At 71.2% G+C, this 55,127-nt stretch carries 57 protein-coding genes (1 of these 57 cut by a window edge); 17 read left to right on the top strand and 40 right to left on the bottom strand.

Annotated elements, in window-relative coordinates; all coding sequences use genetic code 11:
- The first annotated feature begins 61 nt into the window (after window positions 1-61).
- Window positions 62-475, top strand: a complete 414-nt coding sequence (locus R2S09_RS10060) for a hypothetical protein (protein WP_316740469.1) — start codon at window positions 62-64, stop codon at window positions 473-475.
- A gap of 86 nt (window positions 476-561) precedes the next feature.
- On the opposite strand, the gene R2S09_RS10055 is transcribed toward R2S09_RS10060, so the two are convergent.
- The 7 genes from R2S09_RS10055 to R2S09_RS10025 form a co-directional block, all read right to left on the bottom strand.
- Window positions 562-2,103 carry a DUF1996 domain-containing protein gene (locus R2S09_RS10055; RefSeq protein WP_316740468.1) on the bottom strand — a complete coding sequence of 514 codons (1,542 nt, stop codon included), beginning with the start codon at window positions 2,101-2,103 and terminating at the stop codon, window positions 562-564.
- A gap of 184 nt (window positions 2,104-2,287) precedes the next feature.
- Window positions 2,288-3,385 carry an NAD-dependent epimerase/dehydratase family protein gene (locus R2S09_RS10050; protein WP_316740467.1) on the bottom strand — a complete coding sequence of 366 codons (1,098 nt, stop codon included), beginning with the start codon at window positions 3,383-3,385 and terminating at the stop codon, window positions 2,288-2,290.
- 64 nt (window positions 3,386-3,449) lie between these two features.
- A complete protein-coding gene (locus tag R2S09_RS10045) occupies window positions 3,450-4,040 on the bottom strand; it encodes a winged helix-turn-helix domain-containing protein (protein ID WP_316740466.1) in 591 nt (196 codons plus the stop codon).
- 120 nt (window positions 4,041-4,160) lie between these two features.
- Window positions 4,161-4,283, bottom strand: a complete 123-nt coding sequence (locus R2S09_RS10040; RefSeq protein ID WP_316740465.1) for a hypothetical protein — start codon at window positions 4,281-4,283, stop codon at window positions 4,161-4,163.
- An 87-nt stretch (window positions 4,284-4,370) separates the two neighbouring features.
- The gene (locus R2S09_RS10035; protein WP_316740464.1) at window positions 4,371-5,288 is read right to left on the bottom strand and encodes a DUF6891 domain-containing protein; all 918 of its coding nucleotides are present in this window, start codon (window positions 5,286-5,288) and stop codon (window positions 4,371-4,373) included.
- A gap of 86 nt (window positions 5,289-5,374) precedes the next feature.
- On the bottom strand, window positions 5,375-6,403 hold the full coding sequence (gene glnII, locus R2S09_RS10030) for a glutamine synthetase (protein WP_306189227.1): 1,029 nt from the start codon (window positions 6,401-6,403) through the stop codon (window positions 5,375-5,377).
- Window positions 6,404-6,556: 153 nt separating this feature from the next.
- Window positions 6,557-7,045 (bottom strand): helix-turn-helix domain-containing protein, encoded by a 489-nt coding sequence (locus tag R2S09_RS10025; protein ID WP_306189334.1) that lies wholly within the window; start codon window positions 7,043-7,045, stop codon window positions 6,557-6,559.
- A 106-nt stretch (window positions 7,046-7,151) separates the two neighbouring features.
- Here R2S09_RS10025 and R2S09_RS10020 point away from each other — a divergent pair, with 106 nt between their 5' ends.
- Window positions 7,152-8,009, top strand: a complete 858-nt coding sequence (locus tag R2S09_RS10020) for an alpha/beta fold hydrolase (protein ID WP_306189226.1) — start codon at window positions 7,152-7,154, stop codon at window positions 8,007-8,009.
- A 74-nt stretch (window positions 8,010-8,083) separates the two neighbouring features.
- On the opposite strand, the gene R2S09_RS10015 is transcribed toward R2S09_RS10020, so the two are convergent.
- Complete coding sequence (locus tag R2S09_RS10015; protein ID WP_316740463.1) at window positions 8,084-8,824, bottom strand: hypothetical protein; 741 nt, start codon at window positions 8,822-8,824, stop codon at window positions 8,084-8,086.
- A 140-nt stretch (window positions 8,825-8,964) separates the two neighbouring features.
- Window positions 8,965-9,330, bottom strand: a complete 366-nt coding sequence (locus tag R2S09_RS10010) for an arsenate reductase family protein (protein WP_316740462.1) — start codon at window positions 9,328-9,330, stop codon at window positions 8,965-8,967.
- A 171-nt stretch (window positions 9,331-9,501) separates the two neighbouring features.
- On the opposite strand from R2S09_RS10010, the gene R2S09_RS10005 reads away from it, so the two are divergent.
- A complete protein-coding gene (locus R2S09_RS10005) occupies window positions 9,502-9,816 on the top strand; it encodes a hypothetical protein (RefSeq protein WP_306189223.1) in 315 nt (104 codons plus the stop codon).
- A gap of 50 nt (window positions 9,817-9,866) precedes the next feature.
- Here the strand turns inward: R2S09_RS10005 and R2S09_RS10000 are convergent, their stop codons facing one another.
- The 4 genes from R2S09_RS10000 to R2S09_RS09985 all read right to left on the bottom strand — a co-directional run bounded on the left by R2S09_RS10000 (window position 9,867) and on the right by R2S09_RS09985 (window position 13,214).
- Window positions 9,867-11,051: a winged helix DNA-binding domain-containing protein gene (locus R2S09_RS10000; RefSeq protein ID WP_316740461.1), complete on the bottom strand. Its 1,185-nt coding sequence runs from the start codon at window positions 11,049-11,051 to the stop codon at window positions 9,867-9,869.
- 85 nt (window positions 11,052-11,136) lie between these two features.
- The gene (locus tag R2S09_RS09995) at window positions 11,137-11,736 is read right to left on the bottom strand and encodes a PspA-associated protein PspAB (RefSeq protein WP_306189221.1); all 600 of its coding nucleotides are present in this window, start codon (window positions 11,734-11,736) and stop codon (window positions 11,137-11,139) included.
- A gap of 2 nt (window positions 11,737-11,738) precedes the next feature.
- The gene (gene htpX, locus R2S09_RS09990) at window positions 11,739-12,662 is read right to left on the bottom strand and encodes a zinc metalloprotease HtpX (RefSeq protein WP_306189220.1); all 924 of its coding nucleotides are present in this window, start codon (window positions 12,660-12,662) and stop codon (window positions 11,739-11,741) included.
- Between the two features lie 294 nt (window positions 12,663-12,956).
- Window positions 12,957-13,214, bottom strand: coding sequence for a hypothetical protein (locus R2S09_RS09985; protein WP_316740460.1), 258 nt, complete (start codon window positions 13,212-13,214; stop codon window positions 12,957-12,959).
- Between the two features lie 268 nt (window positions 13,215-13,482).
- Between R2S09_RS09985 and R2S09_RS09980 the strand changes: the two genes are divergently transcribed.
- A complete protein-coding gene (locus R2S09_RS09980; RefSeq protein ID WP_306189218.1) occupies window positions 13,483-13,860 on the top strand; it encodes a hypothetical protein in 378 nt (125 codons plus the stop codon).
- A gap of 205 nt (window positions 13,861-14,065) precedes the next feature.
- On the opposite strand, the gene R2S09_RS09975 is transcribed toward R2S09_RS09980, so the two are convergent.
- Window positions 14,066-14,278, bottom strand: coding sequence for a hypothetical protein (locus R2S09_RS09975; protein ID WP_316740459.1), 213 nt, complete (start codon window positions 14,276-14,278; stop codon window positions 14,066-14,068).
- A gap of 153 nt (window positions 14,279-14,431) precedes the next feature.
- Between R2S09_RS09975 and R2S09_RS09970 the strand changes: the two genes are divergently transcribed.
- The 6 genes from R2S09_RS09970 to R2S09_RS09945 all read left to right on the top strand — a co-directional run bounded on the left by R2S09_RS09970 (window position 14,432) and on the right by R2S09_RS09945 (window position 19,100).
- Complete coding sequence (locus R2S09_RS09970) at window positions 14,432-14,929, top strand: DUF6907 domain-containing protein (protein ID WP_316740458.1); 498 nt, start codon at window positions 14,432-14,434, stop codon at window positions 14,927-14,929.
- Window positions 14,926-15,291, top strand: a complete 366-nt coding sequence (locus tag R2S09_RS09965) for a DUF6907 domain-containing protein (RefSeq protein WP_316740457.1) — start codon at window positions 14,926-14,928, stop codon at window positions 15,289-15,291. The genes R2S09_RS09970 and R2S09_RS09965 overlap by 4 nt, the downstream gene beginning before the upstream one ends.
- A 193-nt stretch (window positions 15,292-15,484) precedes the next feature.
- Window positions 15,485-15,652 (top strand): hypothetical protein, encoded by a 168-nt coding sequence (locus R2S09_RS09960; protein ID WP_316740456.1) that lies wholly within the window; start codon window positions 15,485-15,487, stop codon window positions 15,650-15,652.
- A 1-nt stretch (window position 15,653) separates the two neighbouring features.
- On the top strand, window positions 15,654-16,532 hold the full coding sequence (locus R2S09_RS09955) for a hypothetical protein (protein ID WP_316740455.1): 879 nt from the start codon (window positions 15,654-15,656) through the stop codon (window positions 16,530-16,532).
- A gap of 11 nt (window positions 16,533-16,543) precedes the next feature.
- Window positions 16,544-16,879, top strand: coding sequence for a DUF6257 family protein (locus tag R2S09_RS09950; RefSeq protein WP_316740454.1), 336 nt, complete (start codon window positions 16,544-16,546; stop codon window positions 16,877-16,879).
- 85 nt (window positions 16,880-16,964) lie between these two features.
- Window positions 16,965-19,100, top strand: coding sequence for a zonular occludens toxin domain-containing protein (locus R2S09_RS09945; RefSeq protein ID WP_316740453.1), 2,136 nt, complete (start codon window positions 16,965-16,967; stop codon window positions 19,098-19,100).
- Window positions 19,101-19,247: 147 nt separating this feature from the next.
- Here the strand turns inward: R2S09_RS09945 and R2S09_RS09940 are convergent, their stop codons facing one another.
- From R2S09_RS09940 to R2S09_RS09900, 9 genes are all read right to left on the bottom strand, one after another.
- Window positions 19,248-22,355 carry a phage tail tape measure protein gene (locus R2S09_RS09940; protein WP_316740452.1) on the bottom strand — a complete coding sequence of 1,036 codons (3,108 nt, stop codon included), beginning with the start codon at window positions 22,353-22,355 and terminating at the stop codon, window positions 19,248-19,250.
- A 10-nt stretch (window positions 22,356-22,365) separates the two neighbouring features.
- Window positions 22,366-23,571, bottom strand: coding sequence for a phage major capsid protein (locus tag R2S09_RS09935; RefSeq protein WP_316740451.1), 1,206 nt, complete (start codon window positions 23,569-23,571; stop codon window positions 22,366-22,368).
- Between the two features lie 292 nt (window positions 23,572-23,863).
- The gene (locus tag R2S09_RS09930; protein ID WP_316740450.1) at window positions 23,864-24,091 is read right to left on the bottom strand and encodes a hypothetical protein; all 228 of its coding nucleotides are present in this window, start codon (window positions 24,089-24,091) and stop codon (window positions 23,864-23,866) included.
- A 35-nt stretch (window positions 24,092-24,126) separates the two neighbouring features.
- Window positions 24,127-24,267, bottom strand: coding sequence for a hypothetical protein (locus R2S09_RS09925; RefSeq protein ID WP_316740449.1), 141 nt, complete (start codon window positions 24,265-24,267; stop codon window positions 24,127-24,129).
- Window positions 24,268-24,386: 119 nt separating this feature from the next.
- Entirely contained in the window at window positions 24,387-24,662 is a 276-nt protein-coding gene (locus tag R2S09_RS09920; protein WP_316740448.1) for an HNH endonuclease signature motif containing protein, read from the bottom strand.
- A 207-nt stretch (window positions 24,663-24,869) separates the two neighbouring features.
- Window positions 24,870-25,193, bottom strand: a complete 324-nt coding sequence (locus R2S09_RS09915) for a hypothetical protein (RefSeq protein ID WP_316740447.1) — start codon at window positions 25,191-25,193, stop codon at window positions 24,870-24,872.
- Between the two features lie 172 nt (window positions 25,194-25,365).
- Window positions 25,366-26,967 carry a phage/plasmid primase, P4 family gene (locus R2S09_RS09910; protein ID WP_316740446.1) on the bottom strand — a complete coding sequence of 534 codons (1,602 nt, stop codon included), beginning with the start codon at window positions 26,965-26,967 and terminating at the stop codon, window positions 25,366-25,368.
- Window positions 26,964-27,425, bottom strand: a complete 462-nt coding sequence (locus R2S09_RS09905; protein WP_316740445.1) for a hypothetical protein — start codon at window positions 27,423-27,425, stop codon at window positions 26,964-26,966. The genes R2S09_RS09910 and R2S09_RS09905 overlap by 4 nt, the downstream gene beginning before the upstream one ends.
- Window positions 27,422-27,610 carry a helix-turn-helix domain-containing protein gene (locus R2S09_RS09900; protein WP_316740444.1) on the bottom strand — a complete coding sequence of 63 codons (189 nt, stop codon included), beginning with the start codon at window positions 27,608-27,610 and terminating at the stop codon, window positions 27,422-27,424. Before R2S09_RS09900 ends, R2S09_RS09905 begins: the two co-directional genes overlap by 4 nt.
- Window positions 27,611-27,704: 94 nt before the next feature.
- On the opposite strand from R2S09_RS09900, the gene R2S09_RS09895 reads away from it, so the two are divergent.
- Window positions 27,705-28,202, top strand: coding sequence for a helix-turn-helix transcriptional regulator (locus tag R2S09_RS09895; protein ID WP_316740443.1), 498 nt, complete (start codon window positions 27,705-27,707; stop codon window positions 28,200-28,202).
- The gene (xerC, locus tag R2S09_RS09890) at window positions 28,165-29,283 is read left to right on the top strand and encodes a site-specific integrase (RefSeq protein WP_316740442.1); all 1,119 of its coding nucleotides are present in this window, start codon (window positions 28,165-28,167) and stop codon (window positions 29,281-29,283) included. The genes R2S09_RS09895 and xerC overlap by 38 nt, the downstream gene beginning before the upstream one ends.
- A gap of 3 nt (window positions 29,284-29,286) precedes the next feature.
- On the opposite strand, the gene glnA is transcribed toward xerC, so the two are convergent.
- The gene (glnA, locus tag R2S09_RS09885) at window positions 29,287-30,696 is read right to left on the bottom strand and encodes a type I glutamate--ammonia ligase (RefSeq protein WP_306189217.1); all 1,410 of its coding nucleotides are present in this window, start codon (window positions 30,694-30,696) and stop codon (window positions 29,287-29,289) included.
- Window positions 30,697-30,904: 208 nt separating this feature from the next.
- On the opposite strand from glnA, the gene R2S09_RS09880 reads away from it, so the two are divergent.
- Window positions 30,905-31,372, top strand: a complete 468-nt coding sequence (locus R2S09_RS09880; protein ID WP_316740441.1) for an RDD family protein — start codon at window positions 30,905-30,907, stop codon at window positions 31,370-31,372.
- A 60-nt stretch (window positions 31,373-31,432) separates the two neighbouring features.
- Here the strand turns inward: R2S09_RS09880 and R2S09_RS09875 are convergent, their stop codons facing one another.
- From R2S09_RS09875 to lipB, 4 genes are all read right to left on the bottom strand, one after another.
- Window positions 31,433-32,131 (bottom strand): DUF4191 domain-containing protein, encoded by a 699-nt coding sequence (locus tag R2S09_RS09875; RefSeq protein WP_306189215.1) that lies wholly within the window; start codon window positions 32,129-32,131, stop codon window positions 31,433-31,435.
- A 180-nt stretch (window positions 32,132-32,311) separates the two neighbouring features.
- A complete protein-coding gene (locus R2S09_RS09870) occupies window positions 32,312-32,512 on the bottom strand; it encodes a hypothetical protein (protein WP_306189214.1) in 201 nt (66 codons plus the stop codon).
- Window positions 32,513-32,779: 267 nt separating this feature from the next.
- On the bottom strand, window positions 32,780-33,745 hold the full coding sequence (gene lipA, locus R2S09_RS09865) for a lipoyl synthase (RefSeq protein WP_306189213.1): 966 nt from the start codon (window positions 33,743-33,745) through the stop codon (window positions 32,780-32,782).
- A gap of 115 nt (window positions 33,746-33,860) precedes the next feature.
- Window positions 33,861-34,658 (bottom strand): lipoyl(octanoyl) transferase LipB, encoded by a 798-nt coding sequence (gene lipB / locus R2S09_RS09860; RefSeq protein ID WP_306189212.1) that lies wholly within the window; start codon window positions 34,656-34,658, stop codon window positions 33,861-33,863.
- A gap of 245 nt (window positions 34,659-34,903) precedes the next feature.
- Here lipB and R2S09_RS09855 point away from each other — a divergent pair, with 245 nt between their 5' ends.
- Entirely contained in the window at window positions 34,904-36,400 is a 1,497-nt protein-coding gene (locus R2S09_RS09855; protein WP_306189211.1) for a regulator, read from the top strand.
- Between the two features lie 294 nt (window positions 36,401-36,694).
- On the opposite strand, the gene R2S09_RS09850 is transcribed toward R2S09_RS09855, so the two are convergent.
- Complete coding sequence (locus R2S09_RS09850; protein WP_316740440.1) at window positions 36,695-38,221, bottom strand: NAD(P)/FAD-dependent oxidoreductase; 1,527 nt, start codon at window positions 38,219-38,221, stop codon at window positions 36,695-36,697.
- 159 nt (window positions 38,222-38,380) lie between these two features.
- A complete protein-coding gene (locus R2S09_RS09845; RefSeq protein ID WP_316740439.1) occupies window positions 38,381-39,277 on the bottom strand; it encodes a TIGR01777 family oxidoreductase in 897 nt (298 codons plus the stop codon).
- Window positions 39,278-39,338: 61 nt separating this feature from the next.
- Here R2S09_RS09845 and R2S09_RS09840 point away from each other — a divergent pair, with 61 nt between their 5' ends.
- Window positions 39,339-39,836 (top strand): GNAT family N-acetyltransferase, encoded by a 498-nt coding sequence (locus R2S09_RS09840; RefSeq protein WP_399143932.1) that lies wholly within the window; start codon window positions 39,339-39,341, stop codon window positions 39,834-39,836.
- A gap of 84 nt (window positions 39,837-39,920) precedes the next feature.
- On the opposite strand, the gene R2S09_RS09835 is transcribed toward R2S09_RS09840, so the two are convergent.
- Entirely contained in the window at window positions 39,921-41,090 is a 1,170-nt protein-coding gene (locus tag R2S09_RS09835; protein WP_316740438.1) for a MarP family serine protease, read from the bottom strand.
- Window positions 41,091-41,428: 338 nt separating this feature from the next.
- Between R2S09_RS09835 and R2S09_RS09830 the strand changes: the two genes are divergently transcribed.
- On the top strand, window positions 41,429-42,217 hold the full coding sequence (locus tag R2S09_RS09830; protein WP_306189206.1) for a peptidoglycan recognition protein: 789 nt from the start codon (window positions 41,429-41,431) through the stop codon (window positions 42,215-42,217).
- A gap of 78 nt (window positions 42,218-42,295) precedes the next feature.
- Here R2S09_RS09830 and R2S09_RS09825 read toward each other — a convergent pair whose 3' ends face one another.
- The 7 genes from R2S09_RS09825 to R2S09_RS09795 all read right to left on the bottom strand — a co-directional run bounded on the left by R2S09_RS09825 (window position 42,296) and on the right by R2S09_RS09795 (window position 52,955).
- A complete protein-coding gene (locus R2S09_RS09825) occupies window positions 42,296-42,814 on the bottom strand; it encodes a DUF4240 domain-containing protein (RefSeq protein WP_306189333.1) in 519 nt (172 codons plus the stop codon).
- A 97-nt stretch (window positions 42,815-42,911) separates the two neighbouring features.
- A complete protein-coding gene (locus tag R2S09_RS09820; RefSeq protein WP_316740437.1) occupies window positions 42,912-43,883 on the bottom strand; it encodes a WYL domain-containing protein in 972 nt (323 codons plus the stop codon).
- Between the two features lie 82 nt (window positions 43,884-43,965).
- Complete coding sequence (aceE, locus tag R2S09_RS09815; protein WP_306189204.1) at window positions 43,966-46,668, bottom strand: pyruvate dehydrogenase (acetyl-transferring), homodimeric type; 2,703 nt, start codon at window positions 46,666-46,668, stop codon at window positions 43,966-43,968.
- A gap of 270 nt (window positions 46,669-46,938) precedes the next feature.
- Window positions 46,939-47,562 carry a GntR family transcriptional regulator gene (locus R2S09_RS09810; protein WP_306189203.1) on the bottom strand — a complete coding sequence of 208 codons (624 nt, stop codon included), beginning with the start codon at window positions 47,560-47,562 and terminating at the stop codon, window positions 46,939-46,941.
- 291 nt (window positions 47,563-47,853) lie between these two features.
- Window positions 47,854-49,662 (bottom strand): 2-oxoglutarate dehydrogenase, E2 component, dihydrolipoamide succinyltransferase, encoded by a 1,809-nt coding sequence (gene sucB, locus R2S09_RS09805; RefSeq protein ID WP_316740436.1) that lies wholly within the window; start codon window positions 49,660-49,662, stop codon window positions 47,854-47,856.
- A 62-nt stretch (window positions 49,663-49,724) separates the two neighbouring features.
- Window positions 49,725-51,113, bottom strand: a complete 1,389-nt coding sequence (lpdA, locus tag R2S09_RS09800; protein WP_316740435.1) for a dihydrolipoyl dehydrogenase — start codon at window positions 51,111-51,113, stop codon at window positions 49,725-49,727.
- A 315-nt stretch (window positions 51,114-51,428) separates the two neighbouring features.
- Entirely contained in the window at window positions 51,429-52,955 is a 1,527-nt protein-coding gene (locus R2S09_RS09795) for a leucyl aminopeptidase (protein ID WP_306183362.1), read from the bottom strand.
- A gap of 278 nt (window positions 52,956-53,233) precedes the next feature.
- Between R2S09_RS09795 and R2S09_RS09790 the strand changes: the two genes are divergently transcribed.
- Window positions 53,234-54,106: an endo alpha-1,4 polygalactosaminidase gene (locus R2S09_RS09790; RefSeq protein ID WP_316740434.1), complete on the top strand. Its 873-nt coding sequence runs from the start codon at window positions 53,234-53,236 to the stop codon at window positions 54,104-54,106.
- Here the strand turns inward: R2S09_RS09790 and R2S09_RS09785 are convergent.
- Window positions 54,066-54,713, bottom strand: coding sequence for an RDD family protein (locus tag R2S09_RS09785; RefSeq protein WP_316740433.1), 648 nt, complete (start codon window positions 54,711-54,713; stop codon window positions 54,066-54,068). The two genes, R2S09_RS09790 and R2S09_RS09785, sit on opposite strands and share 41 nt — an antisense overlap.
- 84 nt (window positions 54,714-54,797) lie before the next feature.
- Window positions 54,798-55,127: the 3' portion of an adenosylcobinamide-GDP ribazoletransferase gene (locus R2S09_RS09780; protein ID WP_316740502.1), read on the bottom strand. 444 nt of this gene lie beyond the right edge of the window; the window shows 330 of its 774 coding nt (coding positions 445-774); its start codon lies beyond the right edge, outside the window; its stop codon occupies window positions 54,798-54,800.

The following is a 55,127-nucleotide window of genomic DNA, read 5'->3' as shown; positions in this document are numbered from 1 at the left end:
CCCTCCGCGGCATGCCCGGGCTGTGTGCCGCCGCAAGGGACCGCCGGAAGCGGAGGAACAGATGAGGGTGACCCGACCGATGCTCGCGGCGGCCGGTGCCGTGGCGGCAGTGGCGCTGACGGGCTGCGGCTCCGGTGGCGACGCGGCCGCGAAGGTGCCGCCGGTGGCGAGCGGCAGCCTGGAGCGCCTGGCCGCCGAGGTGAAGTGCGAGCCGGACATCCAGACCGACGCCGACACCATCCGGCAGGCGATCTGCACCACCTCCACCGGCAGGTTCGTCCTCGCCACCTTCGCCACCGACCGCGGCCAGCGCGAGTGGATCAACGAGGCCAAGGACTACGGCGGTTACTACCTCGTCGGCCGCAAGTGGGTCGCCGTCGGCGACGACGGCGTGGTCCGTACGCTGCGCGGCACCCTCGGCGGTGACATGGAGATCGGGACCGACCACCACGCGCACGCCGGCCACGGCGGCTGAGCCCCACAACACACGGAAGACCGGCGGCGGGATCCCCCTCCGCCGCCGGCCTTCACGCCTCTGCTTCCGTCACGGGTGTGCGGCTGTCAGCACCTGCGCCCGGAGTTGATGCAGTCGGCGATCTTGTTCGCCAGGTTGTTGGTCGTGATGCTGATGAAGTCGTCGTGGTCGGTCGCCGGCTTGTGCAGCTGCTCCGGGAATCCGTCCACGGCGTAGGCGTTCTTCACCTGGCCGTTCTGGATGGTGGGCGGGGTGACGTCGTACACCAGCCGCATGGTCAGCTGCGGGATCGCCTTGAAGCCGTTCGGGCAGACACCACTCGCGGGATCGGCGAAGGCCACGTGCGTGCGGTGGTTGGCGCTGTCGGTGTTCTGCCCGTCCCAGCAGCTCTGGAAGGCGAACGACCGCACCACCTTGCTGCCCTGCGGGCAGATCGGGTACTGCTGCGTCAGCTGGACCTTGCTCTCGAAGCCGGTGCAACTCCAGTGCGCGTTGGCGTTGGCCAGACCGTTGGTGGTGGTCTTGGCGTCACCGGTGATGATGCGCAGGAACTGCGGCATCGCGACGACCTTGCTCGCCGGGCTGCCCACGTACTTGATCTGGGCCACCACCGGGGTGAGGATCTTGCCGACGTTGCCTTCCTTGCCGCCGCCGAGCTGGTTCTGGTCGGCCTCCTGCGTGCCGTCCTGGAGACGGAGCACCGGCCAGTAGTACGCGGACAGGTCGTCCTTGTTCTGGCAGCTGGTCCCGCCTTGCAGGAAGTTCTGGTTGTCGGAGAACGCGTTGATCTTCTGGTTGCCGACGTAGTCGTGGGTGTGGTGCGCGCCGTTGGTCACGCCGGGCGCCACGATCACGTTGTCGGTGTTGCGGTTCTTGTTGGCGTTCACGCCGCAGCGCGTGGTGAACGTACCGGTCGAGGCGTTCTGCAGGCGGCGCGGCTTGCTCAGGACGTTCGGCGCGACCTTGGTGATGTCGACGAAGTCGGCCGCGACCGGGCCGTTGCCGGCCTGCCCGCCGATGTTCTGCCCGGCGTTGCCCTGCTGATCATTGCTGCCCTGCTGACCGTTGTCGCCTTGCTGACCGTTGTCGCCTTGCTGCTGGCCGCCGTTGTTCTGCTGCTGGCCACCGCTGTTCCCCCCGGCGGTGGTCTGGTCGGCGGTCTGCGTCGCGCAGGCGGCGAGCTGCTTGAGCGCGTTGTCGAAGGAACCGCCGACGCGCTGGATGTCGATCCGGATCCGGTCGATCGTCGCCGTCCGCTTCTCCTTGAGCGGGCCGACGATCGCGTTCTGCACGAAGCTCGGATCCTGGGCCTGCGCGTCGCGCGTGGAGGCGAGCCGGGTGTAGGCCTCGGTGATCTGCTTGTCGAGGTTCGACAGCTCCGTCGCCACGCCCTGACGGGCCCGCCAGGGCACGTTCGTCAGCTTCTGCTGGACGTCCGGGCAGGAGATCGTCGCCACCTGGGCGGTCGCTGCCTTGGTCCGGTCGCCCCACGCGTCGTTGTGCGACTCGTGTGCGGATGCGTAGAAGTTCGCCCAGATCAGCCCGCCCCCACCGAGCGCTAGGGCCGCCGATGCGGCTATGGCCTTGGTGGCCAGCGGCGTACGGCGTTTTCTTGTGTTGCGTCCCATGGAACTCCTCTGTCCTTGCGGGGCAGCATCGAGGCGCCCGACAGGAGTGAAGCGGCTCCCTTCCATACGGATGCCGTCGCAGAGGTGTTCAGCCGACGCACGAATTACTTCCGGTTCCACCGGGTATCAGCCGCATCAACTGGCGTTTCGCAATGAGGAGTTGTTGTCGGCTCGCGGGCGGTGGTCAGCTGTCGCGGTCGGATGAGGGGTCGTGCCCGGGGTCGGGATCGCGGTCGGGGCCGGGGCCGGGACCGGGCAGATCGGACCCCGGCACCCCGGACCCCAGGACCTTGGCCTCCACCTCCGGGTCCAGGCCCACCGGGGGCCGGTCCGCGCGTTGCGGGGCGGAGCCGCCGATGTCCCGCAGCCAGCCCCAGGTGTCGGCGACCGTCTCCGTGACCGGACGGCAGCGCAGGCCCGTCGCCACGGCCCGGGAGACGTCCGCGCCGTGCAGGGCGTCGTGCGCCTCGCTGCCCGGGGGCACCCACACGGGCAGCTGGGTCCACGGCTCGATGCCCGCAGCGAGGACGGCCCGCGGATCGGTCCAGCGCAGCTCGGCGTCGGCGCCGGTCACCTGCACGCACGCGTCGAGCAGCGTGCCCATGGTGGCGTGCCCCTGCGGGCTCATCAGGTTGTACGGCCCGCTCAGCTCCCGCTCCACCGCCCCGAGCGTCCATTCGGCGAGGTCGCGGACGTCGACGTACTGAAGGGGCAGGTCCCGCGGGCCGGGCGCCAGCACGGGACCGCCCCGGGCGATCCGGTCCAGCCACCAAGGCAGCCGCCCGATGTTCTCGTACGGCCCGAGGATCAGCCCGGAACGCACCAGCAGCGCACGGTCGGAGCCGAAGGCCTCGGCCGCCGCCAGTTCGCCGCCCCGCTTGTCGCGGGCGTAGTCCGTCGCGTCCGCGTCGGCGTCGGCGCCCTCGACCAGGGGCGCCTCCTCGGTGTATCCGGCGGGCGGGGCCCAGGCGTAGACGGAGCAGCTCGACACGTACACGTACCGGCCCGCCCGGTCCCGCAGCAGCCGCGCCGCGTCCCGGACCGGGCGGGGCGCGGCCGACCAGGTGTCCACGACCGCGTCCCACTCGCCGTCCTCGCCGGCGTGCGCGGCCAGGGCGGCGAGCCCGTCGGGCGCGCTGCGGTCGCCGATCAGGGACCGCACCCCGGGGACCGGCGCCCGCCGTCCCCGGTTCAGGACCGTCACATCCCAGCCGCGCCCGACGGCCGCCTCGGCGACGGCCCGTCCCGCGAAGTCCGAACCGCCCAGCACCAGAAGTCTCATACCGGTGACTGTGCCCGGTCCGGCGGCGGAAGGGAACGCGGATCTGCCGTCAGCAGAGGCCGTGTCAGCGGGTCCCCGGAGGGGCGTACTTGTAGCCGACCCGGCGCACCGTCTGGATCGTCCCGCGGTGCTCGGCGCCCAGCTTGCGGCGGAGCCGGGCGATGTGGACGTCCACGGTGCGGCCGTCGCCCACATGGCCGTAGCCCCAGACGGTGGTGACCAGCTGGTCGCGGGTGTGCACCCGGTGCGGGTGCGCGACCAGGTGGGCGAGCAGCTCGAACTCCAGGTAGGTGAGGTCGAGTTGCCGGCCCGCGACTCCGGCGGTGCGCCGCACGGTGTCGATCCGCACCAGCGGCTCGGCGTCCGCCTCCGGGGAGGCCTCCGGGTCCGCCTCCGTCGGTTCCGGCACCGCGACCGGCGGGAAGGGTGGCCGCTGGTCCGCCGGGACCAGCACCAGGTAGCCGACCATCGGCGGCCGGCCGGGCAGGGTGGGCAGGGTGTCCTGCGGGGCGGGCAGCCAGGTGCTGCCGGGCGGCACTAGGGCGGCCACCTCGTCACGGTCGACGGCGCGCAGCCGGTGCCGGGTGGGGGTGGTGAGCGGGGAGGCGGGGGAGAGGGAGCGAGAAGCGGAGGAGAGGGAGCGAGTGGTCGCCATGAGAGGTCAGCTCTTTTCGCGCGAGGAGTTCGTCGGGCGGGACGGCGGCCGCGAGTTCGTGGTCGGGCGCGCCGAGGGACGTACGTCGTTTCGCGCTGGCCGAAGGCCGGGTGTACGGCTTCAGAGGGCCCGCGCGTTCAGCGCGCGGCGACACACCCGGTCGAAGTCGTGGTGCTGACGGGAAGGCCAGAAGGGCTCGAGGTCATGGCGGCCTGTCGCGGTGTGCTTCTGGATGCCGGCCATGGCTCCATTGAAGCAGACACCGCGCACGGACAGGACCCGTCTCTCAGTGGCTGGACGCCTTCTGACACCGAGTCGGCCCGGCACCGCTCAGCCGGTCAGGCGTTTGCGCCAGGTCAGGGGCGTGACGGTGATGGCCCGGCCCGGATCGCCGTCCCAGTCCGTGGACAGTCCCGCCGCTTCCAGGGCCGTGACGACCTCGCGTCCGACGGCCGCCGTGGTCTCCTCGGAGCCGTCGAACCCGCCGTAGTGCAGCGTCAGGCCGTGTCCCTCGGCGGCGGCGCGGGTGGACTGGTGGTGGGAGAACACGAAACCCCGGGTCCTGTCCGGGTCCGTCACCTCGCCCCCGATCTCCGCCATGCCGCAGCCGCGGCAGCAGGTGAAGTCCTCCCGGGCGACGACGCCGGCCCGCTCCAGCGCGGCGAAGGCCTCCTCCAGGCGGTCGGGGTCGGTGGGGCCGGCCCAGCTCTCCTGCTCGGTGACCCGCTCCAGCCACAGCCGCTCGACGATCTCCCTGGCCTGCGCGGAGGAGACGGCGTCCTCCATCAGGTAGACGGTCTCCTCGACAAGGCGGCGGATCCCCGGACAGCCGTCGGCGAGCATCTCCCGTACACCGCCCTCGGCCCGCGCGGCGATGTCCGGGTCGAGCGGGGGAACCTCCTCACGCGGCCCCGGCTGTACGGGCTCCCAGTCCACGTCCGCGTCCCAGCCGGGCTCCTGCCGCGCCCAGCCGGTCAGCAGCCGGGCCACCCGCTCGGGGTCCGTGAGCTCCGCGCCGAAGAACGCGTCGGCGCCGCGCCGGTGTTCCAGCCGCCAGTCCCCGCCCGCCTCGTGCCACACCTGCGCGAACACATGCGGCAGGTCCGGTATGCGCTGCAGCACCAGGAAACGGTCGCCGGCATCCCCGATCCGCAGCACCAGCTCCCGCAACTCGCCGGCCGAAAGGCGCGTGCGGACACGGTCGTCCTCCGTCCTGACCGTGACGGCCAGGCCCCCGTCGATCTCCATGCCCCCACTGTGCCACCCGCCACTGACAACTGAGGGGGCGCCCACCTCAGCGGTGGGCGCCCCCTCACACGAGCCGTGCCGGTGGATCAGACCTGGCCGGCCTTCTCCAGCGCGGTGCAGCAGGTGTCGACCAGCAGGCGCGTCACGACGTACGGGTCGACGTTGGCGTTCGGACGGCGGTCCTCGATGTAGCCCTTGGCGTCCTTCTCGACCTGCCAGGGGATGCGGACGGAGGCGCCGCGGTCGGAGACGCCGTAGGAGTACTTGTCCCACGGGGCGGTCTCGTGCAGGCCGGTGAGGCGGTCGTCGATGCCGGCGCCGTAGTTCTTGACGTGGTCCAGCGGCTTGGAGCCCTCGCCGAGCGACTCGCACGCGGTGATGATCGCGTCGTAGCCTTCGCGCATCGCCTTGGTGGAGAAGTTGGTGTGCGCGCCGGCGCCGTTCCAGTCGCCCTTGACCGGCTTGGGGTCGAGGGTGGCGGAGACACCGAAGTCCTCGGCGGTGCGGTAGAGCAGCCAGCGGGCCACCCACAGCTGGTCGGCGACCTCCAGCGGGGACAGCGGGCCGACCTGGAACTCCCACTGGCCCGGCATGACCTCGGCGTTGATGCCGGAGATGCCCAGGCCCGCCTTCAGGCAGTTGTCCAGGTGCTTCTCGACGATCTCGCGGCCGAAGATCTCGTCGGCGCCGACACCGCAGTAGTAGCCGCCCTGCGGGGCCGGGAAGCCGCCCTCGGGGAAGCCCAGCGGGCGGGAGCCGTTGAAGAAGGTGTACTCCTGCTCGATGCCGAAGATCGGCTCCTGTGCGGCGAACCGCTCGGCCACCTCGGCGAGCGCGGAGCGGGTGTTGGAGACGTGCGGGGTGAGGTCGATGTTCAGGACCTCGCACATCACGAGGATGTCGTCGCCGCCGCGGATCGGGTCGGGGCAGGAGAAGACCGGCTTGAGCACGAGGTCCGAGGAGTGCCCCTCGGCCTGGTTGGTGGAGGACCCGTCGAAGCCCCACAGCGGCAGCTCGCCGCCCTTGGCCTCGTCGCTGAGGACCTTGGTCTTGGAACGCAGCTTGGCCGTCGGCGCGGTGCCGTCGATCCAGATGTACTCAGCCTTGAAGCTCACGGGCCACATCCTTCGGGGGTGTCACTCGGGCGCACTTGCGGGTGCTGCGGCGCTGCGGCACCGGAGCGCCGCCGTTGTTGCCCGCAGCCTGTCAACAGGCGATTTCCCGGCCGTTGCCCGAGTGTGAACCGCGTGTTACCTGGGGCCCTTGTGTCACGTATCACCTGGTGAGCGCCGGCTGGGCGGGGCGGAGGACGGGCTGGGGGACCGAGCGGGGGACTGCTCCGCCGCGGCCTGCCGTACCCCGCCGAGAAAGCCCCGGATCGCGGCCAGCTGATGGTCGTCGTAGCCCCGCAGCAGCTCCACCGACCGCCCGATCAGCGGTCCGAAGAAGGACCGGCCCAGTTCCACGGCGCCTTCCTCCACCTCGACGACGACCTTGCGCCGGTCGGCCGCGCCGCGGACCCGGCGGACGTGGCCGGCCCCCTCCAGGCGGTCGAGCAGCGCCGTCGTCCCGGCCGAGTTGAGTCCGAGCGCGGCCCCCAACCGCCCGGCGGTCATCTCCTCGCCCGCCCGCCGGGCGTCCATGAGCGCGATCAGGGCGCGGACGTCCGTAGCGTGCATGCGGTTGCGGCCGGCGAACCGGGCGCTGTGCAGGCCGAGTTCGACGGCGACGGCGCGCAGGAGATGGACGATCTCCATCTCCGGCTGCGTCTCCGGCTGTGCTTCCGGTGCCACGGGGGGACCTCCCGCGCTATTGTCTCGTTCAGCGAACATCTCGCTGGACGAGATAATAGGGGGTCGTCCCGTGGCCGGATTCGACAGCGGCGCCTTCCGCGCCGCGTACGGCAAGGTGCTGGCCAAATGGCCTGCGGACCGCGAGGCGCTGACGGTCGCCACGCCCTTCGGCGACACCCGCGTCACCTCCTGCGGCCCACGCGAGGCACCGCCGCTGCTCCTGCTGCCGGGCGGCGGCGGGGCGACCTCCGTCTCCTGGTACGCCCAGGCCGCGGACCTCGCCCGCATCCGCCGGGTGCACGCCGTCGACCTGATCGGTGCCCCCGGACTGAGCGCCCCGGCCGGCGACCGCCACCCCCGTACGGTCGCCGACCTGGCGGTCTGGCTCGACGCGGTCCTCGACCACCTCGGAGCCCGCCGGGTGGATCTCGGCGGGCACTCCTACGGCGGCTGGATCGCCCTGCACTACGCGCTGCACGCCCCCGGCCGGGTCCGCCGCCTGTTCCTCCTCGATCCGACGCAGTGCTTCGCCGGATTCGAGGCGGCGTACCTGCTGCACGCGCTGCCCATGCTGCTGCGGCCCTCGCCGCGCCGCGTCCGCGCCTTCCTGGAGTGGGAGACCGGCCCGGCGTCACTGGACCCGGACTGGCTCCGGCTCCAGCAGGCGGCCGCGGGCTTCCCCTCCACCAGGCCGGTGACCGGCCCGCGCCCGGAACCGGGGGCGCTGCGCGCCCTGGAGGTGCCGGTCCTGCTGCTCCTGGCCGGGAACAGCAGGACCCACCACAGCCACCGGGTGGCGGCCAGGGCGGGCGCGACACTGCCGCGCGTGGAGACCGACGTACTGCCGGACGTCTCGCACCACGCGCTGCCGCAGGCCGCGCCGGCCGGGCTGGGCCGCCGCCTCACCGGCTTCCTGGAGGCGGGCTGAGCGTCACCCGCTCAACCGCTCAACCGCTCAACCGCTCGTCCGGTGACCCGGTGGCCGGACGAGGGGTGACCCGGTCATCCCACCTTCTCGATCCGCGCGTGCCGGATGAGGAACTTGCCGGGCTCGCGGACCTGTTCGAAGGCGGCGTTGTTGAGCAGCACGCAACTACCGGACACCGAGGTGACCTTCACCGTCGTCGACTTGTTGTTGTCCAGGTTGGTGACCTTCAGGGTCGTACCCGCCGGGAACTGGTTGCTGGAGGCCGCCGGGGCACCACCCTCGCCGGAGAGCGTGACGGTGGAACCCTGGCAGACCTGCTGCCCGGAGGCAGCGGCCCCGGCGCCGGAGTTTCCCGCCGCACCGCTCTGCGAGGGCTGCGCGGCCTGTCCGCCGCCGCCCGAGGCCTGCTCGCCGCCGCCCGCCTGCTGGCCGCCCTGCTGCCCGTTCTGCGCCTGCCGGCCGTTCTGCGCCTGCTCTCCGGTCTGGGAGTCCTGAGCCGACTCCCCAACCGTGCAGCCGGACGCGGCCTGCTTGCGCTTGATCTCCTCGATGACCGCCTGGCGGTTGGCGATCCGGGCCTCGGACTGGGCGTCCGGATTGGCCTTCTGCCCGTCGATGAACTTCTGGTTGTTGCCGAGGGCGGTGGCGAGCCCCTGGCAGACGGTCGAGTCCCCGGCGGACAGGGTGCGCGGGCTCTGCGGCTGTGCGGCGTTGGACGTCGCCGCCAGCGCGAAGGCCCCGCCTCCCGCCACCGCCGCGGCGCTGACCAGCAGCGCGACCTTCTTCTTCGTACTGAGAGTTCTCCTGCGCGACATGCGCGCCTCCTGAAGAGGTAGGGGAGCGTACGCCGCTATGTACGAGATGCCGAACGAGGTTACTCAGCAGTTGCGGGAGTCGGTTGAAGTAACGTGCGTCACAAGGAAGGTGACCGGAACAGAAGGAAGCCGAAAGCGGCTCAGCTCTTGCGCCCGAGCGCGTCGCGCACCGCGTCCTCCGTCCGCGCCACCACCGCGGTGCCGTCGTCGGCCGTGATGATCGGACGCTGGATCAGCTTCGGGTGCGTGGCCAGCGCACCGATCCAGCGGTCGCGCGCGCCGGCGTCCCGCGGCCACTCCCTCAGGCCGAGCTCCTTGGCGTCGGCCTCCTGGGTGCGGGTGATGTCCCACGGCTCCAGCCCGAGCCGGTCGAGCACCGCCCGGATCTCGTCCTCGGTGGGTACGTCCTCCAGATAGCGGCGGACGGTGTAGTCGGCGCCCTCGGCGTCGAGCAGGCCGATCGCGCTGCGGCACTTCGAACAGGCCGGGTTGATCCAGATCTCCATGGGGCCACGGTACGCGAAAACTCGTCTTCCGCCTGCGTCACACCAGCCTCGACAGCCTTGTGGCCAGGGGGTTTTGTCAGTGGCCGGCAGTAGAATAGAAGCAGTGTTCGAGGGTGTCGCCGGGGTCGCCGTGGTCCCCGGTGGAGCACCCCACGCGACAGGAGGATGCCTGTGCCCGCTGCCGCACTGAAGCCGAAGCCGTTGCCGACCCAGTCCACCGCGAAGCGTCCCGTCCTGCTCGACCTGCCGTACGCCCCCGTGGAGAAGCGGCCGTTGCCGGCCGGGCGTCCGCGGGAGTGGTACGTCACGCACAACCGCCGTCTGAAGGCCATGCGGCTCGCCATCGCCCTGCTCGACTCCGGTGTCCACCTGCCGGGTCAGGCGCGCGACGAGACGATACGGAGCATGGCCGAACTCATCGGCGTGCACCCGCCGTCGGACACCACCTGCCGCATGGTGCGGGCCCTCATGCGCTACTCCCGCTGAGCCGCCGCCGGCCGGCCCGGACACTCACCCCGACCGGCCGGCGAACCCGCCTACGTCGCCAGCTCCTTCTCCAGCGGTGTGCGGAAACGCGGCGTCACTCTGGTCGGGCCGAGCAGATCCCGGAGGAGGCGGGCCTGCTCGGTGACGGCCGTCTCCGCCTCCCGGCCCGCGTTCCTCGGATCCAGCAGGCGCCAGGCGATCTCGCCGTCGGGGCGCTGGGCCCAGGCGCCGACCACCTGGCCGTTCCACCACACCGTGGGGCCGACGTTGCCGCTGCGGTCGAAGAGTGCGGGCCGCAACTCCGGTGCCAGATACCAGTCGCGCTGCTGCCAGCCCATCGCCGTCGGGTCGAGAGCGGGCAGCAGGGCCGCCCACGGTTCCCGCGGGGCCGCCACCGGATCCGTGTCGCCGGCGACCACGTACCCCGTGCCCTCGTCGAGGGACACCTCCTGCGCGCCCATCGCCGCCAGCGCGCGCCGCACCTCCGTCACCCGCCAGCCCGTCCACCACTTCAGGTCGGCCTCGGTCGCCGGGCCGCAGGCCGCCAGCCAGCGGCGCAGCAGATCGGTCTGGGCGTCCGCGACGTCCAGCTCGGGATGCGTGGGCGCGAGGGCCCAGCGGAACTGCGTGGACGTCCAGGAGCCGAGCGGCCGGCCGCGTACGACCTTGCCCTCGACCCCCAGCAGGCGCAGCAGCCGGGACGACACCGTGTGCACGCCTTCGTAGCTCTTGCCCGGCGCGTAGGCGAACTGCTCCCGCAGCCGCGGCTCGTCCTCGGCGAGCTCGGCCGCCGTGGCCTGACCGCGCCGGGCCAGGGCCGCCAGCGTCGACTCCTCGACCTCCTTGAGCCAGGCCGCGTCCGGCGCGCCCGCCGCCGCCATGTCCTTGATCAGCTGCGAGCGGGCGCGGGCGGCGACGGCGACACCGGTCGAGGCGTGCACCACGGCGGTCAGCTCGGCCGGGAACACGAAGACCGTGTGCCGCATGCCGTGCATCCGCACCAGCGTGCGGTCCTCGTACAGTGCCCGCTCCGTCCGCGGTACCGTCTTCACCGGGTCGGCCAGGCGCGCGGCCACCCCCAGGTACACCGTCGCCGGATCGGTGCCGTGCAGTGCCACCAGGGACGCCGCGACCTCCTCCGGACCGGCCGCCCGTGCTCCGGCGGCCAGCCGGTGCCGCTGCGCCAGCCTGGCCCGTCGCTCCTCGACGCCGACGTACCGATGCGGTTGTCCCATGCGCCCTCCACCCGTGGTCCCGCTCTGGTCCTGCTCGTACGGGCAGCATCCTCGCCGATCCCACTGACAACCGACCGAGGGAGGGTCACAGCCCCGGGGCGCCCCACACCGGGAACCAGCGGCTCAGGTCCTGTTCGACGCGCAGGTCGTTCGCGAGGGTGGCCTTCAGCTGGAGCTCCAGGGCGTTGTCACGCTGGTGCGGACGGTCGGGCAGTGGGGCGAAGGGGTAGAAGGTGCCCCGTTTGTAGAGGTAGACCAGCGCGAGACGGCGGCCGGTGCCGTCGGCCGCCTCGCCGTCGGCGAAGCCGACCAGGGAGCACAGCAGCTGGGGGCCGAAGCCGTTGACCTCCATCGCGCTGTTCACCGCGTGCAGGTCGTTGACGAGCTCCGGCAGCTGGTCCGGGGCACGGCGGGAGAGCAGCCAGGAGTAGCCGTAGGCGTCCTTGGACAGCTCCACCGGCGGTCCCGTCCGGTCGGTGTCCGCGTCGAGCAGCGCCTGCACCTCGCGGTGCGTCTGCTCGAACGCCGCGCCCTCGACCGTGGCGAAGCACACCGCGCCCTGCCCGGTCGGCCGCAGGCCCGCCGCGGCCTCCAGCGTCACCGCCGCCGAGGGCAGCCCGAACAGCTGGTCCAGGTCCGGCGGAGCCGGTTTCGTACGGCCGAGCAGGATGTCCAGGAGCCCCATTCTCAGCCCGCCCTCCCCGGCGTCGCGGCCTCGCCCAGCTCGGCGGAGATCCGTCCCAGCTGCTCCAGCCGCTGCTCCAGGCTCGGGTGGGTGGAGAAGAACCGGGAGATGCCGGGCTCGGAGCCCAGCGCCGGGGTGAAGTAGAAGGCGTTGAAGGCCTGGGCGGTGCGCAGGTCCTCCGACGGGATCCGGGCGATGTCGCCCGTGACCTTGGTGAGCGCGGAGGCCAGCGCGGAGGGCCGCCCGGTCAGCAGGGCCGCCGCCCGGTCCGCGGCCAGCTCCCGGTACCGGGACAGCGCCCTGATCAGCAGGAAGCTGATCGCGTACACGGCCGCGGAGACGCCCATGACCATGGCGAACACGGCCAGGGTGTTCTGGTCCTTGCGGCCCCGCCCGCCGAAGAGCTCCGAGTAGAACGCGAACCGCACGACAAGTCCAGCGACCACGCCGAGGAAGGACGCGACCGTGATCACGGCGACGTCCTTGTGCGCCACGTGCGACAGCTCGTGGGCCAGCACGCCCTCCAGCTCGGCGGGTTCCAGCCGCCGCAGCAGCCCGGTCGTCACGCACACCACCGCGTTGTCCGGATTGCGGCCCGTGGCGAACGCGTTGGGCATGTCCATGTTGGACACGGCGACCACCGGCTTGGGCATGTCGGCGATGGCGCACAGCCTGTCCACGACCGCGTGCAGCTCGGGAAACTCCTCCCGCTCCACCACCCGGCCGTGCATCGCGAACAGCGCGATCCGGTCGGAGAACCAGTACTGGGCGGCGAGCGCCGCCACCGCGATCACCACGACCAGCACCCAGGACTTCAGCAGCACGATCAGCGCGGCGACGAACGCCACGTACAGCAGCCCGAGCAGGAACAGCGTGACCCCCATGCGTACGGTCAGCCGTCGGTCGCTCCGGAACCGGCTCTGCATCTTGCATCACCCCGCAGTCAGGCACTCGTCCCGCCATCCAGTGTGCACCTGAGACCCGCCATGAAGGGGTTCCGAATGCCTCCAGCAGAGGCAAAGGACCCTGTGGGCCGGCGGGTGCGCGGGCGGTGCGAGCGCGGCGTCAGCGGTCGAGCCCGGCCGCCCACGCGCGCCGCTTCAGCGTGGTCGCCGAAGAGGGCGCGGACCCGCTCCAGCAGCTCGCCCACCTCCGCCGCCCCGCGCGGCACCTCGGCCGTCGGATGCCACCCCTGCACCGACCGCGCGGCCCACGACGGCTCAGAACATGGTGCGCGTCCGGGCGTAGCCGATCAGGAGGATCAGGGCGGCGACGCAGCCGAGGACCACGGCCGTCGATATCCACGAGGAGCGGCGGGGGGCGGCCGGGTCCGGGTCGGCGCGGAAGGGGACCGGGGCCGGGGGATTGTCCTTCCAGCGGGCGGCCAGCATCCGGGCCCGGGCGGAGGGCTCCTTGTGCTCGGTGGCGTTCGCCCATCGGTGATCGAACTCGCGCTCGAGATCCTCGTGTTCGGTCATCCCCGTTACCTCACTCCTGGCCGTCGGCAAAGGATCGTCTTCCGTCTGTAGGAGACGTCTGAAGCGCCGGAAGGTTGCACGGCGGCACGGAACGGCCGGCTCCGTACGGCGGCCGTGACCCGTCCGCCGTTCCTTCACTCTTTCGGCTCAAGATGCTGCGCGACCGGTGTGCGTCTAGCCTCGATGGGAGGGTTCGCGCTGCGGCCGTGGCCACCCGCCTCATGCCTCGGAAACCCGCCCGCGTGGTGGGTGGAAGGAAGGTACTCCCATGAGAGCACAACGCGTCAGGCGGCTGTTCGCGATGTCCGCGGCCGGCGTCCTCCTGGCCGGCGGCGCCGCGATCGGTGCGGCGGGTACGGCCTCGGCGGCCTCGTCCGCCACGACGGCCACCCCGGCCCAGGTCGCCACCCATGGCGGCGGTGACTGCGGTCGCGGCGGATCGTGGGGCGGCGGCTGCGGCGGCGGCTACGACCGCTATGGCAGCGGCTACGGCGGCTTCCTCTACGACGGCATCGGCGGCCTCGGTGGCCTCGGCAGCATCGGTGGCCTCGGCGGCCTGGGCGGCATCGGCGGCCTCGGTGGGCTGGGCAGCATCGGAGGCCTCGGCGGTATCGGTGGCCTGGGCGGGCTGTTCGGCCTGCTGTGACGGCGCCCCACGCGGCACGGCCGAGGGCCGCCACCCGGAGAGGTCTTCGGGTGGCGGCCCTCACATTTCTGCCTCGCGGCAGCGGCCTGTCACACGTCGAAGTACAGCTCGAACTACAACGGCCCCTCTGCCATCTGCGGCGGAGGGGCCGTAACGCGTTGACCTGCCGTTTTGTGCGTTGGTCTGCGTTTGGTAGTGACAGACGTTATTGATCGTCCTGCGGACTGTTTGCGGACTGCGGATCGACACTGTCCGTGTTGGGCCGCTGGGGCAGCTCGTCTGTCTCGTGCGTGAGCCAACGCAGGAAGTCCCGGATGTACTGGCCTCGCTGCCGGGGGCCTACGACGGCGCCGGCCTTGTCCCACAGCTCCTTCTCGACCCTGATGGTCTGTCTCGGGGTCTTCTCTACGTTCGGCATGGCCTGAGCGTAGCCCCTTGCGGTGTCATGACACCAGGGTCTACGGTGGGTGTCATGACACCGGGAGCCTCCCGGAACGTCAACGGCCCTACCTGCGTGCTGACACACGAAGGCAGGGCCTGACGGATCACCTGCTGACACAGGAGAACCGCTATGGCGAATCATGCCATCAGCCAGCACGTTTCCGCTTCCCTCACCCGCATCCCGTCGCAGCCGGGGCCGGCCGACCGGTCGCCGCTGCAGCCGGGCTACCGCCTGGTGCCGACGCAGATCGGCCAGCCGGGCAACACCGCCACCGTGTGGATCAGCTGCCCGCTGTTCTGCACGATCGACCACGCCAACGAGCGTCAGATCGCCGTCGAGGACGTCTGGCACTCCGGCGACCTGATCGACCTGGAGATGCCGCACCACGACGGCTCGGCGCTGCTGGCGTTCTTCCGGCTGGGCCTGGACCCGCACAGCAGCAACCCGGCGCAGCGCATCCCGTTCATCTTCGCCGAGGACGGCGACAGCTCCGTCGGCCGCTACATGACCCCCGACGACCTGGAGCGATTCTGCGACCAGGCGGCGGAGACGCTCGCGCAGCTGCGGGCGATGGCGCACGCCTGCCGCGTCCTGGACCGCGAGGCCGCCGCGGAGCGTGCCGCATGACCCGCACGATCGCCATCGACACCGTCGACTACGGGCGGGTGGAGGTCGTCGAGCCGGCCTGGTGCATCGGTCACGGCCGCGAGATGGGCGTCCCGGTGTACCGCGACGACATCACGCACAACTCGGTGCGGGTGAAGGCGGGCACGGACACGGAGACGCACGGCTGGCTGCCGATGCTGACCGCCTGCGTGTCCTGGGCGCCGTTCCGCGAGATCGTGCCCGTCATCACGCTGATCGTCGACGTCGAACACGACTTCGAGGCCGAGGACGGCCGTCGTGTCGCCGAGGGCCTGCGCCTGGCCGCCTCCCGCATCGAGGTGCTGGCCACCGAGGCGATCCGCCTGCGAGGCGAGATCACGTGACCGCCCGCTGGCCGGTGCGCCGGCCGACCGAGCATGCCGCCCTGCGCGCGGTGTGCCGGTCGGCCCGGCCCCTCCCCCCTGTTCCTGCCCTGATGGCCGCTCTGGTCGAAGCAGTCGACCGCCGCGACCGGGAGGGCATCTGCCTCTGCTCGCACCGCGTGGTGCGGGCTGCCGCCCCGAAGGAGATCAGCGAATGACCACCGCGACTCTGCCCCGTATCCCCGCCGACGTGTCCGACGAGCTGCTGCGGAAGCTGCACCTGGAGGCCGTCTGGAACGTGCCGCTCGCCGAGCGGCGCACCTGCCCCGAGCACCTGAACTGGCGCGCCGTGTGCGCCCCGAAGCACGCCCTGGAGGCCTGAAGTGAAGTTCAAGGAAGAGATCCGAAAGCGGCTCGTCGACCACACCGTCGACGGGGTGACGCACCAGATCGCCCAGCCGTACCGGGTGAAGGTGCCGGTCCTGCCGGCCGACTGGGACGGGCGGGCGATGAAGGCCGTGTCCACCCTGGTCCTGGCCCTCACCGGCATCGCCATCGTGTGGTCGACCGTCTCGATCGGCCAGCTGCTGCAGGGCGGCCCCGGTTACGCGGCCGCCGCGCTGTTCGACATCTCCTGGCTGTCGGTGCTGCTGCTGGAGTGGATGGCCCGCTTCGACCCGTCCAAGCGGAAGTTCGCCCGGACGATGGGTTTCCTGCTAGTCGGCATCACCGCGGCCGCCATCTTCTGGCACGGCATGCTCGCCGGGTCGGTGGCTCTGGCCGTGGTCGGGGCGATGGTGTCCGTCATCGCGAAGGCGCTGTGGATGGCCGTCTTCAAGCACGTCGACCGTGAGCTGTCCCCGGAGGACCGCCAGTGGGTGGCCGCGGAGATGAGCAAGGCCAACGCGAAGATCGCCATCGCAGGGGTTCGCCGGCAGGCCGCTGCGGCGGAGGTGCGGGCCCGGCTGGAGATCCTGGCCGCTGAGAAGGCGCTCGGCGAGCTCGACGAACAGGACGCGAACACGGCCGAACACGAGGTCGAGCAGGCGCCCGCCCGGGTGGCGCTGAGCAGTGCGAACACGGTTCGCGAACCGGCCGCCGAGGTGCTGTCGATCGCCGAGTTGGCGCGGCAGCAGGTCGCGGCCGGTGCCTCCAACCAGCAGGCCGCCGACGAGATCCTGCGCCGCCTGCCGGGCGCCAACGTCAAGTCGGTTGAGGCCACGGTGCGGCGTGAGGCCCGCCGTCTGACCCGCTACATGTGAGGAGAGATCCCGTGCCCAGCTCGTACACCACCGGAGAGAAGCTGCGCCTGGCCGTGCTCGTCGGCAAGGCCGCCAAGCAGTCGATGGCCGGGGACCGGAACGTCGACACCATCAGCCCGCGGGTGAAGCGGGAGGTGGAGCGGATCGAGCAGCGGGCCGCCGACCGCGGCGCCCGCGAGGTGAAGGCCCTGCAGACCCGCCTGGAGCAGGCCCGTACCGGCGCCGCGACGGCGAAGGCGGCGATGCGCACGAGCCGCGGCCAGGACCGGGCGAAGGCCCGCCGCGAGATGCAGCAGCACGAGCAGGCCGCCCGCCGCCTCGAGCGCGAGTTGCGCCGCTACCGCTAGCTACGCCCCGGGGACGGCCCCAACCGCCAAGCAGCGGCCGTCCCCGGGCCTCCCTGTCCCTCCGTAGAGAGAAGGAACCACCAGCATGACCGACACTGTCCCCGAGCGGGTAAACGGGCACGCCAAGCCGAAGGTGGGCCTGCTGAAGTTCGCCCCCGAACCGAAGACCGAACAGGCCGTCGAGCAGCGCGAACACGGTTCGCGGCCCCGCCGTCGGGTGCGGATCGACTCGCTGCGGCGGGTCGTCGTCGAGACCCGCACGAACCCGGTGTACCGGTTCACCGTGCGGCACGGCGCCTACGTGTGGGGCGGCACCCGGATCCTGGCCCGACGGGCGTGGGACGGGCGGACGGCGGCCCGGCACGAGCGGATGATGCGGATCGCGGAGGCCGGCGGGAACGAGGAGCTTGTCCGCGAGTGGGAGCAGCGGGCACACACGTTCCGTGAGGCCCGGCAGCGGCGCCGGATGGAGCTGCTGCAGATGGCCTTGCACGCACCGAAGGCGCTGTTCACGGCCACGGTCGCCAGTACGGGCCTGCTGCTGATGCTCGGTGTCCTGCTGGCTTGGGCGAACCACGACGTGCACCAGGTCCTCACCCCGCTCAACGCGATGCTGCAGCTGGTGAGCTGGGCTGCGTTCATCGCAGGTGTCGTCTGGGGTCCGCTGCTGACGGCGCTGCCGTGGCTGGCCCTGGCCGCCGTGTGGGCGGTCGGCCGGCACCAGCACACCGCCCCGGTCTGGGCGCTTCCCGTCGACGAGCTGCCGCAGGACGCCGTGCCCGACGAGGGCGCGATCCTGCGGGCGCTGGGCGCTCTGGGCATCGCCCCGCTGAACAAGGCCATCAAGGAGGGATGGCAGCCCCGTTGGGTGCAGCCGACCACGCGGTCCGGGAACGGCTGGCACACGAAGCTGCAGCTGCCGCTGGGTGTCACCGTCGAGATGGTCAACGGCAAGAAGCCGGTCCTGGCGCACAACCTGCTGCGCAAGCCGGTCGAGGTGTGGCCGACGGAGCCGCCCAACGAGCCGGGCGTCCTCGACCTGTGGGTTGCTGACCAGGGCTCCCTGTCCGGGAAGGTGGCGCCGTGGCCGCTGCTGAAGGAGGGCACCACGGACTACTTCCGCGGCGTGCCCGTCGCCGTGTCCCAGCGCGGTGACCAGGTCATCGGCAAGCTGATGGCGTCCAACTGGATCGTCGGCGGCATCATGGGCTCGGGTAAGACGTCCATCGTCGTCTCGCTGCTGCTCGGCGCGATCCTGGACCCGCTCGTCGAGGCCGAGGTGTACGTGATGGCCACGAACGTGGACTACGACCCGCTGAAGCCGCGACTGCGAACCCTGGTGAAGGGCGACGACAAGGAGCAGCTGAAGGCGGCCCTGGACCGGCTTCGGAGCCTCACGAACGAGGTGACCGAGCGGGGCAAGCTGCTGGAGGAGCTGGGCGGCGACTCGCCGAAGCTGACGCGGGAGCTGGCGTTGAAGGACGCGCGGATGCGGCCCCGGGTAGTCGTCTTCGACGAATGCCACGAGCTGTTCATGGACAAGGACTACGGCAAAGAGGCCGCTGAGCTGGCCATCCGTGTGATGAAGAAGGCCCGGAAGGTGGGCATCACCTTGATCTGGACCACCGTCTCTCCGACGGCGGACAGCCTTCCGCGGGACGTCACCCGCAACACGTCGCACCGGGTGGCGTTCGCGGTCGGCGACCAGGTCGCCAACGATGGCCTGCTCGGCTCGGGCCGGTACAAGGCCGGCGTCCGGGCGACCGAGCTGATCCCGAGCGTCGACGTCGGTACGGCCGTGACCGTCGGCTTCACCAACAAGCCGTTCGAGGTGATCCGCGCGTACTACGTCGAGCGGAACCCCGAGAAGGGCATCGACGAGGTGACGCCGGTCGTCGAGCGGGCGATGGGCCTGCGGGACGGTGTCGAGCACGCGACGGAGCCGACGTTCCAGCCGGCCGACCCGCTCGCCGACGTCGCCGCGGTCCTCGGCGACGAGCCGCGTGTCCTCACCCAGGAGGTGCTGCACCGGCTCGCTGAGCACAACCCGGACGCCTACCGCAGCTGGGGGCCGGCGGACCTGAAGAAGGCTCTGGAGCCCTACGGCGCCGAGCAGTACAAGTCCGGAGGCAAGTCCGTGGTGGCCCGCGACCGCGTCCAGGACGCCATCCTCGAGCGCCTGGCGGAGGACGTCGACGAGGAGGGAGACGCTGAGATCTGAGGGAGTTCTCCCTACCCGCCTCCCCGACGTGCCTCCCTCGGCGTGACCTGCACAAACGTTCGCTGAGGGAGGTGAGGGAGGCAGCGCCGAAGGGGCGCCCAGAGACCCGGAAACGGGCCTGTGGGCGCCCCTTTTTGCGTTCCCTCCCTAGTGCGGCCTCCCCACTCTTGCGCGAGCCTCCTGCACCCGCTGGACGCGCTGCAGGTCGGCGACCGTGAAATCGGCCGTCCGGGCGTTGATGATGTATTGCGTCGACGGTCCGGAGGCTGCAGCAGTGCCGACAGCGGCAGCCCCCTGGATTGCCCGCCACTGGCTTGCGGTCAGAACCGCCTCCGGCTCGCCGGTCTTGTTCACCGCGGCCGTCACACCAGGCTGCAGCCAACCGCCCGAGTCGTAGCCGGCGGGCGGGCGGTTTGGGTTGGCCTGCTGGACTCGAGTGATGTTGCCGTAGCGGGCAACTATGTAGCGTGCGGCAGCCGCGACGTTCGCTACGGGATCAAGGATTCCCCTGCTCCGCAGGGATCTTGGCACGTAGGCGTTGAACGTGCCGGGGATCGTCTGCGCCAGGCCCTGGCTGGGGTGGCCCGCCTTCGCGTTGGAGTCCCAGCGGTTGATGGCCTTCGGGTTCCAGCCCGACTCCCTAGTGATCAGGGTGTTGAGCCCGGCCTGCCACTGCCCGAGCGTTCCGGGCGGCGGTATCCCTGCGGCGCGCAGGGCGGCGTTGATGACGGCCAGGTGCTGTCCGGTCGGAATCTTCCCGCCGAAAGCGGGGGTGGCCAGCTCATCGCCCTTCTTACCGGCTCCGATGAGCCTGTCGACGAGGCCGCGCACGGCCGACTTCAGGATCCCGACGAAGCCGACGTTGCCGCCCGGGATCGCGTTGATCAGCGGGTTCACCACGTGGCTTACGCCGGCTTTGATGGCCCCGCCGAAGGTGTCCTTCAGCCACGAAGCACCCTTCTTGATCTTGTCCCAGGCGCCGGAGAGGGCGCTGCCGATACCGCCGAAGATGCCGCCGCTCTTGAAGCCGGGCAGGCCGAGGGCCTTCTGTACGCCGCTGATACCGCCGGAGCGGGCTGCGGCGTTCATCTGGTTCACGTATCCGGGGCCGACGGCGCGGGTCCACTCCGGGCGCATGATGGCCTCGCCACCGGACAGCGCCGCCAGGTGCACGTCCCGGCCCGGCGTATATCCTGGAAGGACACCGCCCGTGGCGAATTTCAGCGGGTCCAAATGTTTTCCGCCGAATGCGTCGGTTACAAGATTCCAGACTTTCCGAATTCCCGAGTTATACACCGTATTCACGATGAAAGCGACGGGAACCCGGGCAATCTCCTTGATCTTGTCCCAGGCGGTTTTGATGCCGCTGCGGGCCGCGTCAAAAGCGCCGACCATCCGCCGCCGCAACGTGTCTCCCCAACCGGGGATCGTTTTGGTGAAAAAGTCCCGGATCGGGTAGATCACCCACGACTTTATCTTGCCCCAGATGTTCTGCAGGCCGGTCAGCTCCGCCTGCCAGAAAGCGACGACCCGGTTCTTCATGGACGATGCCCAGCCGGGAATTGTGACCGTGAAAAAATCACGGATCGGGTACAGCACGGTCGATTTGATCGCCGACCAGACGGCGGAGAACCCGGCCCGCACCTGATCCCAGTGCTTGACGATCCACACCACGGCCAGCCCGATCGGGCCGGTCAAGGCGCCGAGGATCCACGGCCAGTTGGTGGACACCCAGGCCAGCACCGTGTGGAAGGCGTTGGGGATCGTCGTCGTGAAGAAGCTGACGAACGGCCCAGCGAACCAGTTGTACACGGCCAGGGCCACGGTCTTGATGCCCGAGAACGCAGCCTGCACGATCGCCCGGAAGGTAGCCGACTTGTTGTAGGCGACCACCAGGGCGGCGCCCAGGGCGACCAGGCCCACGATGATCAGACCGATGGGGTTCGCCGCCATGATGGTGTTGAACAGGCCCTGTGCAGCCGCCCAGCCGCGGGTGACCAGAGCTGCCACCTTCGTCGCGCCCACGTACACGCCGATGCTCGCCGCGAGGACGCCCAGACCCGTCGCCAGGGGCAGCACCCACGCCTGGTTGTCCTTCAGCCAGCCGAACGCCGACTTGGCCACGCCCGCCATCGTGGTCAGGGCCGGGATCAGGTAGGTGCCCACCACGTTCACCAGATCCTGCTGCAGGGTGCGAGTGAACACGGTGATGGCCTGCGACGGCCCGGAGCGGATCGTCTTGCCGGCCTTGTCCGCGGCCCCGCCGACCTGGCCGAGCCCCTTCGCCGCCTTCGACGGATCCATGGCGAACAGGGCCTTGCCCAAGTCTTCCGCTTGCGTGCCGAACAGGGCTGTGGCCGCCTGCGCCTGCTTCACGGGGTCCTTGATGCCGCGGAGCCGGTCCAGGGTGGTGTCGAGGGCCGCCGTGGCGGACTTGCCGCCCTTGCCGAACTTCGCGGCCATGTCCGTCGCGTTCAGACCCAGCAGCTTGAAGCCCTGCTGAGTCGTCTTCGACCCGTCCACGGCCCGGATCGAGAACTCCTTGATGGCGTCGGCAGCGACGTCGGAGTCCCGGGCGCCCGCCTTGATCGCCTGATTGATCAGACCGATCGCGGTGGTGCCGTCCAAGCCGGCCTTCCTGAACTGGGTGCCGTACTCGTTGATCGTGTCGAGGAAGTCGCCACCCTTGTCCGCGCCCGTCTGGAAGCCGCGGGTGATGAGGTCGAACGCCTCGGAAGAGTTCTTCGCCAGGCCAGTACGGATCGCCTGCGCGGCAGCGTTCGTCACCGCGGGCATGTCCTGCCCGAAGATGTTCGCGACGTCAGAGGCCTTCGTAGCGATGGACTGAAGCTGCTTGTTCGTCGCCCCCGGCGGCGCCAGGCCAGCCTGCACGACGCTCTTGATGGTGTCCGCAGCATCCTGGAACGAGCCCGACACCCCAGAGCTGTACAGCTTGCCCGCGACCTTGCCGAGCTTCGCGGCCTCCGGCCCCGTCGCCCCCAGCTGCGCCTGCAGCGTCTTGGTGACGTTCGCCTGCCCGATCGCGTCCTTCAGGCCCTTGACGAGCAGGGCGCCCGCCGCGACGCCGGCCGCGGCAACGCCCGCCTTCAGCTTGTCCTTGAAGCCACCGCCCGCAGCATCCCCAGCGTCGCCGCCAGCCGAGGCCGCAGGGCCTACAAGCTGGCGGCGAATCTCATCCGAGATGCCTCGGATTGAGGGGACAATCTGGAGAGTGGCATAGCCCACTGTGGGCATGCCGTACCCCTTACGCTGCGGTCAGGTCGATCTCGACGATCGAGGACGGGCGGAGGATCTCCAGACCGAACCGGCCCTCGAAACGGAAGCGGAGCATGTTCCGCTCGAAGTCCGTCGCGCCCGAGCCGGCACCCAGCGCGTTCGGGTCGTACACGTTCTCCGACCAGTCCAGGACGCCGTCCTGACGCACCTGCAGCTTCATCTGCTGGAAGTCCGCCAGATAGGCCGTACCGATCGGCACCGCGTCCGAGACGACCACAGGGGCACCCCACAGGCGGCGCGCTGAGCGGTCGACGGTCGTCTGCGGGCCGCCGTAGTAGAAGCGGTTCTCGTTGTCCGCCAGAAGCTCGATCGCTTCCCAGTCCTCCGGCGTCATCAGGAACGCGGCCGTGGCCATGTAGCCGTACCGCTCCAGCTTCGTGACCGCCTTGCGGGTGGTGACCAGGACGTCTGTGGCGAATGCCTGCGTCTGCGAGCCGGACACGTTCGCCAGGCCGGTGAAGTGCTCACCAGTGCCGTCACCGTTGATGATCTCGTCTTCCAGGGCCAGGTCGAGGCCGAGACGCATCTCCTGGTCGATGAACTGCCGCAGCAGCGGGACGTCGTCGAGATCCTGCTTGGCGATCGGCTCCGACAGGTGCGCGATCGTCCGCACTCGGTCGTCGAACCGCTGGTTCTGGTACTGCGAGGTCGGCTTCTTCGCGCCCTGCGCGACCACCGCGGCGTTGTTCGTGCGGAGGATCTGCCGCATGTAGGCGAAGCGGCCGGTCGTGTTCTGCACGTTCGGCATCAGCTGGCGGACGGACAGCACCGGGACGTCCAGGCGGACCGGCTCCGGGTCCAGCGGCACCGAGACGGGGATCGTGCCCGACGCGAAGATGCCCTTGTAGCCCTGGGCGCCGCCGAGCTGCTCGAGCATCGTGTCAGCCCAGTTGCTGCCGCCCGATGCCTTCACCCGCGGGTGCATGGACGCGGCCTTGCCCGCCGTGCCGGGCGTGACGCCCTCGCCGAGCGCGGCCAGAGCCTGCCGCATCGTGTCGCCGGCCTTCAGCTTCTCGATGTCGGCCTTCAGGCCCTTCGCGGTCTCCAGCAGCGCGGCCACCTCGGACGCTTCGTCCGCGGTGAAGTCCCGCCCCTCTGCCTTGGCCGCGATGGCTTGCGCCTTCTTGACGGTGTCCTGCAGCTCCTCGCGCAGCTGCTCGATGTTCTTGTGCATGGGATGCCCTCTCGGGAAGTCGTCGTGTCTTCCCGGCGCACTGGAACGAGCAGCTCGACGGTGGCCTTATGCAGAGGCGGCCGGAGCAACGCTGGCTCAACAGTGGGATGCCGGAGGCGCCGAACTCAGCGGGCCTGCAGCAGGCGGAGGGACCCCCCGGGGCCGGCCTTGAGAGACGGGCGGTGCGGCTGGCGGTGGAGGAGCACCGCGGGCCGCTCGCTGGCCTCTCGCAGCCACTCACGGACGGGTTTCTCGCGGACCGAGGATGGCCGTCGATCAACCAATGGTCATTCTAGCTGGTAGAGCTGACAGTGCGGGAGATCTCCACGCCATTGCAGTACGTCGTGTACTCGACATGCTCACAGGCACAGGACAGCGGCACCAGACGACCGACGTCGCCGTCACCGACGAACCACACGGCTCCCTGGCCGTCCACCACCGCGGCCTGCGACAGATCGGCCGTCCACGGCCCCTCCGGAGGCTCCTCAGCGTGCTCCATGACGGCCAGGACCAGCTGCACAGCCGCAGCCTCCGAACCGTCCAACGCGCGCACCCTCACCACTGCCTCCAATCCCGCAGATCCCACTGCGACGCCACCTCGGCCGGCGCCGTCACCGGGCCGTCCAGGGTCGGCACCGTCACCACCGGGCCCTGCGTCGGCTCCTGCTGCACTTCCTCGTCAACGGTTTCTGACACGATTCGCCTCCTGACCTGCGGGGATCCTCCGTAGACCCCCTATCGAAGATTCTGAGCACGCGTGCGTCTCACTGACCGCGGCGGCTCCCTGACCAGCACGTCTAGCGATCTGTACGGCCTTACCCCCCGGCCCGGGCCGCCCATCGTCGCTGGTTGCCGCGGAGTGCTTCGGCCTTGGACTTGTCGGCGTGGCACGGGTCGGCGTGGATGAGGCCGAGGTTGTCGAGGTCGCTGATGCTGCCGCCTTCGGCGACGGGCCTGATGTGGTCGAGCTGCAGGGTCTCCCCTTCGGCTGGCTCGCCTCCGCAGACGTAGCAGCAGCCGTTGTCACGTGCGGCGACGCGGCGTTTGAGGGCTCTCCAGGCTCCGCTGCTGATGCCGTAGCGCTCGCGCATGGTGGCACGGTTGGCCCAGGCTTGCGGCTGGTGTTCGTCGCAGCGTCCGCGTTTGGTGGCGAGCTCTCGGCACATGGGTTCGGTGCATCTGCTCGGTGGTGCTTGGGGCATGTGGTCCTCACAAAAGTCGGAAACTGTCGGCGCTGTCCTGGCGATTCACCGCGACGGCACCCTGGCCCGGGCGGTGGGGATGTGCTCCCCCTCCCCTCATGCGGCGGGCGGCCCGTCGGGTCCCCCTGCCTGTATGCGGGTGAGGTGGTCGCGGAGCCGGGTGATCTGGGATGGCCGTGCGTGGATGGCGAGGGCTGCGAGGGAGCCGAGGGCGACGGCTGCGGCCTCGCGGACGGTGCGGTCGTCGGCGAGCTCCAGGAGCCGCTCGACGGTCTCGTGGTCGACGCTGAGAGCCGCGAGGGCGAGGCTTGCGCCCTGCTGCTGCGGGCTGGCGATGCGGGTGAGCTTGGTGCGGTGGCGGGCTTGGACGCCGGCCGCGCGCGGCACGCGCATTGCTGCTCGCCTGTCGTTGTTGTTCATGCTGCTTCCTCGTCTGGGAGTTGGAGGTTGGGGCACTGCCCTCCGTGTACGTCGGTGCAGGGGGGCCGGTGGGGGGCCCGGCATAGGTGGGCCCCGCATCCCCTCACGCAGGGCCGCCCGCGCTTGCCCGGCAGGGGGCGGTCACAGGCAGCACAGCGGCGGAGGGTCCGGGTCACGCTGCATCACATCCCGGGTGGGTGGTCTGGCCGGGCTCCAGCGGCTCGAAGGGGAAGCCGCAGCCGGTGCACTTGGGCTGTTGTGAATGTTGGGGCTGCAATGGCGTGAGTCCCGTCTCAGCCCGACTCAGACCGCTCCCGTAGCCGTTGAGACGGGTTGAGTCGGGACTCATGCCATTGCGGGCGTCACTTTTCAGAGCGATCCCGGAGTAGGTCGGAATCTGCTTGCCGTCGTCGCCGCGGGGCCGGGTTCGCTTCACCTGAGGGACGACCGACTGGAGGTTGCGCCCGAACATCGCCTTGGTGCCGTGGCGGACTCCCTGGTCGTCGGCCCAGTCCTTCCAGGACTCCCACAGCTCGTCGACCGTGACCTCACAGGTCGGTCCCTTGTCGCATCGCTCCCGAACGAACGCGGAGGTGGGCGACGCGGTGTCCTGCATGGTGGTGACGGCCTCGGCGGACCCGGGCGGCTCCGTGATGTGTCCCTGCCGCTCCAGGCGGGCCAGGCCGTCGAGTGCCCAGTTGAGGATGCCGGGCATCTCCGCGGCCAGCTTGTCCGTGAGGCTGGTGTCTTCCTTGCCCAACCAGCTCACGGTCATGTTCAGCACGATGAAGCGGCGGGCGATGACGCCGGAGGCATCGCCGAAGTTCGGCAGCTCGTTGGACAGGATCATCAGCCGGGTCGGCATCTTGCCCGTCCACGCCTTCTGGAACTTCCGGTCGACGTCGATGGTGTCCTCACCGGAGATGGTGAGCAGCCGCTCGACGACCTGATGCCCGTCTTTCCCGGCAAGCCGGGCATCAGAGATGACCGCGAGGGACTTTCCCAGCAGCGGCGCCAGACCGAAGTTGGTGGCGAGGCCGGCGAGCGTCGGACCGGCCATGTTTCCCTTGCCGACGAGGTTCGTCAGGATCCGGGCGATGGTGCCCTTGCCTGATCGGGTGGGGCCGACGACGAGCATGATCTTCTGCTGGTCGGTACGTCCGGACAGGACGTAGCCAAACCACTCCTGCAGTGCCTTGATGGACTTCTCGTCGTCCGGCCAGACCTGCTTGAGGAACTGCTCCCAGGTGGGCGCCGCCGCATCCGGGTCGTAGTCGAACGGAACCGAGACGAGGTTGAAGAACCCCGGGGTGAGCGGCAGCAACTCCCGGTCTGCGACGCGCAGCAAGCCATTCGTGCACGCCACGATGGGACTGCCCGAACCGTGTGCGTTAGAAGTGCCAGAGTCCCGACTCAACCCGTCTCGGGTGATCCATTCCGGAGCGTCGACGGACGGCCGCAGGTGGATGACGGCGGAGATGGCCTCCATGAGGTCGGAGATCTTCCGCTTCGTCGGCGACCAGGGCTTGATGATGGGCACGTTGTGCTTGTCGACCCCGGCGCAGTACTCGGCGTGTTCCAGCTTCTTGTAGAGACTGGCGCGCACCTCCTGGTCATCCATCTCGCGCCAGTAGGAGCCCTCCCAGCGCATCCAGGTGCCGCGCCAATACCGCCTGGTGGGCAGGCCGGTGTCCTGGTGGCGCCAGGCGGGGGCCAGCTCGCGGGCGACGGCCATCGGGTTGGTGGGCGGCGGCATCTCGCGCTCGTCCGTCACGCTGCTGCCCTCCCTTCGGTGTAGGTCAGGTACTTCCCGGGCTTGCCGGGGATGCGGATGGGGGGCCAGCCGGGCGTTGCCTGCAGCTGGTGGGGAGGCTTGGGCTTGGCCAGCTCGTCGAGCTCGGCACGACTGCGTCCTTCGCCGAGTGGTGGCCGGGGCCGGCTGGCGTCGCGGAACCATGCGAGCAGGGCGTCTTCGTCGCCGTACTTCCGCCACATTTCGGCGGCGTACAGAGCAGCAGCGAGGCGCCGGGGGTCGTCGGGTTCGAGGGCGATCCATGCGGGTGAGCCGTAGCGGGGGAACACGTGTGCGAGGTAGCACGCTTTGGCGTCGGCCCAGAGGGTGACGATGTCGTCCGGCTCGATGACGGGTACGCTGTCGTCAGCTTCGCCGCCCGCGAGGTTCTTCTGAAACGGCCCGGATTCCGCCCGGGCCGTTTCTGCTTTCTGGGTCATGCCGCCTTGGCCCCCTCGGCCTGCTCCTGCTCCCAGCGCAGTACCTCGGCCTCGTCGTACAGGGCGCGGCGGCCCACCTTGATGCTCTTGGGCCCGTATCCGATGTGCCGCCAGTAGCGGACCGTGCTGGCAGCGGTCCTGAATCGCGCCGCCAGCTCGTCGGTCGTCAGCCAGCGCTTATCCATGGCCATCCTTCACTGAAAGAAGTGCGCTTCATGTTGCGATGGATGGACCGTAGCAGCGTTGACTAGCTTCGTCTAGCGCCATACGCTTCACCGCATGAAGATCGATGATGTGGGAGCGGCTTTCGGGGCGCAGGTGAAGCAGGCGAGAGAGGCCCGCAGTTGGTCTCAAGCCGAGCTGGCGCGGCGCCTCAGTTCGGCGATGGACAAGGAGGTGAATCCCCTGGTCATCACGCGGATTGAAGGCAACAAGCGGCCCGTTTCAATTGCCGAGCTGGTCGCCCTGGCGTCCATCTTCGGCACCACGCCGGGCAGTCTGCTTGAAGGTATGAGCGTCGACGCTGACCACATCGACCACATCGAAGCCGATAGGTCTGTTGGCCGCTGGGTCATGCGGGAGGCCGCAGCCCGTCGCTCCCTCAGTGATCTGGCTCTTTACCTCAAGCGGCACCCGCATACACGGGGAACGGTCCAGGAATCCCTGTATCGGGCCATCGGCGCTGAGGCCAGTGAGATCATGCGCCGCCTGGACGACGCTGAGGTGGAGGACGAACCGCGTGGCGAGCAAGAGCATCAAGAAGCGCCCGAACGGTAAGTGGCGGGCCCGGTACAGGGACCTGGCTGGCAAGGAGCATGCTCGGCACTTCGACCGGAAGGTGGACGGGGAACGCTGGCTGGACGAGGTGACGGCCGCGCTGGTGACCAACACCTACGTCGATCCGAAGGACAAGAAGCTCACGGTCGACCAGTGGTGTGACCTGTGGATTGAGTCCTATGCGAAGCGTGAGTCGACCGTGCGGCAGGCCAAGGTGCACCTGGCGCAGATCCGCGAGGAGTTCGGCCCCCTGCCGCTGCTGGCTGTAGACGAGATGGCCGTGAAGCGGTGGATGGCGCGGCTGCTCCGCGAGGGCGTAGCCCAGTCGTACCGGTTCGCGCTGCACAGCCGGTTGTCTCAGGTTATGCGGGCCGCGGTGCGGGCCAAGAAGATCACGACGAACCCGTGCTCCCGGGAGACGTCTCCGGGCGGTGGGAAGCAGCGGCCCTATGTGTGCACGGATGCCCAGCTGTGGCAGCTGTACGAGGCCGCAGAGGAGAAGTACCGGCCGGCGATCCTGCTCGGAGCGTTCGCCGGCCTGCGCACGGCGGAGGCATGCGGCCTGCGGGCCATCGACGTCGACCTGGACGCGCGCACGGTCACGCCCACGTTGCAGTACCCGGACAAGCCCCTGAAGACCGAGGGCAGCGTCGCGGCCGTCCCGATCCCGGACGCGTTCGTCGGCGAGCTGAAGCGGCTGCTGGACGGCCGCACGGACGGGTGGGTGCTGCTGGACGACGACGGCGGCCAGCTGGGGCCGTGGAAGGTCGAGCGGCACATGCGCCGGATTCGCAAGGCGGTCCCCGGGCTGTCCCCGGAGTTCCGGTTCCACGACCTGCGGCACTACTACGCGAGCATGCTCATCGATGCCGGCTTGTCGGTGAAGGTGGTGCAGCAGCGGCTGCGGCATTCGAAGGCGACGACGACGCTGAACACTTACGGTCACCTGTGGCCCGACTCGGACCAGTCGACCCGGGTCGCTGTCGAGCGTGCGATGGGCCCCTTGATCAAAAATGCTGCGGACCCTCTGCGGACTGTCGAAGAGTCCGCGGAGGGTCCGTCCAGCTCAGGCCCTAGTTAGGGCTTAGACATCGAAGTACAGCTCGAACTCGTGCGGGTGCGGACGCAGCTGGAGCGGGGCGATCTCGTTGGTGCGCTTGAAGTCGATCCACGTCTCGATCAGGTCGGACGTGAACACGTCGCCCTGGAGGAGGAACTCGTGGTCGGCCTCGAGGGCGTCGAGGACGGCGCCGAGGGAGGTCGGGACCTGCGGGACGCCCGCGTGCTCCTCGGGAGCGAGCTCGTACAGGTCCTTGTCGATCGGCTCGGCCGGCTCGATCTTGTTCTTGATGCCGTCCAGGCCGGCCAGCAGCAGCGCCGAGAAGGCCAGGTACGGGTTGCCGGAGGAGTCGGGCGCGCGGAACTCCACGCGCTTGGCCTTCGGGTTCGAACCGGTGATCGGGATACGCATCGCGGCGGAGCGGTTGCGCTGCGAGTACACCAGGTTCACCGGGGCCTCGAAGCCCGGCACCAGACGGTGGTAGGAGTTCACCGTCGGGTTCGTGAAGGCCAGCAGCGACGGGGCGTGCTTGAGGATGCCGCCGATGTAGTAGCGGGCGGTGTCCGACAGGCCCGCGTAACCGGCCTCGTCGTAGAACAGCGGGTCGCCGTTGCTCCACAGCGACTGGTGCACGTGCATGCCCGAGCCGTTGTCGCCGAAGATCGGCTTCGGCATGAAGGTCGCCGTCTTGCCGTTGCGCCAGGCGACGTTCTTCACGATGTACTTGAACAGCTGCAGGTCGTCCGCGGCGGCCAGCAGCGTGTTGAACTTGTAGTTGATCTCGGCCTGGCCGGCGGTGCCCACCTCGTGGTGCTGGCGCTCGACCTTCAGGCCGGCCCGGTCCAGCTCCAGGGAGATCTCGGCGCGCAGGTCGGCGAAGTGGTCGACCGGCGGGACCGGGAAGTAACCGCCCTTGTAGCGGACCTTGTAACCGCGGTTGTCCTCCAGCGCACCGGTGTTCCAGGCGCCGGCCTCGGAGTCGATGTGGTAGAACGACTCGTTCTCCGCCGTGCGGAAACGGACGCTGTCGAAGACGTAGAACTCGGCCTCGGGGCCGAAGTACGCGGTGTCGGCGATCCCGGTGGAGGCCAGGTACGCCTCGGCCTTCTTCGCCACGTTGCGCGGGTCACGGGAGTACTGCTCGCCCGTGATCGGGTCGTGGATGAAGAAGTTGATGTTGAGGGTCTTGTCCCGGCGGAACGGGTCCACGCGCGCGGTGGACAGGTCGGCGCGCAGGGCCATGTCGGACTCGTGAATGGCCTGGAAGCCACGGATCGAGGATCCGTCGAAGGCCAGCTCCTCGTCGGGGTCGAACGCCTCAACGGGCACCGTGAAGTGCTGCATGACGCCCGGCAGGTCGCAGAAGCGGACGTCGATGAACTTGACGTCCTCGTCCGCGATGAACTTCTTGGCCTCGTCGGCGTTCTGGAACATCCAGCTCCTCCTACTCCCGACCGTCCCGCCGGGGTGGTAGATCGTTCGTGCGGCCAGTGCGGTGGCACACGCTGATGCCGACCCTAGGGACGGGTGATTTCTCGGGCGTGACCCATTTGTTTCGCAGAAGTTAACCGGCCCGGGTGGGGTCACGTCCGTGGACACCCCGGCCGACCCCGTCCTTCCAGCCTCGCAGTACCGTGGACGGGTGGACAACAGGCAAGCAATCGGATCGTGGCTCTCCGGGCCGCGGGCGGCCATGGAAGAAGCCGGTGCCGACTTCGGCTACCGCGGTGAGCAGCTCGGGCTCCCGGAGGAGGGGCCGAACTCGATCGCCCGCCCGGGCCGGCGTTTCGGGGCGCTCGCCGTGGACTGGGGCGTGTGCCTCCTGATCGCATACGGCCTGATCACGGACAGCTACAACAAGGCGGCGCAGGTCTGGGCACCGCTGATCCTGTTCGTCCTGATGGTCCTCACGCTCGGCACCGTCGGCCTCACCCCGGGCAAGCGGCTCTTCGGCCTCCGTGTGGTCGCCCTGAACACCGGGCGGGCGAACCCCTGGCGCGCCCTCCTGCGCACCGTCCTGCTGTTCCTCGCCCTCCCGCCCCTGATCTGGGACCGCGACGGCCGGGGACTGCACGACCGGCTGGCGGGCACCGTGGAGGTGCGCATCTGAGGAGTACGACGATGGGGGCGCCCGGATCACCGGGCGCCCCCATCGTCGTGACTCAGGAGATCAGCGGGCCTTCGGGCCCCGCGGCATCCGCATGCCCTTGGGCATCGGTCCCTTCGGCAGCGGCATGTTGCTCATCAGGTCGCCCAGGGCGCGCAGCCGGTCGTTGGTGGCGGTGACCTGGGGGCCGGTCAGCACGCGCGGGAACTTCAGCATCGTGGTGCGCAGCTTCTTCAGCTCGACCATGCCCTCGCCCTTGCCGACGATCACGTCGTGCACCGGGACGTCCGCGACGATCCGGTTCATCTTCTTCTTCTCGGCGGCGAGCAGGGACTTCACCCGGTTCGGGTTGCCCTCGGCGACCAGCACGATGCCGGCCTTGCCGACCGCGCGGTGCACCACGTCCTGGCTGCGGTTCATCGCGACGGCCGGGGTGGTGGTCCAGCCGCGGCCGACGTTGTCCAGCACCGCCGCGGCGGCGCCCGGCTGGCCCTCCATCTGCCCGAAGGCCGCCCGCTCCGCCCGGCGTCCGAAGACGATCGCCGTCGCGAGGAAGGCGAGCAGGATGCCCAGGATGCCCAGGTAGACCGGGTGGCTGATCGCGAAGCCGACCCCGAGGAGGACACCGAAGATGATGATGAAGACGCCCGCCAGAATCAGGCCGATCTTCGGATCGGCCTTGCGGGTCATCTTGAACGTCAGGGCGATCTGCTTGAGTCGCCCCGGGTTGGCAGCCTCGGCTGCGGTTTCCTTCCTCGCCATGTCACGAAGTCTACGTGGCCCGGCAAGCGCCCGACGACGGCAGTGTCCGTACCGTCGGAGAGGGCGGCGAGGGCGCGGGGCCCGCCGGCGACGGCCGGTCGGGGGTGTGCGGTGGGGCCCGGTCAGGGGGAGGTGGGTCCGTCAGGGGAGCGGCCGTGCCCGGTGGGGGCGGGCGGCCGGTCAGAGGCGGACGGCGGTGAACTCGTCGAGGACGCGCTGGGCCTCGACCCGGTCCTTGGCGCGGCGGCGGTCCTCCAGGACGGAGGTCCAGGCGTTGCGGCGGGCGGTGCGCTGGCCGCTGCTCATCAGCAGCGACTCGACCGCACGCAGTGCGTCGGTGAAGGACGGAATGGCTGTGGCGCGAACGTGCGCGGCCTGCATGGTGGAGGTCCCCCCTCGTAACGGCTTCGGTGTACGTGGTGTGAGTCCAGGGTCACTGTTTGGTGTTACCAGGGCGTGACCCACCGGTCAAACACCGATGAAACCCTGATGGAGCAGGTCGAAAAGGTGACGCGGCCCTGACGGACGCCCTGATCTGGGGCGACGGTCGGGACCGCGTCGTATCGGCCATTACCTGCCGGTAGCTTCTTGTGCGTGAATTCACACGGCTGCCGGTATCCCTTGGGGGGCCGCAGGGGTGACGAGCTGTCAGACGGCCTGGACGGCGATGTAGCTGCCGCGCTTCTCCACGGCCATCTGGTACAGGCGCCCGGCGCGGTAGGAGGACCGTACCAGCGGTCCGGACATCACGCCCGAGAAGCCGATCTGCTCGGCTTCCTCCTTCAGCTCGACGAACTCCTGCGGCTTCACCCAGCGCTCCACCGGGTGGTGGCGCACGCTCGGCCGCAGGTACTGGGTGATGGTGACCAGCTCGCAGCCCGCCTCGTGCAGCTGCTTGAGGGCCTCGCTGACCTCCTCGCGGGTCTCGCCCATGCCGAGGATGAGGTTGGACTTGGTGACCAGGCCGAAGTCGCGGGCCTCGGTGATGACCTTCAGGGAGCGCTCGTAGCGGAAGCCGGGGCGGATCCGCTTGAAGATCCGCGGGACCGTCTCGACGTTGTGCGCGAAGACCTCGGGGCGGGAGCCGAAGACCTCCGCCAGCTGCTCGGGCACCGCGTTGAAGTCGGGGGCCAGCAGCTCGACCTTGGTGCGGCCGCCCTCGCGGTCCGCGGTCTGGGCGTGGATCTGGCGCACGGTCTCGGCGTACAGCCAGGCGCCGCCGTCCTCCAGGTCGTCGCGGGCGACGCCGGTGATCGTGGCGTAGTTCAGGTCCATGGTGACCACGGACTCGCCGACGCGGCGCGGCTCGTCGCGGTCCAGTGCCTCGGGCTTGCCGGTGTCGATCTGGCAGAAGTCGCAGCGCCGGGTGCACTGGTCGCCGCCGATGAGGAAGGTCGCCTCGCGGTCCTCCCAGCACTCGTAGATGTTCGGGCAGCCGGCTTCCTGGCAGACCGTGTGCAGGCCCTCGCTCTTCACGAGGTTCTGCATCTTCGTGTACTCGGGGCCCATTTTCGCCCGGGTCTTGATCCACTCGGGCTTGCGCTCGATGGGGGTCTGGCTGTTGCGGACCTCCAGGCGCAGCATCTTGCGTCCGTCGGGTGAGACTGCGGACACGACCGGCTCCCTAAAGCTTTGATTCCTCGGCGTACCTCAGGGTACGCCCATGATGTTCATGGCCCTCACGCGTGGCCGGCCTCTGGCCATCGGGGTGCATTCCCCGTGCGTGAGGTCAGGCGATCGCCTTCTCGATCTCGCGCGGCCTGAGGTCCGCGTTCCCGAGCACGTCCTGCAGATGCTTCTCGGCGACCGGCAGCACCTCTTCGATGGTGACCTCGCGACCGAGTTCGTACGAGAGGGAGGTGACGCCCGCGTCGCGGATGCCGCAGGGGATGATCTTGTCGAAGTTCGAGGTGTCCGGGTTCACGTTCAGCGCGAAGCCGTGCATCGTGACGCCCTTCGCCACCCGGATGCCCATGGCGCAGATCTTGCGGTCCTCGCGGCGCTGGCCGGCGTTCGACGGTGCGTACTCGGGGCCGTTGAGCCGGGGGTCGAACTCGGAGTCGGTGGTCCGCGGGTCGAAGTCGAGCTGGAGCCCGCCGAGCCTGGGGCGCTCCTCGACCGGGTCGCCGAGCACCCACACCCCGGCGCGGCCCTCGACGCGCGAGGTCTCGATGCCGAACTCCGCGCACACCCGGATCATCGCCTCCTCCAGGCGGCGCAGATGCGCGACCACGTCCACGGGCCGGGGCAGCTTCTGGATCGGGTAGCCGACGAGCTGGCCCGGGCCGTGCCAGGTGATCTTGCCGCCGCGGTCCACGTCGATGACCGGGGTGCCGTCCAGGGGACGCTCCTCGGGGGCGGTGCGGCGGCCCGCGGTGTAGACCGGCGGGTGCTCCAGGAGGAGGCAGGTGTCGGGGATCTCGTCGGCGAAACGGGCGGCGTGCACCCGGCGCTGCTCGTCCCAGGCGACCTGGTAATCGACCATGTCCGCACCGAATCCCATGCGGACGAACCGCAACTCACTCACGGCAAGCGCCTCCCTGGAAGGTCGTAAGGCACGAAACATGCCCACGCCACTGTACGTCTGGCTGTCGCGCGTCAGCCCTGCGGGCAATCCTCACACGATCGGATGAATGCCGGGCGAAGGTTGCGGTCGGCTGCTCACTCTCCGCTACATTCGCGCCGTTCATGAGGCCATAAGGGCTGCTCACCAGGCAATCCGGGCACCACGCGGCCGCGTGCATGCCCGAAAGGCAGGAGACCGCACCGCAGATGACGGAACGACCCGCGCAGCGCACTCCCAACCGCCAGCTCGCCGCGCTCATCGCAGAAGCGGGGTTCTCCAACGCAGGTCTGGCCCGTCGCGTGGACCAGCTCGGTCTCGAGCACGGGCTGGACCTCAGATACGACAAGACGTCGGTCACCCGCTGGCTGCGCGGGCAGCAGCCCAGGGGAACCACACCCGCCCTCATCGCGGAGGTCTTCACCCGGCGCCTCGGCCGCCGCCTGACCGCCCAGGACCTCGGACTGGACGCCTGCGCGCCCGTCTACGCGGGGCTGGAGTTCGCCGCCGCCCCCGAGGAGGCCGTCGACATCGTCAGCGGGCTGTGGCGCAAGGACTCCGGCAGCCACGCCGAGCTGCGCAAGATCGCCTTCACCCCGGCCGGTCTCGTGGTGCCCAGCCGGGACTGGCTCATCGGGCGCGCCGACGACCGGGTCGCCCGCGGCGAGGGGCCCGCCGCGCGGGTCCCGGCCCAGGGCCGCCCGGCCGACGCCGCCGCGCCCGCGGACCGGCAGCCGCAGATCGCCGGCGTGCCCCGCCAGCGCGGCCGGGCCGACCGGGACCAGACCGAGCGGGAGGCCGGGCAGCGGGTCACCGCGGGTGACGTCGCCGCGCTGCGCTCGGTCGGCGAGCTGTTCCGCGCGCTCGACGACATGTACGGCGGCGGCCACGCCCGCCAGGCCCTCGTGCGCTATCTGGAACACGAGTGCGAGCCGATGCTGCGCGGCACCTACGGCGAGCAGACGGGCCGCCGGCTGTTCGCGGCGGCCGCCGACCTCACCCGGCTCGCGGGCTGGACGTCGTACGACATCGCCGCGCACGGGCTCGCGCAGCGGTACTTCGTGCAGGCGCTCCGGCTCGCCCAGGCCGCCGGGGACCGGCCCTACGGCGCCCATGTGCTGATCACCATGAGCCGGCAGGCCGTCTACCTCGCGCACGGACGGGAGGCGGTGCAGCTGGCGCGGGTGGCCCAGCAGGGCATCGGCACCTCGGCGCCGCCCGTCGTCCAGGCGCTGCTGCACGCCGCCGAGGCGCGCGGGCACGCCGTGCTCGGCGAGGTGCGCGCCTGCACGGCCTCCCTGGTGCGCGCCGAGCGCGCCCTGGAGGGCGCCCGGCCCGGGGACGAGGTGCCGTTCTGGGCGCGCTCCTTCGACGAGGCCCAGCTCTCCGACGAGTTCGGGCACTGCCACCGGGACCTCCAGCAGTACCGCGCCGCCGCGCAGCACGCCGAGCGCGCGCTCCAGTTGCGCGCCCCGGCGTACGCCCGCAGCCGCCTGTTCTGCCGCGTCGTCCTCGCCACCGCCCGCCTCGGCCTCGGCGACCTGGACCAGGCCTGCCGCCTCGCCGCCGAGGCGGCGGCCCAGGCCGCCGAGATGCGCTCGGTGCGCGCCCACGAGTACGTCCGGGACTTCGAGCGCCGCCTGGAGCCGTACAAGGACGCGACCGCCGTACGGACGTATCGCGACAAGCTCGCGGCCCTGAACTGAGAGAAGCGGTGGGGCCGGGCGCGCCGTCGCCTGCGTCCCCGGACGGGCCCCCGACGGGCCCCGCACGGGGCCCGGTGGCGGCCAGGGTGTGCGCGGCCGCGGGAGCCGCCCCTGGCCGGGGCGGGTCCGGCGACGGCGCGTGCGGCTGCGGGGCGAGCAGGCCCGGGTGGCGGACTCGCCGTGTGCGGTGCGCTTCGGTTCCGGACGCGTCGGCCGGGGCGCGACAGACGTCGGCGCGGACATGCCGCGGCCTGGACGTGTCCGGCCCAGGCGGGCGCGTCCAGGCCAGGGGTGTCAGGCCGCCGCTGCGCTCGGCGACGTCGGTTCCGGGTCGGCGCGGTGCAGGGAGCGGCCCGTGCCCAGGTCCGCCAGGAGGGCGGCGCAGGCCCGGTGGGCCGAGTGCAGGGCGCCCTGGAGGGTGCTGGTGTCGCGGTGGTCGCCGCAGACGTACAGGCCCGCCAGGAGGCGCACCGGGCGGCGGAGGTCGTGCGGGGGACGCATCGTGGGGACCGCCTCGCGGGTGTGGTGGACGGCGAGCGTCTCCCAGCGGGCCGTCGAGGTGCCGTACAGCCGGGACAGATGGCGGCGTACGGCGGCGTCGACGTCGGCCGCGGGCTCGCCCAGGACTGTCGAGGAGACCAGGGCCCGGCCGGCGGGGGCGCGGGACGGGTCGACGTGGCTGATCACCGCCGTGTGCGCGACCGGCCCGCCGCGGTCCGAGTCGAGCAGCAGGTGCCCGCCCGTCGCCGGGGGCTCGTCCGTCGTGTGGTGCACCACCGTCACCGGGTGGAAGTCCGGCACACGCAGACCCGGCAGCAGCTCGGCGGCGGTGCGCCCGTCCGTCGCGACCAGGACCGCGCGGCAGCGGATCTCGCCGTGCTCGGCGGTGGTCACCGAGTTGGTTGCGACGGAGGTCACCCGGACCCCGGTGTGCACCGTGCCCGGCGGCAGCGCCCCGGCGAGCAGCTCCGGCAGGACCTCCGCGCCGCCCTCCGGCAGGCACAGCCGGCCACTCGCGAAGGCGTGCAGCGCGAGGTCGGCGCAGCGGCTGGAGGTGGTCAGGTCCGGGTCGCACAGCAGGGCGGACAGCAGCGGCCGCAGAAAGCCCTCCACGGTGCGGGCGGGCAGCCCGCGGGCCGCCAGCGCCTGGCCGGCGGGCAGCTCGGGGCGGGCCAGGAGGCGTTCGACGGGAGTGGCGGCGATCCGGGCGAGCGCGGTGCGCAGACGCAGGGGCGCGCCGATGCCGAAGGGCTGGGTGCGGTCGCCCAGTCCGGGCCGGGGCCTGCCCGTGCCAGCCAACGGCGCGGTGCCGGGGAAGGGCGCGTCGAGCCGTGCCGCGGGGGCGGCGCCGGTGTGCGGCGGGGTGTCCGGGCAGAGCCCGGTGCCGGGCGGGACGGTGCGCAGGGCACGGCCTGTCCGGACGCCCCTGGAGGGAGCGGAGGGCCGGGGGGCGCTCGCAAGGGCGCGCACCGCATGAAGTGCGCCCCGTGCGCTCCGTACGCTCCCCCCGCCCGCCGGGGCGCCCGCGCGGTGGTGCCGGCCGTCGCTGTGCAGCAGGACCCCCGGTGCGAAGGGGCACAGCACGAGCGCGTCCAGCCCCGGGCCCCGGCCCAGTTGAGGATAGGACGTGAACAGCAACTGCCCGATCCGGTCGAGCCGGAACCCGTCGACCTTCTCCGTCGACATACGGCCGCCCACGCAAGGGGCGGCTTCCAGGACTGCGGTCGTTACTCCTGCGCTGGTCAGCTGATGGGCCGCCGAGAGCCCGGCGACCCCGGCTCCCACCACGACGACATCCACCTGGTACGCGGGCTCAAGCACGTGCCCCTCCTCGAGGTTGCGCGACCGGTGGAGCAGTGATGCCCCCAACCGGGTTGAGGAATACCCGAGTTCGGCACGAGGTTAGGGTTGTAATCGGTCAGGTGCAGTCGCGCATCGACAGGGCACGGTCGCACGGCGGTCGCATGCGGTCGCACTGCATCACAGGGCGGCCCGTACCGCATCCTCGATCCCCGGGAACGCGAACGAGAACCCCGACTCCAGCAGCCGCTTCGGCACCACCCGTGCGCTGCCCAGCACATCCCCCGCCATCTCCCCGAGCACCACCCGCAGCACCGGCGCCGGCACGGCGAACGGCGTCGGCCGGTGCAGCACCCGCCCCATCACCGCCGTGATCTCACGGTTCGTCACCGGCTGCGGCGCGGTGAGATTGACCGGCCCCGACAGGCTCTCGGTGTCGATGAGATGCCGCAGCGCCGCCACCTCGTCGTGCAGCGCGATGAACGACCAGTACTGCCGCCCGTCGCCCAGACGCCCGCCCAACCCGGCCTTGAACAGCGGGAACAGCCGCCCCCAGGCCCCGCCCCGGCGGGCCACCACGAGCCCGGTGCGCGCGAACACCGTGCGGACGCCCGCCTCCTGCGCCGCCGCCGCGGCCTCCTCCCAGGCCACGCACAGCTCGGGCAGAAAACCGTCCCCGGGCGGCGCGCTCTCGTCGACCGGCTTCTCGCCGGTGTGGCCGTAGAAGCCGATCGCGCTGCCGCAGACGAAGACCCGCGGCGGCGTGTCGAGGGAGGCGACGGCCTCCGCCAGCGCCGCCGTGCCGAGCACCCGGCCGTCCCGCATCGTCTTCTTGTACGCCTGGGTCCAGCGGTGGTCGCCCACCCCGGCGCCCGCCAGATTGACCACGGCGTCGCACCCGGCGAGCCCGGCCGCGTCCACGTACTGCTGCTCCGGGTCCCAGCAGACCTCGTCACCGCCCCGGGCCGCCCGGCGCACCAGGCGCACCACCTCGTGCCCGTCCGAGACCAGGGACCGCACCAATGCGCTGCCGATGAGACCGGACGCGCCGGCCACCGCGATTCGCGAACGTTCCATGCGCCCATCCTGCCCGCCGCGGCACGGAAATTCCGGGGCAACCGTCGGCCCCCGTCGTAGAGTGATCGCCATGCCGGTCGTCCACATACGCCCCGCCACACCCGACGACGAGGACCCGCTCGCCCGGCTCGACCGGGCCACCTGGTCCACGCTGCACTCCGTGCAGCCGCGCCCGCAGCCGCCGTACGAGCCCTTCTTCACCGAGCGGTCCGGGCCGGACGAGATCCTCGTGGCCGAGCTGGACGGCGCCGTCGTCGGCTACATCCGGCTGGGCCTGGCCACACCGCTGGCGTCCAACGCGCACGTCCGCCAGATACGGGGCCTGGCCGTCGCCGACGAGGCGCGCGGCGCCGGAGCCGGCCGCGCCCTGCTGCGCGCCGCCGTCGAGGAGGCCCGCCGCCAGGGTGCTCGCCGCATCAGCCTGCGGGTGCTGGGCCACAACACCGCCGCCCGCAAGCTGTACGAGTCCGAGGGCTTCGTCGTGGAAGGCGTCCAGCCGGAGGAGTTCCTGCTGGACGGCGCCTACGTCGACGACGTGCTCATGGGCCGCCCCCTGTGACCGAAGCCCCTGAACGGCCTGTGTGACGTGATACAGCCTGTGTGACCTGATACGGCCTCTGTGACCTGACGCAGCCTGTATGACTCAGGAGGACACCAGCGCGCCCGTGTCCACCGCCGTCGTCGACGTCGCCGCCTGCCGCGCGTCCGAGGCGATCTCGGCCGCCGTCAGGGCGTAGCCCGTCTCGCTGTTCGAGGTGGAGCGGGCGAAGACCATGCCGTAGACGCGGCCGTCGCCGGTCAGCAGCGGGCCGCCGGAGTTGCCGGGGCGGACGGTGGAGCGGACCGCGTAGATCTCCCGGGTGACCGTGGCGGTGTTGTAGATGTTCTGGCCCGTCGCCCGGATCCGGTTCGCCACCGTCGCCGCCTGCAGGTCCAGGCCGCCGTCCTGCGGATAGCCCGCGACCACGGCCGCGTCGCCGCGCGCGGCGGTGTCGTCGAAGCGCAGCACGGGGGCGCGCAGGCCGGGCACGTAGAGCACGGCCACGTCCCGGTCCGGGTCGAACAGCACCACCCGCGCCTGGTACGCGTGGCCTACGCCGCCGATCTGCACGGCCGGATCGTCGATGCCCGCCACCACGTGGGCGTTGGTCATCACATGCTGCCCCGCGTACACGAAGCCGCTGCCCTCGCGGCCCTGGTTGCCCGAGGTACCCAGGATCTTCACCGTGCTGAGCCGGGCGGCGTTCGTCGCGGCGGCCGTCACACTGTCGCCGGAGGGCTTGGCCACCCCCGCCGCCGGCTCGTTCTCGAACGGGTTGAACACCTGCGGGAAACCCGCCTCGGTCAGCGCGGAGGTGGCGCGCGAGAACCAGGCCGGCGTGGTGTCCGGCATCGCCTTCTGCACGGCGCCCAGCAGCGTCGAATCACGTATTGCCGTCGTCACCACCGGGGACGAGGAGGCGCCCAGCACGCTCGCCGCCACCCAGGCCACGATCAGCACCGCCACCGCGTTGGCGGCGGCCCCGCCGACCCCGTCGGCCACGCGCAGCGGCCCGTGGTCCAGCTCGCGCCGCAGCCGCAGCGCCAGCCGCCCCACCACCGCGGGCACCAGCACCGCGAGCACGGCGGTGACCGTCGCCGTCGTCGTCCCGCGCGTGACGAAGTCCATCACCCACGGCAGCACCCACACGCCGACGACCGCACCGCCCACGAACCCGGCCAGCGACACACAGCCGGCCACCAGGCCGCGCCGGTAGCCGGACGCCGCGTAGAGCAGGATCAGCAGCAACAGCACGAGGTCGAGCAGGTCCACGCAGGCCGCCTTTCTCTCTGCCCTCTCCGCCCCACATACGTGTGGGACGGTCCCTTGTGATCAACCGGCCGGCTGTGATCGACCGACCGACCGACCGGCCACGGGCACGCGGATCCGGGATCCGGCCACGTGTACGTGTACCACCAGAAACGGCACCGACCAGGACGATGGTTCCACCAGGTGGCACACCACACATCGCGGACGGACCGGATGGGGGTGACAGTGAGCACATGCGTGGAGTGGGGAAGGCAAGGCGCACCCTGGGACGGCCGGGCCCGCGAGGGCGGCGCCGGCTCGGCGTGGCGCACCGGTGCCCGGCGCGGCTGCGGAGCACCGCCGTGACACTGCTGTGCTGCCTGACGGGCGCCGCCGCCGTCGGCGCGGTGCTGCTGGGCGCCCAGAGCGTCGAACAGACACTGGCCCTGGAAGCGCCGGACGGGCTGCGCGCCCAGGCGCCGGGCTCGGAGCCCGCGCAGGCCGTGGCGCCGCAGACCACCGGCTCCCGGCACACCGCGCCCCGGCCGCGCATCGTGCCGCGGACGGTGTGGCTGGACGCCACGACGCGCCACCGGCAGCCGCCGCCGCGCTACGACGACAAGGTGGTCGCCGTCTTCGTCCACCACACCGACTCGCCCAACGACTACGACTGCGCCGACGTCCCGCGCATCATCCGCTACCTGTACGCGGGCCAGACCGGCGCCCGCAACTGGGACGACATCGGCTACAACTTCCTCGTCGACCGCTGCGGCACGATCTACGAGGGCCGCGCCGGCGGCGTCGACCGCCCCGTCACCGGCGCCCACACCCAGGGCTTCAACCACCGCACGGCGGGCATCGCGGCCATCGGCACGTTCTCGGCCGGGACCCCCGTTCCGCGGGCGATGACGGACGCGATCGCCGCGGTGGCCGCCTGGAAACTGGGCCTGGCCGGGGTCGACCCGCGCTCCTCCGTCGCCCTGGTCTCCAGCAACACGCTCAGCCGGTACCCGGCCGGCACCACCGCCCTGCTCCCCGCCCTGGCCGGACACAACGACGGCTACCGCACCGACTGCCCGGGCGCCGCCCTCGCGGTCCGCCTCCCGGCCATCAGGGAGGCCGCGGCCCGGCTCCAGGGCAGGATGCGCTGAGCAGCGGGGCCGGGGCAGGGCACAGCACTCCCGGATTCCCGCGGGAATCCCCCGGAATCCGCCGGGATCCCCCAGGAATCACTCGCGGAATCTGTCCCACAGCTTGGGATAGCGCTGGGCGAGCGCCCGGTCGTCCTCGAGGGCGATGGGGGAGCCCTCCGGTTCCGGCGGGGCGGGTGCGATGCCGAGGTCGGGGGCGACGGTGCCGGTGAGCTGTTCGTAGGCCTCGTCGGCCGCGTAGCCGAGTTCCTCGCCGTCGCCGTCGATCTCCTCGTCGAAGTCGTCCAGGAGATCGGCGAGCGAGTCCGGGTCGTGCACGGCCCCCTCGAATACCTCCCGGCCCTGACCGATCAGCCAGCACCGGAAGAAGTCGAACGCGTCGTCGCTCGCCCCGTCCAGCAGCACCCAGGCGGCGCCCCACAGGTCCCAGCGGTAGGCGCGGTTGTACCGCGACTCGAAGTGACGGGCGAAGTCCAGGACCAGCTCCGGGTCGAACTCGAGCAGCCGTTCCACGAGCAGATCGGCCTGTTCCTCGGGGTCTCCCTCGGCGGCCCCGCGCGTGGCGTCGATCAGCTCCCAGAACTCCGTCTCGTCCATCACGGGTCAAGCATCGGCCCTCGGGCCGGGGCCCGCACGCGGAGTGCGGCGGAGTGCGGCGGATTGTTATCAGGCGGCTTGTGGTCAGCGGTACAGCTCAGCGGTACAGCGCGGCCAGACGCAGCGCGTCCCGAGCGAAGCGCTCGCGCAGCGACCCGGGGGCCAGCACCTCCGCCTCCGGGCCGAGCGAGGTGAGCTGGCCGTGGGCGACCTCCTCGGACTCCACCGGGAGGGTCACCGTCACCCGGCCGTGCTCGTCCGCGGGAGCGGCGGCGGCCAGCGCCTCCCGGGCCGACGCCGGGTCCACGACGTACGGGAGCCGTCGCACACCCGCCTCGGTCAGCCGCACGACCACCTCGGCGCGCAGGATGGACCGGGCGAACCGCTCGGCGCGCTGAGCCCAGAAGGCGGGCAGGTCGAACTCCTCGTCGCGCTCGAACCGCTCCTCGCCCACCTCGACGGCCGTGAACCGGCCGACGCGGTACACGCGGTACGACCCCCGCGCCGCCACCCGCGCGCACAGGTACCAGACCCCCGCCTTCAGCACGAGCCCGTACGGCTCCAGCTCGCGCTCCACCCCGGCCTCCCCGCTCCGGTAGCGCGCGGTGATCCGGCGGTCGTCCCACACCGCGTCGGCGACGGCGGGCAGCAGCTCGGGCGTCCTCGGCTCGGTGAACCAGTTCGGCGCGTCCAGGTGGAACCGCTGGGCGGCACTGCGGGAGGCGTCCCGCAGCGACGGAAGCAGCGCCGCCGACACCTTCAGCCGGGCCGCCGAGGCCGCGTCCTCGAGGCCCATCTCGCGCAGCGCCCCCGGCACCCCGCTCAGGAACAGCGCCTCCGCCTCGCTCCGCGCGAGCCCGGTCAGCCGCGTGCGGTACCCGCCGATCAGCCGGTACCCGCCGGCCCGCCCGCGGTCCGCGTACACCGGCACGCCCGCCTCGGACAGCGCCTGCGCGTCCCGTGTGACCGTACGCTCCGACACCTCCAGCTCCCGGGCCAGCTCGGCGGCGGTCATGGCGGGGCGGGACTGCAGCAGCAGCACCATTTTGATCAGACGGGCGGCACGCATGGCCCCATGATGCCGGGGGCCACCGACAGCGAAGGGGTACGGCGAGTGCCGTACCCCTTCGTCACCTGTCGGCCGTCAGCCCTTACAGGCCGTACTTCTCCCGGGCCTCCTTGACCGCCGAGGCCTTCACCTCGCCGCGCCTGGCCAGCTGGGCCAGGGCGGCGACGGCGATCGACTCGGCGTCCACACCGAAGTGGCGGCGGGCCGCGTCACGGGTGTCCGACAGACCGAAGCCGTCGGCGCCCAGCGAGGACCAGTCCTGCTCGACCCACTGCGCGATCTGGTCCGGGACCTGGCGCATGTAGTCGGAGACCGCCAGCACCGGGCCCTCGGCGCCCTGGAGCGCCTGGCGCACGTACGGCAGCCGGTCCTCACCGCGCAGGAGGGCCGCGTCGGCCTCCATCGCGTCGCGGCGCAGCTCACCCCAGGAGGTCGCGGACCACACGTCGGCGGCCACGCCCCACTCCTCGGCCAGCAGCTGCTGCGCCTTCAGCGCCCAGTGGATCGCCGTGCCGGAGCCCAGCAGCTGGATGCGCGGGGCGTTCGCCGGGGCCGTCAGGCCCGCCGACTCCGCCGTGTTGAAGCGGTACAGGCCCTTGACGATGCCCTCGTCGATGCCGAGGCCGGACGGCTTGGCCGGCTGCGGCAGCGGCTCGTTGTAGACGGTGAGGTAGTAGAAGACGTTCTGGTCCTCGCCCTCGGCCGCCTCGCCGTACATACGGCGCAGGCCCTCCTTGACGATGACCGCGATCTCGTACGCGAACGCCGGGTCGTACGTCAGCGCCGCCGGGTTGGTCGCCGCGATGACCGGCGAGTGGCCGTCGGCGTGCTGGAGGCCCTCACCGGTCAGCGTGGTGCGGCCGGCCGTGGCGCCGACGAGGAAGCCGCGGCCGAGCTGGTCGCCGAGCTGCCACATCTGGTCGGCGGTGCGCTGCCAGCCGAACATCGAGTAGAAGATGTAGAACGGGATCATCGCCTCGCCGTGCGTCGCGTACGACGTCGAAGCGGCGATGAAGTCGGCCATCGAACCGGCCTCGGTGATCCCCTCGTTGAGGATCTGGCCGTTCTTGGCCTCCTTGTAGTACATCAGCTGGTCGCGGTCGACCGGCTCGTACGTCTGGCCCTTGGGCGAGTAGATGCCCAGCGACGGGAACAGCGACTCCATGCCGAAGGTGCGCGCCTCGTCCGGGACGATCGGCACCCAGCGCTTGCCGGTCTCCTTGTCGCGGACCAGGTCCTTGACCAGGCGGACGAACGCCATGGTGGTGGCCACGCTCTGCGAGCCGGAGCCCTTGTCGAAGGCGGCGAAGGCCTTGTCGGCCGGGGCGGGCAGCGCCGGGACCGGGTGGACGCGGCGGGCCGGGGCGGGGCCGCCGAGGGCGGCGCGACGCTCCTGGAGGTAGCGGACCTCGGGGGAGTCGGCGCCGGGGTGGCCGTAGGGGACCTGGCCGTCGGCGAAGTCGCTGTCCTTGATCGGCAGGTCCAGGCGGTCGCGCATCGCCTTGAACTCGTCCACCGTCAGCTTCTTCATCTGGTGGTTGGCGTTCTTCGAGGCGAAGCCCTCACCGAGGGTGTGGCCCTTGACCGTCTGGGCCAGGATCACCGTCGGGGCGCCCTTGTGCTCCAGGGCGGCCTTGTAGGCGGCGTAGACCTTGCGGGACTCGTGGCCGCCGCGCGAGAGGTGGAAGCACTCGAGGATCTTGTCGTCGCTCAGCAGCTTCGCCATCTCGGCGAGCGCGGGGTCCTTGCCGAAGAAGTCCTCGCGGATGTAGGCGGCGCCGCGGGTCTGGTACGTCTGCACCTGCGCGTCCGGCACCTCGCGCAGCCGGCGTACCAGCGCGCCCGTGGTGTCGAGCTGGAACAGCTCGTCCCAGGCGGTGCCCCACAGGGTCTTGACCACGTTCCAGCCGGAGCCGCGGAAGAGGGCCTCCAGCTCCTGCACGATCTTGAAGTTGGCGCGGACCGGGCCGTCCAGGCGCTGCAGGTTGCAGTTGATGACGAAGGTCAGGTTGTCCAGGCCCTCGCGGGAGGCGAGGGTGAGCGCGGTGGTGGACTCCGGCTCGTCCATCTCGCCGTCACCGAGGAACGCCCACACGTGGGAGTCGGAGACGTCCTTGATGCCGCGGCTGGTCAGGTAGCGGTTGAACCGCGCCTGGTAGATCGCCGAGATGGGGCCGAGGCCCATGGACACCGTCGGGAACTCCCACAGCCAGGGCAGGCGGCGCGGGTGCGGATAGGACGGCAGGCCGTTGCCGCCGGCCTCCTGACGGAAGTTGTCCAGGTGCTGCTCGGTGAGCCGCCCGTCCAGGAAGGCGCGGGCGTAGATGCCGGGGGAGGCGTGGCCCTGGATGTACAGCTGGTCGCCGGAGCCGTCGCCCTCCTTCCCGCGGAAGAAGTGGTTGAAGCCCGTCTCGTACAGCCAGGCCGCGGAGGCGAAGGTGGCGATGTGGCCGCCGACGCCGTACTTGCTGCCGCGGGTGACCATCGCCGCCGCGTTCCACCGGTTCCACGCGGTGATCCGGGCCTCCATGGCCTCGTCACCGGGGACGGCCGGCTCGGCGGCGGTCGGGATGGAGTTGACGTAGTCCGTCTCGAGCAGCTTCGGCAGAGCGACGCCGGTGCCCTCAGCACGCTCCAGTGTGCGGCGCATCAGGTACGCGGCACGGTGCGGCCCGGCCGCCTTGGCGACGGCATCCAGCGAGGCCTGCCATTCGGCGGTCTCCTCGGGGTCGCGGTCCGGGAGCTGGTCGAGCTCGCTCGGCTGGATGGCGTTGGGGTCGGTCATGTCGCCGCCTTCCTCAGTCGAAGGGGGGTTCCCTCATCTGCGTAAGGGTTCGGGGGTGCCCTTGGTCTTTGGCAGGACAGGGCTGAGGCTCTGGTGGAAGCCCGTCGGTGACTGTAACTCCCTGATCGATGATCGATCAAAGGGTTGGGGGTCAAAACCTCTCGATCACGAGAAAGTCGGCACGGGGTGCCTTTCGGACAGGCACGCGGTGCCGTATTTTCGAATGGTTTCCGCAGGTGAGCGGCAGAGTGCTCGACTGGGAGACCTGCGTCACGCCCGCGGCGCGCACCCCAGGACATGGGCCTTCACCAGCTCGGCGATCTGCGGGTCGCGCCTGCGGAAGGCCTGCACCAGCTCCTCGTGCTCCTCCGCGTACGACTGCTGGACGGTGCCCAGCCAGCGGATCGACAGCGCGGTGAAGACCTCGATGCCCAGGCCCTCCCAGGTGTGCAGCAGCACGGAGTTGTGCGCGGCGCGCACCAGTTCGCGGTGGAAGCCGACCGTGTGGCGGACCTGGGCGGTGCCGTCGGCGTTGCGGTCGGCCTCGTACAGGGCCAGCACGTGCGGCTCCAGGGCCGAGCAGTCCTGCGCGAGGCGGTCCGCCGCCAGTTCCGCCGCTATGGCCTCCAGACCGGCCCGGACCGGGTAGCTCTCCTCCAGGTCGGCCGCGGTGAGGTTGCGCACCCGTACGCCCTTGTTCGGCGCCGACTCGATCAGACGCAGGGACTCCAGCTCGCGCAGGGCCTCGCGCACGGGGGTCTGGCTGACCTCCAGCTCGGTGGCGATCCGCCGCTCCACGATCCGCTCGCCCGGCTTCCAGCGCCCGCTGACGATCCCCTCCACGATGTGCTCGCGGATCTGTTCGCGCAGCGAGTGGACGACGGGCGCGGTCATGAGGGCTCCTCAGTCGGGGCGTTTGACGTTTAGACAATACGGCGGGTTCGCTCCGCGGGAAGGGCGCGTGGGGGCGCCTTCGTGCAGGTGAGACGAGGCGCACACCTCCGGTGGTTGGGCGGGGGCGCCTGTGAGCTCGGGGTCGTCCGTTGTCCGGCGGGTGCGGGTTGTCCGTGGCTTGTCGCGCCCACCTGGCGAAGCCGCAGATGGATACGGCCCCGCGCCCCTCACGTCGGTGCCCCCGCCCGGAGATTCCGGGCGGGGGCACCGACGTACTGCACTGACCGGCGGTTACAGGCCCAGCTCGACCTCGAACTCGCCTGCCTCCAGGATGGCCTTGACCGCCGTCAGGTAACGGGCCGCGTCGGCGCCGTCGACCAGGCGGTGGTCGTAGGAGAGGGTCAGGTAGGTCATGTCGCGGACGCCGATGACCGTGCCCTCCTCGGTCTCGATGACCGCCGGACGCTTGACCGTGGCACCGATGCCGAGGATCGCGACCTGGCCCGGCGGCACGATGATCGTGTCGAACAGCGCGCCGCGCGAACCGGTGTTGGAGATGGTGAAGGTCGCGCCGGACAGCTCGTCCGGAGTGATCTTGTTGGCGCGGACCTTGCCCGCCAGCTCCGCCGTGGCCTTGGCGATGCCCGCGATGTTGAGGTCGCCGGCGCGCTTGATGACCGGGGTCATCAGGCCCTTCTCGGAGTCCACCGCGATACCGATGTTCTCGGTGTCGAAGTAGGTGATCGTGCCCTCGGCCTCGTTGATCTTGGCGTTGATGACCGGGTGGGCCTTCAGCGCCTGGGCGGCGGCCTTGACGAAGAACGGCATCGGGGAGAGCTTGACGCCCTCACGGGCGGCGAAACCGTCCTTGGCCTGGGCGCGCAGCTTCATCAGACGGGTGACGTCGACCTCGACGACCGACGACAGCTGGGCCTGCTCGTGCAGCGCCTTGACCATGTTGTCGCCGATGACCTTGCGGATGCGGGTCATCTTGACGGTCTGGCCGCGCAGCGGGGAGACCTCCAGGGCCGGAGCCTTCCGGGCGGCGGCGGCCGGAGCGGCCGCGGCGGGAGCCGGAGCGGCGGCGGCGGCCTTGGCGGCCTCGGCGGCGGCCAGGACGTCCTGCTTGCGGATACGGCCGCCGACGCCGGTGCCCTTGACGGTGGACAGGTCGACGCCGTTCTCGGCGGCGAGCTTGCGCACCAGCGGGGTCACGTACGCGCCCTCGTCGGTCGCACGGGCGGCGGCCGGAGCGGCCGGCGCCGGAGTGACCGGGGCGGGGGCGGGCGCCGGGGCGGGAGCCGGAGCCGCGGGCTGGGCCGGGGCGGCAGCGGCGGGCGCGGGCGGAGCGGCGGGGGCCGGAGCCGGAGCGGCGGGCTGGGCCGGGGCCGCGGGGGCGGCCGGGGCCTCGGCGGCGGGCGCCGGGGCCGGGGCGGCCGGAGCCGGAGCGGCGGCCGGGGCGGCACCGGGGGCGCCGATGACGGCGAGCTTGGCGCCGACCTCGGCGGTCTCGTCCTCGCCGACCACGATCTCCAGGAGCACGCCGGAGGCGGGCGCCGGGATCTCGGTGTCGACCTTGTCCGTGGAGACCTCGAGCAGCGGCTCGTCGGCCTCGACGGAGTCACCGACGGCCTTCAGCCAGCGGGTGACGGTGCCCTCGGTGACGGACTCGCCGAGCGCGGGCAGGACCACGTCCGTGCCCTCGGCGCCACCAGCGGGAGCGGCCGGGGCGGCAGCGGGGGCCGGGGCGGCAGCGGGGGCCGGGGCGGCAGGGGCCTCGGCGACCGGGGCCGGGGCGGGCTCGGCGGCCGGAGCCGCAGCCTCGGCGGCAGCCGGGGCCGGCGCGGCGGGCGCCGCGCCGGTGCCGTCGTCGATGACGGCCAGCTCGGCGCCGACCTCGACCGTCTCGTCCTCGGCGACCTTGATGGAGGACAGCACACCGGCGGCGGGGGAGGGGATCTCGGTGTCGACCTTGTCGGTCGAGACCTCGAGCAGCGGCTCGTCGGCCTCGACGCGCTCGCCCTCGGCCTTCAGCCAGCGGGTGACAGTGCCCTCGGTGACGCTCTCGCCGAGCGCCGGAAGGGTTACGGAAACCGCCATGGTTTCGGTTGCTCCTTACGAAGTGCGGAAGTCTGTGTCGTCGCGCCCGAAGACTGAAGGCGTCAGTCGTGGGAGTGCAGCGGCTTGCCGGCCAGGGCCAGGTGGGCCTCGCCGAGCGCCTCGCTCTGCGTCGGGTGGGCGTGGATGAGCTGGGCCACCTCGGCCGGCAGGGCCTCCCAGTTGTAGATCAGCTGGGCCTCGCCGACCTGCTCGCCCATGCGGTCGCCGACCATGTGGACGCCGACCACCGCACCGTCCTTGACCTGGACGAGCTTGATCTCACCCGCGGTCTTCAGGATCTTGCTCTTGCCGTTGCCCGCCAGGTTGTACTTGAGAGCGACGACCTTGTCCGCGCCGTAGATCTCCTTCGCCTTGGCCTCGGTGAGGCCGACGGAGGCGACCTCCGGGTGGCAGTACGTCACCCGCGGCACACCGTCGTAGTCGATCGGGACGGTCCGCAGACCGGCCAGGCGCTCCGCCACCAGGATGCCCTCGGCGAAGCCGACGTGCGCGAGCTGGAGCGTGGGGACCAGGTCACCGACGGCGGAGATGGTCGGGACGTTGGTGCGCATGTACTCGTCGACGAGGACGTAGCCGCGGTCCATGGCGACCCCGGCCTCCTCGTAGCCCAGGCCCTGGGAGACCGGGCCGCGGCCGACGGCGACGAGCAGCACCTCGGCCTCGAACACCTTGCCGTCCGCGAGGGTGACCTTGACACCGTCCTGGGTGTACTCGGCCTTCTCGAAGAAGGTGCCCAGGTTGAACTTGATGCCGCGCTTGCGGAAGGCGCGCTCCAGCAGCTTCGAGGAGTTCTCGTCCTCGACCGGGACCAGGTGCTTCAGGCCCTCGATGACCGTGACGTCGGAGCCGAAGGACTTCCAGGCGGAGGCGAACTCGACACCGATGACGCCGCCGCCCAGGATGATCGCGGACTTCGGCACGCGGTCCAGGACCAGGGCGTGGTCGGAGGAGATGATGCGGTCGCCGTCGATCTGGAGGCCCGGCAGGGACTTCGGCACGGAACCGGTCGCCAGGAGGACGTGGCGGCCCTGGATCCGCTGACCGTTGACGTCCACGGAGGTCGGGGAGGACAGCCGGCCCTCACCCTCGATGTAGGTGACCTTGCGGGAGGCGATGAGACCCTGCAGGCCCTTGTACAGGCCGGAGATCACCTCGTCCTTGTACTTGTGGACCGCCGGGACGTCGATGCCCTCGAAAGTGGTCTTGACACCGAACTGCTCGCTCTCGCGAGCCTGGTCGGCGATCTCGCCCGCGTGCAGCAGGGCCTTGGTGGGGATGCAGCCCCGGTGCAGGCAGGTACCGCCGACCTTGTCCTTCTCGATCAGGGCGACGTCCAGGCCCAGCTGTGCCCCGCGCAGGGCCGCGGCGTAACCACCGCTACCACCGCCGAGGATCACTAGGTCGAAAACGGTGCTGGCGTCGTTCGCCACGTCACGTCCTCCATGCATGTGCGCCGTGCGCCGGTCGTCGGTGACCGGTCGGCGGCTGGTGTCCGGCCGCTCGTTCTTCGGCCCTTAGGTGGGGGCCCTGTCCTGCCGACGCCCATCTTCGCACTTGTCGGGAGCGGAAGAGACGCGGGGCCGGGGTGTGAGACGTCCCACCCTCCAGCGAGGCGAGTGAGCCAAAGGGGCGCGCCGGTGTCGAGAGCCCGAACGCGCGGAGGCCCGAAGGGCTGAGCACGATCGGGCTCTCGACACCGGCTGGAGCGCCCAGGAGGCGAACCGAGCCCTAAAAAAGGGGGCAGGTCAGCCGAGGTCACCCGAAGCCGTGAGTTCCGCGAGCCGGACGAGCGTGCGCACCGCCGAGCCCGTGCCGCCCTTGGGCGTGTAGCCGAAGGGACCCTGCTCGTTGAAGGCCGGGCCGGCGATGTCCAGGTGCGCCCAGGTGATGCCGTCGCCGATGAACTCGCGCAGGAACAGACCGGCGACCAGCCCGCCACCCATGCGCTCCCCCATGTTGGCGATGTCGGCGACCGGCGAGTCCATGCCCTTGCGCAGGTGCTCGGGCAGCGGCATCGGCCAGGCCTCCTCGCCGACCTCCTCGGCGGCCTCGTGGACCGCGGTGCGGAACGCCTCGTCGTTCGCCATGACGCCGAAGGTGCGGTTGCCCAGCGCCAGGACCATCGCGCCGGTCAGGGTCGCGACGTCCACGATCGCGTCCGGCTTCTCCTGCGAGGCGGCCCACAGCGCGTCCGCGAGCACCAGCCGGCCCTCGGCGTCGGTGTTGAGCACCTCCACCGTCTTGCCGCTGAACATGCGCAGCACGTCACCGGGGCGGGTGGCGGAACCGGAGGGCATGTTCTCGGCGAGCGCCAGCCAGCCGGTGACGTTGACCTCCAGGCCGAGGCGGGCGGCCGCGACGACGGCGGCGAACACCGCGGCGGCGCCGCTCATGTCGCACTTCATCGTCTCGTTGTGGCCGGCCGGCTTGAGCGAGATGCCGCCGGAGTCGTAGGTGATGCCCTTGCCGACCAGCGCCAGGTGCTTCTTCGCCTTCGAGCTGGTGTACGACAGCTTCACCAGCCGCGGCGCCGACGCCGAGCCGGCGCCGACGCCCAGGATGCCGCCGTAGCCGCCCTTGGCGAGCGCCTTCTCGTCGAGCACCTGCACCTTCAGGCCGTGCGCCTTGGCCGCGTCCTGGGCGGCGGCGGCGAACGCGGCCGGGTTCAGGTCGTTCGGCGGGGTGTTGACCAGGTCGCGGGCGCGGTTGAGCTCCTCGGCCACGGCCGTGGCGCGCTCGATCGCCGCCTTGTAGGCCCGGTCGCGGGGCTTGCCGCCGAGCAGCACGACGTCGGCGAGCGGCGCCTTGCCGCCCGGCGCCTTCGCGTCCTTGCCGTTCTCCTTGTACGTGTCGAACGAGTAAGCGCCGAGCAGCGCGCCCTCGCCGACCGCGCCGGCGTCGGCGGCGTCCGTCAGCGGCAGCAGGAAGGCGGCCTTCTTCGACCCGGCCAGCGCACGGGCGGCCACACCGGCGGCCCGGCGCAGCGCCTCGCCGTCGTAGCCGGCGTCCTTCTCGGGCTCCGCGCCGAGGCCCACCGCCAGCACGAGCGGGGCCTTGAAACCGGACGGTGCGGGCAGCTTGGTCACCTCGCCCTCGGCACCGGAGGCGCCGAGGGTCTCCAGGACGTCGGCGAGCTTGCCGTCGAACGCCTTGTCGACGGCCTCGGCGCCCGGTGCGACGACCGGGCCCTTGGGGCCCTTGGCGACGCCGACGACGATCGCGTCGGCCCGCAGGCCGGGCGCCCCGGCGGTGCTGAGAGTGAGAGCAGTCACGGTGGTGAAATCTCGCTTCCCTGTAAAAGGTGATGTGGCCGAATGCGGGTGGGGTCGACCGACCCGACGACCGACCCTAGATCCCTCCTGCGGTGCGGTCTTCACCCGGGCAGGCAAACACCCGGCACGAGCCTACGCGCGTTGTTTCGCCGACCGTGTCCCGCGGGGTTCACCCGGCGGCGGCGTCGCCGTCACCCTCCGATCCTCGCACCGCACGCCCCGGGGCGCGGCTCGGGACAACTCCCGCTCGTGCGGGGAGAATCGGCGATGATCGTCGCGTGTACGTTCCCGCGCATCGCCCCGCCACCGCCCGTACGACGAGACGCCCGGCCCTCCTCGTCGCCCTGCTCCTGCTGCTCGCCGGCTGCACCGGCCACCACGGCGAGGACGGCGGATCCGGCGGACCCGGCGGGCACGGCGGTTCCGGGAAGGACGCCACGCCCTCCGCCGTGCGGCGCTGGCAGCCGCGCCCCGGAACCAGCTGGCAGTGGCAGCTCAGCGGCCGGCTCGACACCTCGGTACGCGCGGAGGTCTACGACATCGACGGCTTCGACCACTCCAGGGCGACCGTCGCGCAGCTGCACCGCAAGGGCCGCAGGGTCATCTGCTACGTCTCCACCGGCGCCTGGGAGGACTTCCGGCCGGACGCGGACAGGTTCCCGAGGCCGGTGCTCGGCCGGGGCAACGGCTGGAAGGGCGAGCGCTGGCTCGATATCCGCCGTACCGACGTGCTCGGGCCGCTGATGGCAGCCCGCCTCGACATGTGCCGGCAGAAGGGCTTCGACGCGGTGGAGCCGGACAACATGGACGGCTACCGCAACCGCACCGGATTCCCGCTCACGGCCGCCGACCAGCTCCGCTACAACCGTCTCGTCGCCGAGCTGGCCCACGAGCGGGGCATGGCGGTCGGCCTGAAGAACGACCTCGACCAGATCCCGCAGCTCGTCGGGGACTTCGACTTCGCGGTCGACGAGCAGTGCGCCCAGTACGGCGAGTGCGCGAAGCTCGAGCCCTTCGTCGCCGCCGGCAAGGCCGTGTTCCACGTCGAGTACGAGCTGCCGGCCGACCGCTTCTGCCCGCAGTCCCGCCGTCTGGGGCTGAGCTCGCTGCTCAAGGAGTACGAACTGGGGGCGTGGCGCCGGGCGTGCTGAACCCGGCGGCCGGCCCGGTGGGGGTGCGGTTCCCGAGCCCGAGTCCGGTGACCGCCGTACCCGCCACCCGGTCGGCCAGCGACCGCCGGCCGGGGAAGAGCACCGGCAGGGCGTTGCACAGGAAGACCAGCACGGCCACCGCCCACACCAGCACCGACAGCAGGAAGTGCCCCTCGATCAGCAGCACACAGGCCACGGCGTAGACGGCGACGTCGGCCGCGGTGGTGACGGCGGCGCGCACGGCGGCGTGGCGGGCCCTGCGCGGGGCGACCTTCAGCCCCAGCAGCCCCTTGCCGACGGTGCGCCCGGCAAGGGCCAGGCACGCCCACTGGTAGAGGAAGGTGGCCAGAACCAGCAGCCCGAACGCCTCCTCCACGTACAGCACCACCTTGTCCCACAGCGACAGTCCGAGGTGTTCCGAGACGCCGACGACATCTCCGCGCGAGGTCAGCAGGTCCAGGCCGCCGCGGGTGGCGAGTTCGGGCACGTCGGTGACGAGCGCGGACATCCGGTGGAAGGTGAGCACGGCGAGCGCGGAGGCCGCCGCGACCACCAGCGCGAAGTCGATGAACCAGGCCACGGCACGACGCAGCTTCGGCACAGACATCCCCCCCGGATCACATCACTGTCTGTTCGGCGGCCCAGGCTAGCGAGGGGACGGGGCCGGCCGAAGGGATCGGCGCAGATCGTTTCAGCCCAGTGACAGAAGGACCACGGCGGTGGTGGCCGCCGTCTCCGCGAGGGCGCCGAAGACATCGCCGGTCACGCCGCCGAAGCGGCGCGTGCAGTGGCGCAGGAGGAGCTCGGCGGCGAGCAGGGCGGCGATCACCGCGCCGGCGGCGAGCAGGGCGGTGCGCGTCCCGAGGCCGGCTCCCGCCGCGCCGGCCGCACCCGTGACGACGAGGGCGGCCCCCAGCGCGCGTGCCACCGGGACCACCCCCGCGACGGCCGCCCCCAGCCCCTCCGGCCGGGCGGCCGGCACTCCGCGGCGCGCGGCCAGGGTCAGCGCCAGCCGGGCGGC

This window comes from Streptomyces sp. MK7, from assembly GCF_032658145.1.
Classification (GTDB): Bacteria; Actinomycetota; Actinomycetes; order Streptomycetales; family Streptomycetaceae; genus Streptomyces; species Streptomyces spiralis.
The sequence above is the reverse complement of the archived record's forward strand: the minus strand, read 5'-3'. Positions and strand labels throughout refer to the sequence as shown.

Bases quoted from the DNA above. Each gene is read 5' to 3' on its own strand.
- R2S09_RS09855 (WP_306189211.1), top strand. From the start codon at position 34,904: ATGACGGAACGACCCGCGCAGCGCACTCCCAACCGCCAGCTCGCCGCG.
- R2S09_RS09785 (WP_316740433.1), bottom strand. From the start codon at position 54,713: ATGTCTGTGCCGAAGCTGCGTCGTGCCGTGGCCTGGTTCATCGACTTC.
- R2S09_RS09920 (WP_316740448.1), bottom strand. From the start codon at position 24,662: ATGCGCGAGCGCTACGGCATCAGCAGCGGAGCCTGGAGAGCCCTCAAA.
- R2S09_RS10040 (WP_316740465.1), bottom strand. From the start codon at position 4,283: ATGGCCGGCATCCAGAAGCACACCGCGACAGGCCGCCATGACCTCGAG.
- R2S09_RS10000 (WP_316740461.1), bottom strand. From the start codon at position 11,051: ATGGGACAACCGCATCGGTACGTCGGCGTCGAGGAGCGACGGGCCAGG.
- R2S09_RS09905 (WP_316740445.1), bottom strand. From the start codon at position 27,425: ATGACCCAGAAAGCAGAAACGGCCCGGGCGGAATCCGGGCCGTTTCAG.
- R2S09_RS09825 (WP_306189333.1), bottom strand. From the start codon at position 42,814: ATGGACGAGACGGAGTTCTGGGAGCTGATCGACGCCACGCGCGGGGCC.
- R2S09_RS09960 (WP_316740456.1), top strand. From the start codon at position 15,485: ATGACCACCGCGACTCTGCCCCGTATCCCCGCCGACGTGTCCGACGAG.
- R2S09_RS10025 (WP_306189334.1), bottom strand. From the start codon at position 7,045: ATGGAGATCGTCCATCTCCTGCGCGCCGTCGCCGTCGAACTCGGCCTG.
- R2S09_RS10055 (WP_316740468.1), bottom strand. From the start codon at position 2,103: ATGGGACGCAACACAAGAAAACGCCGTACGCCGCTGGCCACCAAGGCC.
- R2S09_RS10010 (WP_316740462.1), bottom strand. From the start codon at position 9,330: ATGGAGATCTGGATCAACCCGGCCTGTTCGAAGTGCCGCAGCGCGATC.
- R2S09_RS10035 (WP_316740464.1), bottom strand. From the start codon at position 5,288: ATGGAGATCGACGGGGGCCTGGCCGTCACGGTCAGGACGGAGGACGAC.
- R2S09_RS09915 (WP_316740447.1), bottom strand. From the start codon at position 25,193: ATGAACAACAACGACAGGCGAGCAGCAATGCGCGTGCCGCGCGCGGCC.
- aceE (WP_306189204.1), bottom strand. From the start codon at position 46,668: ATGACCGACCCCAACGCCATCCAGCCGAGCGAGCTCGACCAGCTCCCG.
- R2S09_RS09810 (WP_306189203.1), bottom strand. From the start codon at position 47,562: ATGACCGCGCCCGTCGTCCACTCGCTGCGCGAACAGATCCGCGAGCAC.
- R2S09_RS09875 (WP_306189215.1), bottom strand. From the start codon at position 32,131: ATGGCGAGGAAGGAAACCGCAGCCGAGGCTGCCAACCCGGGGCGACTC.
- R2S09_RS09895 (WP_316740443.1), top strand. From the start codon at position 27,705: ATGAAGATCGATGATGTGGGAGCGGCTTTCGGGGCGCAGGTGAAGCAG.
- R2S09_RS10045 (WP_316740466.1), bottom strand. From the start codon at position 4,040: ATGGCGACCACTCGCTCCCTCTCCTCCGCTTCTCGCTCCCTCTCCCCC.
- R2S09_RS10015 (WP_316740463.1), bottom strand. From the start codon at position 8,824: ATGTCGCGCAGGAGAACTCTCAGTACGAAGAAGAAGGTCGCGCTGCTG.
- R2S09_RS09940 (WP_316740452.1), bottom strand. From the start codon at position 22,355: ATGCCCACAGTGGGCTATGCCACTCTCCAGATTGTCCCCTCAATCCGA.
- R2S09_RS09980 (WP_306189218.1), top strand. From the start codon at position 13,483: ATGAGAGCACAACGCGTCAGGCGGCTGTTCGCGATGTCCGCGGCCGGC.
- R2S09_RS09820 (WP_316740437.1), bottom strand. From the start codon at position 43,883: ATGCGTGCCGCCCGTCTGATCAAAATGGTGCTGCTGCTGCAGTCCCGC.
- R2S09_RS09985 (WP_316740460.1), bottom strand. From the start codon at position 13,214: ATGACCGAACACGAGGATCTCGAGCGCGAGTTCGATCACCGATGGGCG.
- R2S09_RS09945 (WP_316740453.1), top strand. From the start codon at position 16,965: ATGACCGACACTGTCCCCGAGCGGGTAAACGGGCACGCCAAGCCGAAG.
- R2S09_RS09975 (WP_316740459.1), bottom strand. From the start codon at position 14,278: ATGCCGAACGTAGAGAAGACCCCGAGACAGACCATCAGGGTCGAGAAG.
- R2S09_RS09995 (WP_306189221.1), bottom strand. From the start codon at position 11,736: ATGGGGCTCCTGGACATCCTGCTCGGCCGTACGAAACCGGCTCCGCCG.
- R2S09_RS09870 (WP_306189214.1), bottom strand. From the start codon at position 32,512: ATGCAGGCCGCGCACGTTCGCGCCACAGCCATTCCGTCCTTCACCGAC.
- R2S09_RS09900 (WP_316740444.1), bottom strand. From the start codon at position 27,610: ATGGATAAGCGCTGGCTGACGACCGACGAGCTGGCGGCGCGATTCAGG.
- R2S09_RS09970 (WP_316740458.1), top strand. From the start codon at position 14,432: ATGGCGAATCATGCCATCAGCCAGCACGTTTCCGCTTCCCTCACCCGC.
- sucB (WP_316740436.1), bottom strand. From the start codon at position 49,662: ATGGCGGTTTCCGTAACCCTTCCGGCGCTCGGCGAGAGCGTCACCGAG.
- R2S09_RS09845 (WP_316740439.1), bottom strand. From the start codon at position 39,277: ATGGAACGTTCGCGAATCGCGGTGGCCGGCGCGTCCGGTCTCATCGGC.
- R2S09_RS10060 (WP_316740469.1), top strand. From the start codon at position 62: ATGAGGGTGACCCGACCGATGCTCGCGGCGGCCGGTGCCGTGGCGGCA.
- R2S09_RS10050 (WP_316740467.1), bottom strand. From the start codon at position 3,385: ATGAGACTTCTGGTGCTGGGCGGTTCGGACTTCGCGGGACGGGCCGTC.
- R2S09_RS09965 (WP_316740457.1), top strand. From the start codon at position 14,926: ATGACCCGCACGATCGCCATCGACACCGTCGACTACGGGCGGGTGGAG.
- htpX (WP_306189220.1), bottom strand. From the start codon at position 12,662: ATGCAGAGCCGGTTCCGGAGCGACCGACGGCTGACCGTACGCATGGGG.
- glnA (WP_306189217.1), bottom strand. From the start codon at position 30,696: ATGTTCCAGAACGCCGACGAGGCCAAGAAGTTCATCGCGGACGAGGAC.
- R2S09_RS09935 (WP_316740451.1), bottom strand. From the start codon at position 23,571: ATGCACAAGAACATCGAGCAGCTGCGCGAGGAGCTGCAGGACACCGTC.